This is a genomic window from Ruegeria sp. O4 (genome assembly GCF_056535125.1).
Map to the genome: position 1 here is coordinate 622,957 of NZ_JBQERO010000001.1, position 56,616 is coordinate 679,572.

Below are 56,616 nucleotides of genomic sequence, written 5' to 3' on the forward strand. Positions count from 1 at the left end.
GTTGCGCCCAACGGCCTCGCGGAAATCATCACACAAGGCCCGCACCTGATCGGCGCTTTCAATATTGCGGGAGAACAGGATAAACCCAAACGGGTTCATCTGGCGAAACAGGTCTCTTTCCTCCTGCGTCAGGCGCAGTCCTTCAGCATCTGTGATCGCTGCTCCGAACTTCACCTCACGGCCACCGGGATACAATCAGCGCCTTGCGCGACCAGAGCAGCGCAGAACTGGCGCGAGTCGCTCAGGTCTTCGAACCCCAGAACACGAAGGCGGTAGAAGGTCCGTCCACCGCTTGAAGTTTTCTGGATAACCCGCTGTTTTCCCGACAAATAATCACCGAATTGACCATTCAAACGGTCCCACTCGGCCTGTGCCACTTGCGTGCTGTCATAAGCTCCAAGCTGCGCCAGCCGGGTTCCCTTGGCCAGTGTATCCGGATCAACATCCACCCCGACCGCGGCTTTCACCGCTGCATTGATGGCGTCTTCGGAAGTCTCACTGGGCGCGACCTGACTGCGGGTGGACCGTGCCGGACGCGTCACAGGGCGCAATGATCGGCGCACGCCCGGCAACTCGGCGAAGCTCGGGTCCGGCAAGGCCGCAGCAAAATCTGCCGGGTCAATGGCGGGTTCTTCATCAGGGGTGGTCAGCGATGCCAGTTGCACACCATCTTCGAACTCTTGCTGCGTTTCTGCCGCCGCACCCGCCAATTCCGCAACCAGCGCATCTACTGCGTTCTGGCGCAAGCGCGCGGCCTCCTGCGTGGTGATCGGTTCTTCGACCACATGCAGCGCAGGGGTCGGCTTCAGTTCTCCGGCGGGCAGATCTTCGTCCGTCAAGGACACCGGGCGCGGCGCAAGGATCAACCGGTCGGCCGGCGCCGCAGCACTGCCTTCGGCGGCGACGGCATTCACGGCAAAGCCCTGATGATCGGCCGGAGTTCCACCCGGATTTTCCGGCTGTACACGCATCGGCCCTTCGGCGGCACGAACAACCGGCACGCCGCTGACATCGCGCATGATCAGTTGATAGCCCCAGACCCCGACACCGGCGACCAGCGCCAAGGATGCAACAGCCCCCAGAAAATTGACCGCCCTGCCCAGACCAAACGAGCCACGCGGCGCGTCATCTTCCTGCATGTCTTCGGGAAAATCATACACATCATCAGAATGCGCTTGATTCGGGTAATGAATCTGCCCGGGGCGTTGATGCCCCGAGTAATCGTAACTCGCCATGTCCGCCTCACTGCCCGTTTCGCGCCTGAAAATAAGGCCCGCGGGTCATTTCTTGCCTACCTCGTACCGGCGGTTCGGGCGATATTCGTTACCGCATCTCCTGCGCCGGAGTAACGCCAAGAATACCCAAGCCCGCTGAAATCACAACAGAAACGGCCCGGGCCAAAGCGATTTTTGACTGGCTTGTGGCAACATCGCCATCCTGGATGAAACGCAGTTGCGTCTCGTCATTGCCCTTGTTCCACAACGCGTGAAAGTCGCCTGCGAGTTCATAGAGATAAAAGGCGACCCTGTGCGGTTCATTGGTTCGGGCCGCAATCTCGACCAGCCGTGGCCATTCTGCCAGCTTCTTCGCAACAACCAGTTCCGAGGCATGATCGTTCTTGCTCAGGTCAGCGCCCTCAAGGGTCGCATCATCAGCCGCAATCCCAGCCTCGGCCGCACGACGCAGCACGCTCATGACACGGGCATGTGCATACTGAACGTAGAACACGGGGTTCTCGCGGCTTTGTTCCAGCACCTTGTCAAAATCGAAATCCAACGGCGCATCGTTCTTGCGAGTCAGCATAACAAACCGCGTCACGTCCGGGCCCACCTGATCGACCACATCGCGCAGAGTGACAAAGTTCCCTGCCCGCTTGGACATCTTGAACGGCTCACCATTCTTCCACAGCTTCACCAGCTGTGTCAGCTTGATATCAAGCGGCACCTTACCGTCGGACAGTGCCGAAACAGCCGCCTTCATCCGTTTGACATAGCCGCCATGGTCGGCGCCAAACACGTCGATCAGTGCGTCAAAACCACGGGTCACCTTGTCATAGTGATAAGCAATATCCGGGGCAAAATAAGTCCAGCTACCATCCGATTTCTTGACAGGGCGGTCGACGTCGTCGCCATGTTCGGTCGATTTGAACAGCGTCTGTTCGCGTGGCTCCCAATCCTCGGGCTTTTTGCCTTTCGGCGGCTCGAGCACGCCTTCGTAAATCAGGCCCTTGTCAGTCAGCGATTGCAATGCGGCCTCAATCCGACCAGTGCCATAGAGAGATTTTTCCGAGAAGAACACATCCATCTCGACGCCCAGCGCTTTCAGGTCAGCGCGGATCAGATCCATCATCGCGTCAGTCGAGAACTCACGCACCTCTTCCAGCCAGTCACTTTCCGGCTTGTCGATCAGGCTGTCGCCGTATTTCTCTTTCAACGCCTCACCGATCGGGATCAGGTAGTCGCCAGGATAAAGACCTTCGGCAATCTCGGGGCTCAGACCATTGGCCTCGCGATAGCGTTCGTAAGCCGAGCGCGCCAGCACATCCACCTGCGCACCGCCGTCGTTGATGTAATACTCACGGGTCACGTCATGGCCGGAATAGGCCAACAGGCTTGCCAGAGCATCCCCGAAAACCGCGCCCCGTGTATGACCCACGTGCAGCGGACCGGTTGGGTTGGCCGAAACATATTCAACGTTGACCTTTTGCCCATGGCCCATAGTCGAGCGGCCATAATCGGTGCCCTTCTCCAGCACGGCCGCCAGCACGCCTTGCCAGACCGACGGTGCCAGCCGCAAATTGAGAAAGCCCGGACCCGCCACATCGGCGCTGGTGATCCGATCATCCGCCACCAGCTTCCCTGCCAATGCCTCGGCAATGTCACGCGGTTTCATCCTGGCCGGTTTTGCCAGCACCATCGCCGCGTTGGTCGCCATGTCGCCATGCGCCGCATCACGCGGCGGTTCGACCGCCACGTTGTCAAAATTCAGCCCCTCGGGCAACGCGCCTTCGGACTGCATCTGTGCCAGCGCGTCCAGTACAAGGCCGCGGATCTCGGAAAACAGGTTCATTTCGGATGTCCTTTTGCTTGCCCGGCGGTTTACCACGCATCACGGCAAGGTCAATGGACGCCTATTGTTTGGACATGGTTTGCGCCCAATGTCTGCCAATGGCGCCCAGATATCCTCTGTCTGAAATTTCAAATACCCTGCGCGCTGTCCGTCGTACGGCTTCTGATCATCGCTTCCCGCCCGCGCAAGGTACTAATCAACCCGCAATAAAGGTCGCAAACATGGACCATTACCCGTGTCATTGCGGCCCAGTCAGCCCGTCAGCCGCGCGTGATCCTGCAAAGCGAAACGGTCGGTCATTCCTGCAATATAGTCCGATACGATCCGGGCCAGAGCAGTCTCGTCCGCCGCAGCTTCAATATCCTCGTGCCAGCGTGCGGGCATCTGTTTCGGATCGTTCAGGTAGATCGGGAACAGGTCTTCGACAACCGTTGCAACCTCGGCCCGCACCTTCATGACGCTGGGCGCGCGATACATCCGGGTGAACAGGAACGCCCTGATTTGTTTCAGATCCGCCCAAGTCCCGACCGAGAATTGGATGACAGGATGCCCAAGATGGCGAATCTCTTCGACCGACTGCGCGCCCGAGGCCGCGATCAAGTCGCGCGACGTTGTGATGACGTCCGCCACCATGACCCCAAAAACCCTCCGCAGTGCTTCATGACGCCGCCGATACGGATCAAGACCGGGGTATTTCGCATCCACATCTGCGTAACACGCCCCCACGATCGGAAGGTGGCGCAGATCATCATCTTCAAACAACCCCGCACGCAACCCATCCAGAAGGTCGTGATTGTTGTAAGCAATGTCATCAGACAAGGCCGCCACCTGCGCCTCGGCACTTGCATGGGTATGAAGTTCAAGGTCAAAGCCCTGGTTGCATTCAGCCAGGGCCCAGGGCAGATCGCCAACAACCGGACCGTTATGCTTGGCGATACCCTCCAGACATTCCCAAGTCAGGTTGCATCCGTCAAACCCGGCATAATGCCGCTCCAGCTTGGTTACGATCCGAATGGCCTGCGCGTTGTGATCAAACCCCCCGTAAGGTGCCATCAGCGCGTGGAGGGCGTCCTCACCCGTATGACCAAAGGGCGTATGACCCAGGTCGTGCGCCAGCGCTACAGCTTCGGTGAGTTCAGCATTCAGGCCCAACGCCCCTGAAATTGTTCGCGCGACCTGAGCAACTTCGATGGAATGGGTCAGCCGTGTTCGATAACTGTCACCTTCATGCTCGACAAAGACTTGCGTCTTGTGCTTGAGCCGCCGAAACGCACTGGCGTGAATGATCCGGTCGCGATCACGCTGAAAGCTTGACCGGAAGCTGCTCTCTTCCTCTGGCACCAGCCGCCCCCTTGCGCGGTCTGGGTCCGAAGCAAAACCCGCTCTGTCCAAAGGCCTTGTCCTTGTCGCCTGTCTTTTGGTTTCATATATTGTAGGACGCTTGGGAAATAAACCTTTGGAGACCGGCATGAATCTGCCCCCATCAGTCACCGAACGCGCCTTTGACCGCCTTGCCGAAATCGGTGCCGCGGAACAGGGGCAAGCCCTGCGTGTCGCAGTGGAGGGCGGTGGATGTTCCGGTTTTCAATATGAAATTGCTCTGGATACGCCAAACTCCGACGACCTCATTCTTGAAGGCAAAGGGCAGAAAGTCATCGTCGACCCGATCTCTCTGCCCTTTCTTGAAAACGCGGTGATAGATTTCACTCAGGAGCTTATTGGTGCGCGGTTTGTGATCGACAACCCCAACGCCACCTCTTCCTGTGGCTGCGGCACGTCGTTTTCGATGTAACCGGTGGGGGCTTTGCCCCCACACCCCCAGGATATTTTCAGCCAGATGAAGCAGGGATCCGCTCTCTGACCAAAACGACCAGAGAGCTTCACCTGGCGCGGTCATCGGCGTCCCCGCCTGTACCGCCCCTTCAAGTATCGAAAAATGGTTAAGGATCCGTTTCTTCATCTGGCTAAAAATATCCCGGAGCGCGAGGCAGAGCCTCGCTAATCCGATCTCCGACTTGCCGCTGGGCCCGTTCTGAGCGATAGGTTGCCACAAGGTTTCGGAGGATCGCGCATGAAAATCGCCACGTACAACATCAATGGCATCAAGGCGCGAACCGAGGCGCTGCCCCGCTGGCTGGACGATGCCCAACCCGACGTTGTTCTTCTTCAGGAAATCAAATCCGTCGACGAAAACTTCCCCCGCGAGATGTTTGAAGATCGCGGGTACAACGTGGAAACACACGGTCAAAAAAGCTTCAATGGTGTTGCGATCCTGTCGAGGCTTCCGCTGGAGGATGTATCACGCGGCCTTCCCGGTGATGACAATGATGAACAGGCGCGGTGGATCGAGGCGACCGTCGTGGGCAAAAAGGCCTTGCGCCTCTGTGGGCTGTATCTGCCCAACGGGAATCCGGCACCCGGACCGAAATACGATTACAAGCTGGCCTGGATGGAACGGCTTTATGAACGCGCAAAGGGTTTGATGGAATCAGAAGAGCTGGCGCTAATGGCGGGCGATTATAACATCATCCCACAGGCCGAGGATGCCAAACGCCCCGATGCCTGGCGGGAAGACGCGTTGTTCCGCCCGGAAAGCCGGGCCGCCTTTCGAAAAATCCTGAACCTTGGCTTTACCGAGGCCTTCCGCGCGACAACGCAGGGTCCCGACCACTATTCCTTCTGGGATTATCAGGCTGGCGCGTGGAACCGGAATGACGGAATTCGGATTGATCATTTCCTGTTGACGCCACAAGCGGCCGACCTCATGCAGGATTGCCAGATTGATGCGGCTGTTCGGGGGCACGAAAAGCCATCCGATCACGTTCCCGTCTGGATTGACCTGGATCTTTGAGGCCCTAGGCAACCGTGACGTCGTGACTGTAGATCCATTCATAGCGTTGGGACAACCGGGCACCAACGACTCTCAGCACACATTGCGCAGCCAATCGGGCTGGGCCGCGCAGATGAAAGTTCCGCGCATTTGATCCGGCCGCCGCGACAACGCGCTGCGCCCTTGGTTTGCGGGTCGTTTCATAGGTTGCCAACGCGCTGGTGATACCCGATCGTTCGTCAAACGCGCGCGTCAGCACCCAGGCGTCCTCGAGCGCCAGACATGCACCCTGTGCCATAAATGGCAATGTTGGATGGGCCGCGTCCCCTAGCAGAACCAACCGACCATTCTGCCAGTTTTGGGCGACAGGCCGAAGAAACAATGCCCACAGATGCACATCCGTGACTTTCGACAGAATGTCGCGTGCGGGGCCACCGAAATCGGCAAATCGCTTACGCAACTCGTTAGGATCGCCCGTCTGACGCCATCCTTCTTCCCGCCAGTCCGAACGCTCCTCGACCGCGACAATGTTCATCAGACTTTCGTCACGCAACGGATAGGTTACCACATGCCGCCCAGGCCCCATGGTCAGGGACGCCGAAACCGGGTCGCGACCGGGCTGCCAGGGGATGGTGGCGCGCCACGCTACCTGATGCGTGAACTCCGGCGCCTCTGCCCCGTTCAGAGCCGGGCGGAGCACGCTGCGGCCGCCATCGGCCGCAATGGCGCATTCAGCGCGAATTCGCTCGCCTGACGCCAAGACCACCTCTGCCTCGTTGGGATGCTTTTGCACATGCAAAACTCTGGCGCCCAACCGGATATCCACGCCTGCCGCACAAGCCGCGTCATGAAGAAGGTTCAGAAGGTCGGCACGGTGATAGTAATAGGTCGGACCAACTGAGGGGCCCGGCAGTTGACTGACCACGCGCCCTTTTCGGTAATCGCGCAAGACCGTTCCATGGGACTTCTGCCCGACGGAAAGACCCGTGACACCAAGGGCATGAAGAACGCGCATCCCGTTCTCACTGATCTGCAAACCAGCACCGACTTCGGTCAGGGCCGGGGCTTGCTCCAGAAGCGTGACATGCGCCCCACGGTGTTGCAGCGCCAGTGCCGAGGCCAGCCCGCCGATTCCGCCGCCGATTACACAGAATTTCAATCCGTCTATCTTCATGACACCCGCATAACGCAAAAACGCCGGAGCCACAGGCCCCGGCGCTTGGATTTCTTACACATACCCGGCGATTAATCGTCGCGGTGGACCTTCTCGCGACGCTCGTGGCGCTCTTGCGCTTCAAGTGTCATGGTTGCAATCGGTCGCGCGTCCAAACGCTTCAGCGAGATCGGATCGCCCGTCATTTCGCAATACCCGTATTCGCCATCATCGATCCGGCGCAGGGCCGAGTCGATCTTTGCGACCAGCTTTCTCTGACGATCACGGGTCCGAAGTTCCAGCGCACGGTCTGTTTCTTCGCTGGCGCGGTCCGCGACGTCCGGAATGTTGCGGGTGTTGTCTTGCAGCCCTTCGATGGTGTCGCGGCTACCAGCCAGTAACTCTGTCTTCCAATCCAGCAGCTTGCGGCGAAAATACTCAAGCTGACGATCATTCATGAAAGGCTCATCTTCGGCCGGACGGTAATCTTCCGGCAGAAAAACTTCCTGCTTCATATTTGCTCCCTCGGTTTGGCCAGTGACGTCGTTCGCGGCTGTTTCAGCTGACATTTGGCTCTCCCTTCTGCGCAGCGTTTAGCCGACGGGCGGTGGAATGTCACTACACAAACGTTGCACGACAGTGCACCCCCGCGGATTTGTCTAACTATGAGACAAACATCAACAAAACCTTGTATTTCTATGAAATTTGACAGGCTTTTTTGGGGCGACAGGCACAACGTCTGCGAATGGTCTTTACCGGAATCAAGCAAAAGGGCTTGGAGTTGCAGCACAATTCCCGCCGGGCAACGCAGGGACGCGGGTTGTAAAAAACCTTGCCGCTCTGTAACCCGGAAACCACAACCTGCCCGTCCAACACAATATACGCACGAGAGGCCCATGACCGCACGTTTCCAAGGTACAGCCGAATATGTCGCCACCGACGATCTGACCATTGCCGTGAACGCCGCTGTCACGCTGGAACGCCCCCTTCTGGTGAAGGGCGAGCCCGGTACTGGCAAGACCGAGTTGGCCAGGCAGGTGGCCGGTGCGCTGGGGCTGAGAATGATCGAGTGGAATGTGAAATCCACCACCCGCGCGCAGCAGGGTCTTTATGAGTATGATGCCGTCAGCCGCCTGCGTGACAGCCAATTGGGCGAAAAGCGTGTCCATGATGTGTCGAACTATATCCGCAAGGGCAAGTTGTGGCAGGCCTTCGACGCCAACGAAAAGGTTGTTCTGCTGATCGACGAAATCGACAAAGCGGATATCGAGTTCCCCAATGACCTGTTGCAGGAACTCGATAAGATGGAGTTCCACGTCTATGAAACGGGAGAGACGGTCCGGGCCAAGCACCGCCCTATCGTCATCATAACTTCGAACAACGAAAAAGAGCTGCCCGACGCCTTCCTGCGCCGCTGTTTTTTCCACTATATCCGCTTTCCGGACGAGGCGACGATGCGCCGGATCGTAGATGTGCACCACCCCGGCATCAAGGACGCACTTCTGACCGCCGCGCTGACACAATTCTATGAAATCCGCGAGACGCAAGGGCTCAAGAAAAAGCCCTCGACCTCGGAGGTGCTGGACTGGCTGAAGCTGTTGCTGGCCGAAGACCTGACGGCCGAAGACCTCAAGCGTGACGGGGCCAGCGCGCTGCCGAAGCTGCATGGCGCTTTGCTGAAAAATGAACAGGACGTGCATCTGTTCGAACGTCTTGCTTTCATGGCACGTGGCAAACGCTAGCCTGCGTGTGAACAATCTGTGATCACGGCTTGCCATTGGGTATCTCGGGTGTCAGCATCGAGATACCTGACGCAACCGCGTTTCGAAGCAGCAATATTGGGGTCATTACTTGGCGAACGCTCTGACAATCCGGACCCTGCGGGCCGAGGACAAAGATCAGTGGGCCGAAATGTGGCGGGATTATCTGGCGTTTTATGAAACCACCCTGCCTGAAAACGTGTATGAATCGACCTTTTCCAGATTGTTGGGCGACGACCCGCAGGATTTTTCCTGTTTCGTTGCGGAACAGGCGGGCGTTTTGGTCGGGCTGACGCATTACCTGTTTCATCGCCACGCCTGGAAAGTGGAAAAGGTCTGTTACCTGCAAGACCTGTTCGCCCGACCTGAAACCCGAGGAACGGGCGTCGGTCGCGCTTTGATTCAGGCGGTTTATGAAGAGGCCGATCGCCAGGGCGCCCCATCCGTTTACTGGCTTACGCAAGAGTTCAACACCACGGCACGCCACCTTTATGATCGCATCGGCACCCTGACACCGTTCATCAAGTACGCCCGCCCATGATGCGTTTGGGCGCCCTTTTTCTGGCGCTGGTTATCGCTGGCTGCACGTCTGTCGAGACAATCGAACTCGGGAACGATGCCCCATATGTCGAAGTGGCGTTGCCGCCGGCCAAGTCTTTTGCGGCACCGCGTCCCTCTCCACCGGCACGGTCCAATACGAACATCGCGTCGGATTTCCTGTCCCTGCATTTCGAACTGGAAAGCGGGGCCGCCCTGCCCGTTTTCACCCGGTTCGAAACGCCGATCACCGTTCGCCTGACCGGATCGCCGACACAAAGTATGCAGCAGGATTTGACCCGCCTGCTGAACCGCCTGAAGCGCGAGGCGGGTATCAACATCCGACAAATCAACGACGGTCAGGCCAATATCACGATCGAAGCGGTCAGCCAGAAGGACATTCTGCAAATTCTGCCAAACGCGGCCTGTTTCGTGGTGCCAAACGCGTCCAGCCTGGCTGAGTATCAGCGCGACCGCCGCAAACCCAAAAGCAGTTGGGTTGAGCTGCGCCAGCGCGAAAGATTGGGGATTTTTATCCCCTACGACGTCAGCCCGCAGGAAATGCGCGATTGTCTGCACGAAGAACTGGCACAGGCCCTCGGTCCTCTGAACGACCTCTATCATCTGCCGGATTCGGTGTTCAACGACGACAATATTCATACGGTCTTGACCGGGTTCGACATGCTGATCCTGCGCGCGGCTTATGCGCCCGAACTGCACACCGGCATGACCCGCGATCAGGTCGCTGCCGTTATCCCCGGAATTCTCAGCCGTCTGAATCCACGCGGCGACCGACTAGCTGCGCAACCCCCCACAAATACCCCACGAGAGTGGATCAACGCGATCCAGAAATCACTGGGACCGGGGCCGGGTTCCCCCCGACAGATGCGCGCCGCGCAAAAGGCAGCCCGCATCGGGCAGCAACAGGGATGGACGGATCACCGCCGCGCCTATCCCCACTACCTGATGGGCCGGATGGAGCAGTTTCGTGATCCGGCAGAAGCCCAGCGGCAGTTCAAGATCGCGCAACAATTTCTTCGCGCGACGCCCGGAACCGAGGTTCATCAGGCTTATGTCTCAACCCAAACCGCAGCCTTTGCGCTTGCGCAGGATCGCGGGCCCGAGGTTCTGCCCGAACTGGATCAGGCCATCGACGTGATGACCCGCGCGGAAAACGCTTCGCTGCTGGCAACGTTGCTGCTGTTGAAATCCGAGGCCTTGAAACAGGCCGGTCAATTGCAGCAGGCACGTGCCGTCAGGCTGGACAGCCTTGGATGGGCGCGATACGGGTTCGGTTCGGATTTGGTGGCTCAATCTCTGGCTCAAAACAGTAGCCGACGCCCCGCTGACAGCACGAAAGACGGATGAAACGCATATGTTGCTAGTACTGGGAATGGCGATACTGGGTGCAATCCTGGGTGCTTTGACCGCAAAAAAACGCAATGGAAACGGCGCCGACATGGCGCAGTATGCCGCCGGATATGGGATCGCTTTTGCGCTTGTGGGTCTGGTGATCTCGCTGGTTCTGCTTCGCATGGTGGCGTGACGCGATGTTCCTGCCCTTTTTCGAAAACCTCCGCAAAGCGGGCATCCCGGTATCGCTCCGGGAGTATCTGACTTTTCTGGAAGGCATGAAAAAGGGTCTTGTCACCTATGATGTCGAAGCGTTCTACTACCTTGCCCGCGTGTCGATGGTGAAAGACGAGCGCAATATCGACAAGTTCGACCGCGCCTTTGCCGCCAGCTTTGAGGGCTTGGGCGAGATCAGTTTCGATCAGGTGTTGGAAGCTGTCGATATCCCAGCCGATTGGCTCGCCAAGATGGCCGAGAAACACCTGTCGGACGAGGAGAAGGCAGAGATCGAAGCGCTCGGCGGTTTCGACAAGCTGATGGAAACGTTGCGCGAGCGCCTCAAGGAACAACAAGGCCGTCATCAGGGCGGCAACAAGTGGATCGGCACCGCAGGAACCTCTCCGTTCGGGGCCTATGGGTACAACCCCGAAGGCGTCCGTATCGGTCAGAAAGAAAGCCGTCACCAGCGTGCGGTCAAGGTCTGGGACAAACGGGAATTCAGGAACCTCGACGATACGGTTGAACTGGGCACCCGCAACATCAAGGTCGCCCTGAAACGCCTGCGCCGCTGGGCGCGGGAGGGAGCAGCTGAAGAGCTGGATCTGGACGGCACCATCCGTGCCACGGCCGAGCATGGCTATCTAGATGTCAAAACCCGGCCCGAGCGCCACAACGCGGTGAAGGTACTGTTGTTTCTGGACGTCGGCGGCTCGATGGACCCTCATATCAAAGTGGTTGAAGAGTTGTTTTCCGCTGCAAGAACCGAGTTCAAGCATCTGGAATATTACTACTTTCACAATTGCCTGTATGAAGGGGTCTGGCGCGACAATCGCCGCCGCTGGAACCAACAGACCCCGACCCACGAAGTGCTGCGCACCTATGGATCCGACTACAAGTGCATCTTTGTCGGCGACGCCTCGATGAGCCCCTATGAAATCGCCTATCCCGGCGGTGCCAATGAACATTGGAACCAGGAAGCCGGGCAAGTCTGGCTGCAACGCGCGCGCGAACAGTGGGCGTCAAACCTGTGGATCAACCCGGTGCCCGAGAAATACTGGGAATATACTCATTCCATCGGCATGATCCGCGACATCTTTGAAGATCGCATGGTGCCCATGACACTGGCTGGTCTGGAAAAGGGAATGCGCGAGCTGACGCGGTGAAACACACCTTCAGGTATTCCTGCTGGTTAATACCTTGACCTCAAGCAGGGTTGAGCTTTCACAGTAACCCGGTTGCCGTTTGAAAACCTGAGGAGCTGACTGTGCATCTGCTGACAATCCTGGATCACCCAAAGCCGAACTCCTTTACGGCCGCCGCTGTCGCGAAACTCTGCGAAGGCGCAAAGGCGGCTGGCCATACCACCGAGGTTGCGGATTTGCATGCAGAAGGGTTCGATCCACGCTGGTCAATGGCGGATATAGAAGGCGAAGCAGGCACGGGCGCACCGCAAGACATACTTGCGGAACAAACACGGATTGCGCGCGCCGATGCAATCTGCCTGGCCTTTCCGTTGTTCTGGTGGGGAATGCCTTCGATGATGAAAGGCTGGGTCGACCGCGTGTGGATGTGGGACTGGGCCTACGATCAGTTGGACGACCCGGAAAAGTCTCTCCAGAGGTCGCGAACAGGATTACTGTTGGTGCCAGCCGGTGCGCGTTCTGACGAAATGGAAGCCAAAGGATACACCGACGCGCTTGAGACACTCTGGACCAAAGGCACGTTCGGGTATTTCGGGTTTTCACCCCGGAAACTCGAGCTGTTGCATGGCGCGACCGGATCAGCCCCGCGGCGACAGGCGCTTTTGGAACGTTGCTATGAAATTGGACGTACGCTTCCGCAACCTGAAAGCGATCCATGAACAAGGTCGCGCTCTGCAGCCTCACTTTGAAATGTGGCTGGATTGTGAGAAGCTTCTATTTTCCATTTGCTCTTGGGGTGTTGAAAACCCATATCTAGCCCATGCTGCGTCTGACCCCTATCCTGCTGGCCATTGCCTATGGAATTGTGATGTACCGGATTTCCGTCTGGCGCACCCATCGGGAACTGGACGCAAAGTCGACCGAACTTGTTGACCCGGCCCTCAAGCGCATGACCGACCGGCTGGCTGCCGCGCTCGAGATCGAGCGGGTTCCGGTTTATATCTATGAGATCGACCCGGTGAACGGGCTGGCCGCACCGGACGGGCGGATATTCATCACGCGGGGATTTTACCGCAAGTTCCGCAACGGCGAGGTTTCGGCTGAGGAAATGGCCAGTGTAATCGCGCATGAGTTGGGCCATGTGGCACTAGGTCACGCGCGGCGGCGGATGATCGATTTTTCAGGGCAGAATGCGATGCGCACGGCGCTGATCATGGTCCTGAACCGGTTCATCCCTTTTGTCGGAGCGATGATTGCCAACGCGTTGACCGCACTGATCGCCTCGCGCCTGTCGCGGGGGGATGAGTATGAAGCGGATGAATATGCGGCCGCCTTGCTGACGAAAGCCGGTATCGGAATAGGCCCGCAGAAATCACTGTTTCACAAGCTGGAAGAGTTGACACAGCAACGCGCCGGGGTGGTCCCGGCATGGCTGATGAGCCATCCCAAGACAGATGAACGTGTTGCGGCGCTGGAAAAGCTTGAACAGCGTTGGGCACAGCGGTGATGCCTGTGCTGCGAGAGGCCAGCCTCTCGCGCTCTCCGGGATATTTTTGGCCAGATGAAGCTGGATCCCGCTCAGGTGGCGAGTGCCTTGCCCAATCGCGGAAGCCGGGCTTTTTTCATGAGCGCGCGAAGGGTCCATTTTTCGGCTGAGAGGCGATTGGCTTCGGCAAGGACCCGAGTGGCAAGTGTGCTCATGCCTTCTGGATTGGATTGCCAGAAGCCGTACAGCAGGCTGTCGGGGTCTTGCCGGTCAAGCCCTTCATCAGTCAGGATATTTCTGGGAAAATCCTTGGCATTAACCGTGACAATCAGATCAGCGGAAGCAGCTATTCCTGTAGCCAGCACGTGGATATCTGCGGCGTCCGGCAGCCACAGGCGGTTTTGAAGACCCTCGTTCGTTGGACGTTCAGCATCCGGCCAGGCCGCTTGCACCAACGCGATCTCGGCGCGCGCCTGCGCCTCACCCGTCGGGCCCAACTTACGGGCGGCGCGGGCCCATTCTTCGAGGATGCGGGCGGACCAGAGCGGGGTGAAATGCCCCAATCGCGCGGCACCCAACAGCATCTCGCGCATGACCGTGGGATAGAGGACGCAAGTGTCGAGAACAGCCTTCATAGGCGATAGAACACCGCTTTGAGGTAGCCGCTTTCCGCCAGTTGCGGCAGTTGCGGGTGATCCGGCCCGGCAAATCCGGTGTGGATCAGTTGCGCCTGTCGGCCCGCCCGGCCGATCCCGCGGGAGGAGGCGTCGCGGAACCGCCCCAGATCGGCGGCATGAGAACACGAACACAGCCCCAGATAGCCGCCGGGTTTGACCAGAGGTGCGGCAAGCCGTGCGATACGCTCATAAGCGCGCAATCCCGCATCCAGCGCTTGTTTTGAGGGGGCAAAGGCAGGTGGATCACAGATGACCACGTCAAACGCCGCACCCTCGTCCCCCAATTGGGTCAACACATCGAACGCGTCGCCCTGTCGGGTCTGGAACCTGTCGGCAAGGCCCGAAGCCGCAGCGCCTTTGGTGGCCAGTTCCAGCGCGGCCGCAGACCCATCGACGGATAAGGCCCGTCCGGCACCTGCGGCCAGCATCGCCAGGCCAAAGCCGCCGACATGGCTGAACACGTCCAGCACCTGCGCTCCGGGATGTACCAGCCGTGCGGCAAAGGCATGGTTGGGGCGTTGATCGTAAAACAGGCCGGTTTTCTGACCTCCGGTCAGGTCGGCCATATACGTGGCACCGTTCATCGGCACATGCAGGGGTGCGACGGGTGCGGTGCCGTGCAAAGTCAGGTTCTCATCGTCCAGCCCTTCCAGCCCGCGCGTACGGCCCGAGGCGTTTTTCAGCACCGTCGTCACGCCTACGACCTTGATCAGCGCGTCGGTGAGCGTATCCAGATGCATCTCGGCCCAGGCCGCGTTGGGCTGAATGACACAGCTATCGCCAAACCTGTCGATGATCACACCGGGAAAGCCATCGGCCTCGGCATGGGCCAGACGGTAGAAAGGCGCATCAAACAAGCGTTCACGCAGTGCAAGGGCGCGGCTAAGGCGGGTTTCGAACCAAGTATTGTCCAATTGTGCGGTGGTATCACGATCCAGCACCCTGCACATGATTTTTGAGTCAGGGTTGACCGCCACCAGCGCAAGCGCCGCGCGGTTGTCATCCTCGAGAATCGCCAGTGCGCCCGCAGGGATCTTGCGCGTGCGGCGGTCTGTGACAATGTCATTTGCATAGACCCAGGGGAAGCCATGGCGCAGCCCGCGCGCGTTGGCTTTGGGTTTCAGGCGGATACGGGGGCGGTCGGCAGTTTGGGTCATGGCGCCCTCTTAGTCGCGAATGTGCCGATGGAAAAGCCCTAGCGGTTCCGAGAGCGCCAGCCGCCACGCCGTTTCGGGGTTTGGGCCGCCTGAAGGCCCTCGGACAGAACCTGAGTCATGGGGTGATCCGGGCTGTGCAGCGCGTATGCCGCATGCAACTCGGTCAGCGCCGTGTTCTGGTCACGCTCTTCGGGCAGGCTGAGCGCCCAGTCCAGAAATATGCTGCGGCATTCCGGCAGGGTGATGCCTTCGATACGATAGGCTTCCTGGATCAGACCTTTGTGGTCATTGGGATCAGTACTGCGTGCCATCTTCGCCCTCTTGGATCACGCCGCCGATCAGGTCGGCCGCGGTTGTGTAACTCTTCTGTAATGCCCGTTGCAGTGCATCGACCTGTTCAAACCCGGTGGCGCGGCACAGGAAATCCACACCTCCTTCACCGATCTGTTCCGCCTCGATGACCTTGCCCGATAGAAGCCGGGCCGCACATTGCACCGACCAGCATAGGCTGTAGCAGTCTTTCAGGGATTGCGCCTGCGCGACATCCAGCAACCCGGCAGCGACGGCACCATCGAGGCCCGAGGACACGTCGCGTGCCGTAGACCCTGCCAGCAAGGCACCGGTTTCGGCCATCAGTTCGATATCCATCAGGCGGCCGGGCCCGTTTTTGGCATCCCAGATCCCGGCGGGTGCCTTGGCTGCGGCCAGACGCGTTCGCATCTCGGCGACTTCGCGCAAAACCTTGTCCCGCTCGCGTGGGCGCGACAGAAACCCGACGCGAAACGCTTCGATATCATTTGCCAAACCGGCATCACCCGCAACGACATGAGCACGGGTCAGGGCCAGATGTTCCCACACCCAGGCCTCATTCTGCTGATAATTGGTAAAGCTGGCCCAACTGGTGGCAACCGGCCCCTGATTGCCGGACGGGCGCAGGCGCATGTCGACCTCATACAGCCGCCCCTGTGACATCGGAGCCGAAAGTGCCGTGATCAGCGCCTGCGTGAACCGCGCATAATAGGTGCGCGTGGCCAAAGGACGCGGACCATCGGACATGTCCTGATCCTGCGGATCATAGATCACAATCATGTCCAGATCGGATTGCGAATTGATCCGTCCTGCGCCCAGCGATCCCATGCCCAACACCGCCGCTCCGCGTCCCGGTGCGGGACCGTGTTTACGGGCGAAATTCTCGGTAACATAGGGCAGGATAGCGGCAATCACCGATTGTGCTAGCTCTGCATATTGCCGGCCTGCCTGTGCCCCGTCGATCAGACCCCGCAAGTGGTGGACGCCGACCCGGAAATGCCATTCCTTACACCAGCGCCGCGCAAAGTCGAGCCGGGTTTCATAGTCAGACTCTTCCGCCAGCGCACGGGCCAGTTCGACCTGCAATTCCTTCTGCCCCGGCCAATCGGCAAAGAAACTGCCGCCGATCACCGCGTCGAAAACCGAGGCATTGCGCGACAGATGCGAGGCCAGAGCGTGAGACGTACCAACGATATCGACCAGTAGGTCGATCAGTTGCGGATTGGCCTCGAACAAGGAAAACAGCTGAACCCCGGCGGGAAGGCCAGACAGAAACCCATCCAGCGCCATCAACGCCTCATCCGGTTTGGCTGTCTTGGCAAGACGCGACAGCAACTCGGGCCGCAACCGTTCGAATATCCGCGACCCGCGCTGGGACCTTAAGGCCGGATATGTCGTCCACCGGGCCAGAACACTCTGGTCAAACTCCACATCCTGCACCGCCACAGGTGCAGGACCGGGCCCGGGCGCAAAAAATCCTTCGGTCAGTTCGTGCACTTCGGTCAGGCGGTTTTTCACGTCCTGTTTCAGTTCATCACTTTCGATCCCCATCAGACAGGCGATACGTTCAATGCCTTCAGGTGATTTCGGCACCTTATGCGTCTGTGCATCATGAACCATCTGAATGCGGTGTTCGACTTCGCGATGCGCCCGGTAATGATCGGTTAGTTTGTCCGCAACATCCTGCGGCACCCAGCCTTTTGACGCCAACGCCGCCAACCCCGGAACCGTTCCACGCACCCGTAAATCCGGATCGCGACCGCCTGCGATCAACTGACGGGTCTGGGTGAAGAACTCGATCTCGCGAATACCGCCCTGCCCCAGCTTCATGTCGTGGCCGGGAATCGACAAGGCCCCGCCCGTACCTTTGTTTTCGCGAATCCGAAGCCGCATATCATGCGCGTCCTGAATGGCGGCAAAATCCAGATGGCGACGCCAGACAAAGGGGCGCAATGTATCCAGAAACCGCTGCCCCGCAGCCAAGTCTCCGGCACAGGGACGGGCCTTGATATACGCCGCGCGCTCCCACGTGCGGCCGAGGCTTTCGTAGTACCGTTCAGCGGCCTCCATCGCCATGCAGACCGGTGTTACGGCAGGATCTGGCCTCAGCCTCAGATCGGTACGGAAAACATAGCCATCGGCAGTCTTGTCGCTGAGCGTCGCGCAGAAGTTCCGCGTTGCCCGCACCATGCCCTGCCGGGCCTCGTAGAAGTCATCGGGGTCAAACCGCGTCTCATCAAACAGCACAATCAAATCGATATCCGAGCTGTAGTTCAGCTCATGCGCGCCCATCTTGCCCATGGCCAGAATGACCATCCCGGCGGCAGTTTCGATATCGTCCTCGGTCATACCCGGCAGTTTGTTGCGCCGGATCAACGTCGCAATCTCGGCCTTGGCCGCAGTATCCGCGGCCAGTGCCCCGAAATCGGTCAGTGCCGCGGTGACTTTTTCAAGCGGCCAGGCACCTGCAATGTCGGCAAGCGCGGTCAACAGCGCCACCCGCCGCTTGGCCTGCCGCAAGCCGGATTTCAGCTGATCCGTCGGCAGCTTACGCGCATCCGCCATGACTTCAGACAGTGCCTGATCCGGGCGCAATAAGGCATCAGGCAGCCATTCCCTTTCACGCTCGATCAAGCCTTTCAGATATGGGCTGGACCCGGCGGTTCCCGCCACCAGCTCTCCCATCTCCTGCGACAGATCAGGTATCAGAGCGCGGGTTTCATCGCCCAGAGACGGATCAAACGCACGCGGAAGGCGGGTAATGGCAAGAGCGTCAGTCATGCGCGCACCCTGCGCATTGCGGCGCGTAATCGTCAATGGGGCATTCTGATCAGGTTACCTGAACCGGCGTATCCTGACTGAAGCTGTTGATCCAAACGTCGTTTCTTCTTTCCCACAAAGATGAAATCAGCATTGCCTCGCGCCGATCTGCGCCCGGGCGCAGGTAGTCGGCACGGTAGGACAACAAGACGATATCCGGGGTCAGAATGCGTAACCGGGCATCACTCAGATCAAACTCGGCCATCGTTGGCGCATCTGCAAATTGCCCGACGTGATCGTCCCGATTGGCAAAACCCGTGGGATAAACGCCCAGAAAATCCGCGCTCAGCAAGGCGCGGTCGGCGCTTGCATCGCCTTCAACCAGCGCCACCCAGACCTGCGTTTCCAGTTCAAGAATGTCCTTTAGTGCAGGGGCAGCTTTGTTGTCCGTCATATCCATACCCAGAACCTGCGAGCCAGATCCTGAAACGTCAACCGGATTGCTTAATGTAAATCTTTTTCACATTACCCCTTGCACCCAACCAAACGATACCCCATCTATGCAATGTGAATAGAGTTTACATCAACCCTGGAGAGCTCAAATGACCGCATTGTCCGACCCCGCCGTCCCCGCGAATCCGGGATGGCTTTATCGAACCGAAGCCTGGCTGGACGACAAAGGCAAAGGGGCCTGGATCGCCGCCATGGTTCTTGGATTTATCTTCTTCTGGCCCGTTGGCCTTGCCCTGCTGGCCTATATGATCTGGAGCAAACGCATGTTCAGCAAATCCTGCAACCGCCGCAAATCCTGGCACAGCCACATGAGTGCAATGAAGCCCTCGGGCAACAGCGCCTTTGACGCCTACAAAGCAGATACACTGGCCCGCCTGGAACGCGAACAACAGGATTTCGAAGCATTTTTGCGCCGCCTGCGTGACGCCAAGGACAAGGCCGAATTCGACCAATTCATGGATGAACGCGCCCGCGAGAACCATGACGAAGAAGGCAAGGGCGAGCCCGCCTGATTGACCTTGCCCTGCCCCGGTGTTTCGGGACAGGGTGCCCCCACCCCAGTTTTTCGGACCTATCGAATGAACCATCTGCCCAACCCGGACACCCAACCCGATTTCTATCGTTCCGTGACAACCAAACGCTTTGTCGCCTGGCTGTTCGATATCGCCTTCATTTCGCTGCTTTGCACGGTGGCAATCCTCTTTACTGCGTTTCTGGGTCTGTTTTTCCTGGCCCTGATCTACGCCGTTGTCAGTTTCGTCTACCGGGTGGTGACCATCGCCAACGGCTCAGCCACGCTGGGTATGCGCTTTATGGGGATCGAGCTGCGTGACGCGTTCGGAGAACGAATGGACCTGGGCAAGGCGCTTGCCCACACTGCCGGCTATTTTGTCAGCATGGCCTTTCCCGTGGTCCAGATCATCTCGGTCATCATGATGATGACCAGCGCCCGTGGCCAGGGTCTGACCGACAGTTTTCTGGGCACCGTGATGATCAACCAACGGGCCTGACGCAAGGTTGCGTGAAACACTTGGCGGTCTCGGGAACGGTTGCTATCATCCCTCCCGAGGTTGGATGGGGATTTCATGCGACATACGCTGCCAATTGCGCCACAATTCTATGTCACGGCACCGCAGCCCTGCCCTTATCTTGGCGGCAGGATGGAACGTAAACTGTTCACCGCCCTGCAAGGCGAAGGGGCTGAACAGCTGAACAACTCCCTGTCTCAACAAGGATTTCGCCGGTCTCAGAATGTACTCTACCGTCCTTCGTGTACGGATTGCGCAGCCTGCCTGTCGGCCCGGATCGATGTTTCAGCCTTCCGGCCGACCAAAAGCCAGAAGCGCGCAGCAAGGCGGAATGGTTACCTGGAACGCCGCGCAACCTCGCCATGGGCCACGGATGAGCAATACGAGCTGTTCCGCCGCTATCTTGATACCCGTCACGCCGATGGCGGCATGGCTGACATGGATGTTTTCGAATTCGCCGCGATGATCGAGGAAACACCGATCCGCAGCCGCGTTGTGGAATATGCCGATCCTGAAACGGGCGAGTTGATCGCCGTCAGCCTGACCGATGTGCTCGATGACGGGCTAAGTATGGTCTATTCTTTCTACGACCCGGAACAGCCGCAAAACTCACTCGGCACCTACATGATCCTCGACCATATCGACATCGCACGTGAGGCGGGCCTGCCCTATATCTATCTGGGGTACTGGGTCCCCGGCAGCCCCAAGATGGGCTACAAAGCCAAGTTTTCAGGGCTCGAGGCCTATATTCAGGGGGGCTGGCAAAAAATCAGCGATCCGGATGCCTATACCGGCACATCGCATCACCCCTTGTCGGCGCCGCCAATCGCCGAACAGGTCGCCAATATCCAGCTCCCTGACCGGCACCCGACCAAAGGCTGACCGCGCGATGAAACAAAGCCTGCATGCCGTCACCCTTGTGGTGCCGGATTACGACGACGCCATCTTGTTTTATACAAAGACGCTCAGCTTCCAACTTATCAAGGACATCGACCTCGGCAATGGCAAGCGCTGGGTTCTGGTCGCGCCTCCCGGTTCAGACAGCGGCTGCCTTCTTCTGGCAAAGGCTGACGGACCTGAACAAACCGCCGCCATAGGCAACCAGACCGGCGGGCGCGTTGGGTTCTTCCTGCAAACCGATGATTTCTATCGCGACCATGCGAACATGCGCGCCAGGGATATCCACTTCGAAGAAGAACCCCGCCAAGAATCCTATGGCGTCGTCGCTGTCTGGCGTGATCCCTTCGGCAATCGCTGGGACCTGATCCAGTTCACCTGATCCGCATCTTCATCTGGCCAAAAATATCCCGGGAATGAATTGGCCGCAGGCCAAGAAGGGGCTGGCCCCTTGCCCGAAATAAACAGAAAAGGGGGCCAATCGGCCCCCTTTGCAATATTCTCTTCCGGATCGGATCAGTTTGGCATCAGGTCCGGAACGATCGTGACAATCGTCGGGAAGAACCACAAGATCGCGATCCCCATCACCTGGATCAGAACAAACGGAACGATCCCGCGATAAATATGACCTGTAGTGACCTCCTTCGGCGCAACCCCCCGAAGGTAGAACAACGCAAACCCGAAAGGTGGCGTCAGGAACGACGTCTGAAGGTTCACCGCCACCATGATCGTGACCCATTTCGGATCGAACGAGCCGCCATAGATCACCGGGCCCACGATGGGGATCACGATGTAGATGATCTCGAGGAAATCCAGCACGAACCCCAGAATGAACAGCACCAGCATCACGATCAGGAAAACCGTGAACTCGTTGTCAAAGCTCTTCAGGAATTGCTGGATATAATGCTCCCCTCCGAATGAAATCACCACGAGGTTCAGCAACTGCGATCCGATCAGGATGGTGAACACCATCGAGGTCACTTTGGCTGTCTCACGCACCACCGGGGTCAAAACACCGCTGGAATAGAGCACCCAGCATCCGTACAGCAGCCCGAACAGGGCGTACAGATAGGCCGCATAAGCAATGATGAAGGCGATCCAGGTTTCCACCGTCACACTGCCTTGATTGATACGCAGGTCAAAGTTGACCCCCATCAGCAGTGCAATGACAACGGCGAAGGTCGACCAGATGACCACTTTGCCCGAACGGCCCTGATCCTGCAGCTTGCGATAGGCCGCCAGCATGATCGCGCCACCCGCGCCCAGCGCAGCCGCTGGTGTCGGATTGGTGACACCTCCCAGGATCGAGCCCAGCACCGCTATGATCAGAACAAGCGGCGGGAAGACCACGCGGATCAGATCGTTTGTGGCACAGCGGGCCGCAGCCTCTTTGCAACCATACATGGCCAGCGCGAACGGCAGGGCGAGCAGCACGAAAGTCACGCCAGAGGATGTGGTCGGCGATATCATCAGGATATCGACCAGTGCCATCAGCAACAGCCCGATCGCGCCAAGGATCAGCGGCTGCGGTGACCGCGACGGTGCGATACCACGGCCGAGAACCAGGGTCAGACCAAGCAGAACAAGGGTAACCGCCACTCCAGTGCCGATCGGCGCCGCGTCGGCAATCCTTTTTTGTTGTTCAGCAGCCAGTTCCTCTTCTGTCAGGCGATGCGCTTCGGTTGTGCCGCCAGCGGCATCAATGGCCTCCTGCTCGGCAACAGCCTGATCCCAGGCAACTTGCCCGTGCAGATCGATCATCGACGCCTTGCACTCTGCCGAAACGTTGGTCCTCAGCGACGCACCCTCGCCGATATCCGAGAAGGCCGAGACCGAGATATTCTGGCTTCCGATCACACCGACATTGCCCAAAAGGACCGCACCGACGATCAGGGCTACAGGCGCACCCAGCAACCATGTCAGGCCTTCTGACCGCGTAATGGGTTCCCCGGAACCACCGGACACAGCCACAGCGGGCGCTTTGTGTGGATTCAGCAATGCATAACCAAAGGCATAGAGCGCATAGAGCAGCGCCAGCATGATCCCTGGCAACAGCGCAGCCTGGAACAATGTCCCGACCGAGACAACCGCAGGCTCACCCAGATAGGTCAGCGCGTCGGTACAACCGGCTTCAACAGCCCGGGTTTCCTGCGCTGTCGAATACAGATCCCCCGCCAATGTGCCCAGCAGGACGATCACGATCGACGGTGGAATGATTTGCCCCAAGGTGCCCGATGCCGCGATCACACCGGTCGCCAGTTCCGGCGAATAGTTGTTGCGCAACATGGTTGGAAGCGCCAGCAGGCCCATCGTCACAACGGTCGCGCCAACGATACCGGTCGAAGCCGCAAGGAACGCCCCCACAACCACGATCGACACGGCCAGACCACCCGGAAGTGGGCCAAAAACACGTGCCATCGTCGTCAGAAGATCGTTGGCAATCTTTGAACGTTCCAGCGTGATGCCCATCAGAACAAACATGAGCACGGCCAGAAGGGTCTCGATGGATTGACCGGCCAGAACCCGCTCGTTCATGCGGTTCACGATGAACGACACGTTGCGGTCCAGCGCGGTTTCCCAGCCCGAGGCAAAAACCGGTTCGGCGAGCCTTGGCAAATCCGGGTATCGGAACACCGATATGGTGTCCGGCTTGATCCCGGAATTCACAAGGTCCCGATAACTTTGCGATCCAACGTCAATCGCCTGGTGGATCAGCAACCCCGCACTGTCCAGCGCGGCGATGATGCCAAAGGATATAATCCCTGCCCCGCCGATGGCAAAAGCCACCGGAAAGCCGGAAAGAATGCCCCCGAAAAGGCAAAAGAATACGATAATAAGGCCTATCTCGACGCCATCAAGTCCGAATAGCATTGTCTTTGTCTCCGCCCTTAATGCGCGCCTTCATAGGCTTCTTCACCCTCACCAAGACTGTCCTTGTCGAGGTATTTTCCAACGCTGTCCGGCCCTTCCACAAATTCCAGATACGACCGGTACAAAAACGCGATGGCGTGCAGGAACACCATGGCCGCAAAGGCCACCAGCAGGATCTTGAACAGGAAGTAGGCATTGAACCCGTTGGGGCTGAACCCGATGGTTTCCACGTTCCAACGCAGGGCGCGGGATTTGGCAACCAGACGGTCCAGCGCGTCACTGGCCGATGGGTTCGGCACGATCAGGTGCCGCCACAGGAAGAACCAGCCGTACATCCAGGTCAGCACCGCCATTGGCATCATGAACAGCAACGCACCGCACATATCGACCACACGCTTGGCGCGGTGGCTGATACCGGCATAGATCAGATCAACGCGCACATGCCCGCCCTGCACAAATGTGTAGGTACAGCACAGGCAGACGACCATGGCGTTATACAGTTTCAGCTCTTCCGCGAACCAGCTGATATCCATCTGGAACGGTATGCCCAGACCGAAGGACATATCAGGACGGGTAAAGACCCGTTGCATGAATACGATGACAATTTGCTGAATCACCATCAGCAGCCCCGCCCAGGCAAAGAACCGCCCGGTGGTGTTTGCAAAACCTTCAAGGCCGCGCACGATGGCCCACATGAAGTTCCGGTAATACAACCCGACGGCTGTCAGAACCAAAAAGAAGGTGAACACCACAAAGAAGAACTCGACCGAACCGCCGTAATACACAAAGCGCATGATCGACGCCTTGTCAGACCAGTCCAGCCAGAGCTGCGGATGCGTGATCGCATATCCGAAATTATAGAAGGCTTCGGCAATGTTCTGAATGAACCAGACCAGTCCATTCCACAGGGCGCCGAAGAACGAGATACCGTTTTCGTCCTGCATGTTGTCCCCAGGTCGTCTCAGTTGCGCGCAGGCCTATTGTGGCTTGCCCAAGTCCTTTCACGCAACGGGAAAGGTTTCCCCGCAAGGTGCGGGGAAACCGTTTTTCCTTTGATCAGGAAGGATTAGCCGCGAACACGGTCACGCTGTGCGGTGTAGACACCCGACGACAGGTTGTTCCATGCCGACGAAGCCGCCATCGACGGCATTGCGCTGTCGTGGATCTTCTTGAACAGCTCATCGCCCATGTTCTCGTCCAGAACTTCCTGGCTGGCCTTGCCGAACGCATCCCAGACACTGTCAGGGAATTCCAGGACCTTGACACCACCGGCCTGCAGGCGCTGCAGCGCTGCACCGTTGTTGGCCAGGAATTGCGCCAGGTTCCACTGGTGTGCTTCTGCGGCAGCGATCTCGATGATCTTCTGCTGGGCCGGGGTCAGTTCATTGAACACGTCGCGGTTGGTTGCCAGCGACAGACCTGCGCCCGGCTCGTGGAAGCCCGCGGTGTAGTAGGTCTTGGTGATTTCCTGGAAGCCCGCTTTTTCGTCGGCCCAGGGTCCGATCCACTCGGTTCCGTCAATCGCGCCGGACGACAGCGCCTGATACACTTCGGAACCGGGGATGTTCTGAACAGACGCGCCCAGTTTGCCCAGTGCTTTGCCGCCCAGACCGGGCATACGGAACTTCAGACCATTGAAGTCTTCGGGGCTGTTGATTTCTTTCGAGAACCAGCCGCCCGCCTGCGCACCGGTGTTACCGGCCAGGAAGGACTTCAGGCCAAAGATTTCGCCCAGCTCATCATGCAGCTCCATACCGCCGTCATGATAGTACCAGTTCACCAGTTCCTGCGCGGTCATGCCGAAAGGCACAGCCGTGAAGAACGCATAGCCCGGGTGCTGACCCACAAAGTAATAGTCAGCGGCGTGATACATGTCGGCCTGACCGGACGACACCGCGTCAAACACCTCGAACGCGCCAACCAGTTCGCCTGCCGCTTTGATCTCGACATTCAGGCTGCCATCCGACATCGCGTTGATGCTGTCGGCACAACGCTGCGCGCTGTCAAACACGCCAGCCAGACCACGACCCCACGAGGTCACCATGGTCAGTGTGCGCTGTCCCTGCGCATAGGCCGGAGCCGCCAGAGCGGTTGCTGCAGCTGCCGAGCCGCCCAGCGCGGATTTTTTCAGAAATGAACGACGATCCATATGAGTGTTCCTCCCCTTCATAGTCACGATCCGGCAGAACCGGACCTGTCGCATTCAGTGCGCGTCAGCCTAATGTGAGCGAAGCGAAAGGGAATACCTACTACTGCGTAGAGAATCGATTTCTTTTGGGGATGCGGTGAAATTTCCGAACGAAAACTCCAACAAAAACGGCCCAAACACCGGAATTTCACAGACCAACGCCAATCTTTTTGCATTTTTGACGCCGCTTGCGTATCGATTCGTCCATGCAAAGACTTCGACATCTGGTCTCGCTGACCTATGCGCAGAAACTGTCGCTGGTGGCCGCAATCCCGCTGGTTGTGGCCGTGGCCGCAATCGCTGTGCTTGTCGCATATGAGGCACGTGCGACCGCCGAGCGCGAGATCGAAGCCCTGGAGCGCAGCCTGATAGAAGCCAAGAAAGAAGAACTGCGCAACTACGTGACGCAGGCGCGCAATGGTTTTGCCTATATCTATGGCCGCGCTGAACCGGATGACGAGGTATCAAAGAACCTTGTCTCGCAGATACTCTCGGCAATGATCTATGGGCAGGACGGGTTCTTTTTTGTTTACGACTATGATGGCAACAATCTGGTCAGCCCCCGTCAGACACAATTTATCAACCGCAACTGGGAAGGTCTGACCGACAGCGATGGCACGCCCATCGTTGACGAGTTCATTCGCCTCGCCCGTCAGGGGGCCGGGTGGCACAGCTTCATGTGGGAAAAACCCTCGACCGGGGATGAGGCGCAGATGATCGCCTATGTCGTCGGGTTGCAGGACTGGCGCTGGGTCGTGGGTACCGGGGTCTTCATTGACGACATTGTCGCCACGGTCGCCAACGCAAGGGCCGAGGTCGAGGCTCGTGTACAGCGCACCTTCATGTATATCGGCGCCATTGTTGTTGCCGCCGTTCTGATTGTCTTTGCCTCGGGCATGTTGCTGAACATTCGCGAGCGGCGGTTGGCGGATGCCAAGCTGAAGGAACTGACGCAACGTGTCTTCGACGCGCAGGAAGAGGAACGCGGCCGGGTTGCCCGCGAACTGCATGATGGTATCAGCCAGATCCTTGTGGGGGTACGCTATGCGCTGGACAATGCGCGCCGCCGTCTGTTGCGCGGCGATGATGCGGGTGCGCGCGATCCGCTGGACAAAGGCATCGACCATCTTCGCACCGCCATCACCGAGGTGCGCCGCATCAGCCGCGACCTGCGCCCCGGCGTGCTGGACGACCTTGGTCTCGGACCTGCGTTGAAGGCTCTGACCGACGATTTTCGCGAACGAACCGGGATCGAGACCGAATTTTCCACCGTCGTTTTCCGAAACCGGCTGGATCAGGACAGCAAGATCGCGCTTTATCGCATCGCACAAGAGGCGCTGACAAATATCGAACGCCACGCGGATGCCTCTTATGTTACAATTGACCTGCGTGGCCACAAGAAAGGCGCAACCATGCGGATCACCGACAATGGCCGTGGGTTGCGCGCAGAATCCGGGACCCCGACCACAGGCATCGGCCTGCGCAACATGCAGGAACGAATTGAACAACTTGACGGATCGCTGCGTATTCTGTCATCACGCGGACCGCGCGGCGGAACGGTGATCGAGGCCAGTCTGCCGCTGAGCCACCTGTTGCCACCGCAGGAAGACGCAACTCCGAACCGAAAGGCCGGTACATGAGCGCCAAAAACATCCGAGTTCTTATTGTCGACGATCATCCCATGGTGGCCGAGGGCATTCAGTCGATCCTTGAAAGCTACGACGATATCGAAGTGGTTGGAACACTCGGCAGCGGTCAGGCCGCGGTGGATCAGGCGGTTGGCCTCGCCCCGGATGTCATCCTGATGGACCTGAACATGCCTGGCCTCGGCGGACTCAGCGCCACGGAAATCATTCTGGAACGACTGCCCGATACGCGTATCCTGATCCTGTCGATGCATGACAGCCCCGAATATATTTCGACCGCGCTCAGCCACGGTGCAAAAGGCTATGTTCTCAAAGATGTCCCAACCGAAGAGATCAAGCAGGCCATCGATGCGGTCATGCGGGGTGAGCAGTATCTGTGCACCGGCGCAAGTGGATCCCTGAAACCCAAAGGCGACAACGCACGCGAAGCGCTGACAGGGCGCGAGCAAACAATTCTGCTGGAACTGGCGCAGGGCAAATCAAACAAAGAGGTTGCGCAAAAGCTGGATATCTCGGTGCGCACGGTTGAAACGCATCGCAAGAACATCAAGCGCAAACTGGGAATTTCCTCGACTGCCGGGCTGACCCGCTACGCGCTGGAACATGGCATGCTGCAAGGCACCGGGGTCGGTTTCTGATCCTTGCGCAACCGCAGCGCGCAGCGCTGCCCGGCCCAACCAGAGAAGACGCGCCACAGGCGCGTTGACGGCGGGCGGGAGCGTTCACCTCCGGTAGTGCCCCTTCAATCCAGCAACTGATCCCTTCGCAAACCCGCGCGCTCATAATGATGCGGCAACACGCGTCCATAAAGCTGCTGCGTCCGTTCGATCCCGCCGCACATGCCTTCGGCCTCGACAAATGAAAAGATACCCACATACCGCCGCCGCGTGCCCTTGACCGGGGCGACCCTGTGCAGGGAATAGCGGCCTTTGAATATCTGCAAATCCCCAGGTCGCAATTCCAGCCGATGAACACGCGCCGTGTTTCCATCCAGAACCGAAGCGACCTGATCGAAATTCTCATCCTCGGCTGAGCGCAGATTGGGCGCGTATTCGAATGCACCGCCCTGCTCGCCATTCTGGATCGCCAGTGTCACGGTGTAGTTGTTGGTGTCGAAATGCCAGGGAAAGCCCTGCCCCTCTTCCACGACATTGATGATCACGTCTGCCAACGGGTCGTCGTAACGAAAGAAGCGGTCCTCAGGCTCATCCAGCGCATCCCGAATGAAGGGAAGAAATCCGCTAAACTCGTAAATCCTGCGCAAAGGACCGGACTGCGCAAAATTGTCGGCAGGAACAAACGCGTTCGAACGGTCATAGAACCGTCTGATCGGATGGGCGGCGTCGAACCGTGGGTCGTCTTTGGTGAAATAGGCATTTGTGCGATTGAAAGACCGGTGTGCATTGGGCGCCACCTCATCTGCCTCCTGCACCAACAACTCGATCCCCTGTGCATGTGCGAAACCCGGTAGAACCGCACACCCGTCCTGTTCCAACTCGCGCCGCAAATCCTCGATCAATCGCCTGTAAGCTGGCGAATCCGGGCGATCGATCGGATATCGTCCCAGATCTACAAGGTCCTGTAACATGCTCCGCCTCCCTCGTTTGCGACCACAAGGTCAGCGTGACCCAGACAAAACACCGGATCATGCCAATTTCAGACATCGGCCTGACGCATTCAGACCTTCATACCTGTCCTGCCCTCAGGAAAACGACTGCCCTTTTCCCGGAAATTCCCGGCATGCGGCAATCTGCGCAACAAAATTTCGCAAAATACCGCCATTGAGATAGAAAATTGGTGGATTTGCCTGTTGACGCTCCTCCCCCCCGACCATAATGTCCCCTCCAAGCAAAAAGGAGCCTCTGGCGATGAGAACGCTAGTCGTAATCGTAGGAACCACGCGCATGGGCCGGTAACGGTAAACCATAATCGAACCCATGCGCCTCCGAAAATTCGGGGGCTTTTTTTTGTCAAACGCAAGACACATGTCGCGAACGGAGCAAAGCAGATGACACGTGAGATGACCGGCGCAAAGATGGTGGTTCAGGCCCTCAAGGATCAGGGCGTGGACACGGTATTCGGATACCCCGGTGGCGCCGTCCTACCGATCTATGACGAGATCTTTCTGCAAAACGACATTCGCCACATTCTGGTGCGACACGAACAGGGTGCAATCCACGCCGCCGAAGGCTTTGCACGGTCGACCGGCAAGCCTGGTGTTGCGCTTGTAACCTCTGGTCCCGGTGCCACAAACGCCGTTACCGGCCTGACCGATGCGTTGCTGGATTCGATCCCGATTGTGGTTCTGACCGGACAGGTCCCGACCTTCATGATCGGATCGGATGCCTTTCAGGAGGCCGACACCGTTGGCATCACCCGCCCCTGCACCAAACATAACTGGCTGGTAAAGGACACGAATTCGCTGGCCGAAACGCTGCACGAGGCTTTCCATGTGGCCAAGTCGGGCCGTCCCGGCCCGGTTCTGATCGACATTCCCAAGGATGTGCAGTTTGCCACGGGTGAATACAACAGTCCGAAACCTTCGACCTCGCATTACCAGCCAGTGCTGAAAGGCGATCTGGAGGAAATCAACGAACTTGTTGCAGCCATTGAAAAAGCCAAGAAACCAGTTTTCTACACGGGTGGTGGTGTCATCAACTCTGGCCCCGCAGCCAGCCAGTTGCTGCGCGAACTGGTGGATTCCACCGGCTTCCCGATCACCTCAACCCTGATGGGTCTGGGTGCCTATCCGGCGTCGGGCGAAAACTGGTTGGGGATGCTGGGGATGCATGGCCTCTACGAGGCGAACCTTGCGATGCATGGCTGTGACCTGATGATCAACATCGGCGCACGGTTCGACGACCGGATCACCGGGCGCATCGACGCGTTCTCTCCAAAGTCGAAGAAAGCCCATATCGATATTGATCCGTCTTCGATCAACAAGGTCATCCGTGTGGACATCCCGATTGTCGGCGACGTGGCGCATGTACTGGAAGACATTCTGAAGGTGTGGAAGTCACGCGGGCGCAAGACCGATGCGGCAGCCGTCAAGAAATGGCAGGCGCAGATCTCTGAATGGCGCAAGATCAACTGTCTGTCCTACACCAACAGCGAAAAGTCGATCAAACCGCAATACGCGCTGCAACGTCTTGAAGAGCTCACGAAAAAGCATGACCGCTATATCACCACCGAGGTCGGCCAGCACCAGATGTGGGCAGCACAGTATCTTGGGTTCGAAGACCCCAACCGCTGGATGACCTCAGGCGGGTTGGGCACTATGGGCTACGGCTTCCCCGCTTCGATCGGTGTGCAGATGGCACATCCGGACGCGCTGGTAATCAACGTCGCCGGTGAAGCCTCTTGGCTGATGAACATGCAGGAAATGGGCACGGCCGTTCAGTACCGCCTGCCGGTCAAGCAGTTCATCCTGAACAACGAACGCCTCGGCATGGTCCGCCAGTGGCAAGAGTTGCTGCATGGCGAGCGGTATTCGCATTCCTGGTCCGAAGCCCTGCCCGATTTCGTCAAACTCGCAGAGGCGTTTGGCGCCAAAGGTATCCTGTGTTCCGACCCCGCCGATCTGGACGATGCGATCATGGAGATGATTAACTACGACGGCCCGGTCATCTTCGACTGTTTGGTCGAGAAGCACGAGAACTGCTTCCCGATGATCCCGTCGGGCAAGGCACATAACGAGATGCTGCTGGGCGAGGCCGAGACGCAGGGCGTGATCGACAGCAAAGGTTCGGTTCTGGTCTGATACCGTCCGAGGATTACCGCCGGGCGACCGTTGCGCCCGGCAAACACAGGATGATGAAAGGGACATAAATGTCTGCCCTACATATCAAAAAAGGCTCCAACCGCCATTCGGCCTATAACCTACGGCCTACTTTTTCGGACGTGCAGGAACGCCACACCATTGCCGTGCTGGTCGAGAACGAACCCGGTGTCCTGGCCCGTGTGATCGGCCTGTTCTCGGGGCGGGGTTACAACATCGAAAGCCTGACCGTGGCCGAGGTGGATCACACAGGACACCTGAGCCGCATCACCATTGTCACCACCGGCACACCGCAGGTGATCGAACAGATCAAGGCGCAGCTGGGGCGGATCGTGACTGTCCATGACGTGCATGACCTGACGGTCGAAGGCCCTTCGGTTGAACGCGAACTGGCCATCATCAAGGTCGTGGGTGAAGGCGACAAACGCGTCGAGGCGCTGCGCCTGGCTGACATCTTCCGTGCCAATGTGGTCGACAGCACCCTGAACTCTTTCATCTTCGAGATCACCGGTGCGCCGGACAAGATCGACGCTTTTGCTGACCTGATGCGCCCGTTGGGCCTGATGGAAATCGCCCGCACCGGCGTGGCGGCCCTGCTGCGCGGCGACTGAACAATATACCCGCCTTGGGGCTTTTCCTGCATCCAAGGCGGGAGCACATCTTTGAGTTGGTGGGCATTTGCAAAATCAACCCACACGTCCTTCTATGCGCTAAATTTGCCATAGGGTAAGCTTTTCCGGGTAAAGATTAGGCATTTTCAGATAAAGCCTATTGCCATTGCGCTTTATGGCATTAGCCTCAACGCGCAACGCGACGTGGGGATACGTTGCTTGGGGTCAATCTGTACGATTTTTCAATGCGCGCCGGGGCTTGGTTCCAGTGCTGCGATGGTTTTTCAGGAAACTTAGCAAGGCGTGGGCATCCATGACCGACGACATTCGCAGCCCGGCTGAACTTCGCGCTATGTTTGGCGCGAATCTGCGGCAACTGGCACGAAGGTATCGGTCGGTCTCGGCACTGTGCCGCAAGCTTGGCGTGAATCGGACGCAGTTCAACAGGTATCTTTCGGGCGAAAGTGTTCCACGGCCGGATGTTTTGGATCGCATCTGCCGGTTTTTCGACGTGGATGCGCGCATCCTCCTGAAGCCCCTGGACGAAATTGAAAAGATCGAGGACCACCCCGCAGCGGCGGCCTTGACTGAGTTTCTGGGATCAGGTGTGGACATGATCGCCAGAACTGCGTTTTCTCCGGGGTTTTATGCCGTGATCGAAAGCGTCTCGGCCTCGCACCGCATGACCTTGCTGCACGCCCGACCACTGGCCCAATGCACATTGATACGCGGATATGTCTCGCGCGCCGCGATGCCCGAAGCAACGCCGCAGGCGCGCGAAATACAAGGGATCGTCGCCTGCACCGGCAGTTCCGTCTATATGCTGACCTCTCAGCGAGCGGGTCAGAACAGCCGCGTTTATATGATTTCACCCGATCCCACGGGAACAGCGGTTCAGTGGCGCGGCACGGTCATAAGCCCGGCCGCCCCTGAGGCACCGGAACCCGTGGTTCTGAAATATCTCGGGCACGATGCAACGGCGATTTTCGCCGCTGCGCGCTTGTCGACCAACAATCCGGCACAGTATCCCTGAGCGGTTTTCTCAGGACGATGTGCCCTCCCCTTCGACTTGGGTGATTTGCCTATACAGGTGCCAACTGGCATGGCCTAACAGTGGCAGAACCACCAAAAGGCCCAGAAACCAGGGCACCATGGCCAGGAACGTCAGAACAGCGATGATTACCCCCCAGGCAAGCATCACCGGAAAATTCCCGGACACATAGGTAAAACTTGCAATCATTGCCGTGACAAAATCCAGTTCGCGATCCAGCAGCAGTGGGATCGACAATACGGTGATCATATAGAGAACGGTTGCGAATACCGCCCCAACCACCGTGCCCACAGCCAGCATTGTCAGGCCATTCGCCGTCAGAAAGACCTCAAGCGAGGATGACACGTTAGTCATCGTGGCCAGCCCAAGGAACAGGGCAAAGATCATGTGCCCCAGGAAAAACCAGAACAGAAACACCACGACGATGATGGCGCAAATCGACGGCAATTGCCGGCGGCTTTGTTGCAGCACGACACCAAAGATTGCACCAAGATCCAGCGGTTCGCCCTGTTCCAGCCGGTGCGACACCTCGTAAAGGCCAACAGCGGCAAACGGGCCGATCAGTGGAAAGCCGATAGCTGCCAGAACCAGCCAGAAGGTTGTACCAGTCTGGATGGTGACCCATGCCATCGCCCATCCCGCAAGCACGTAGAACCCGGCAAAGATCAACCCGAACTGCGGCGCGCGCCGAAAGTCGGCCCAGGCGCGCTTCAACGCTGTGCGCAGCATGGCTGTATCTACCGGACGCATGTCCGGAACGCCAAATGGCTTTTCCATTTAGTCTCCTCCCTGATCGGCGTTATGACATCGCCGGCCTCTTGTTAGGCCAGTCGGTTTCGGTGTGATACGCCGCCCCGACCGACAGTAATTTCTGATCCGATCCTTTTGGTCCAAACAGTTGAAAGCCCATGGGCAGGCCCTGCACACCAAACCCGGCGGGCGCGGCCAGACAAGGCAAGCCAATCAGGCTGACCGGTACCGTGACATGCATCCAGCGATGATATGTATCCATTGCGCGGTCCGCGATCCGGGTGGGGTATGGCGTTTCGATCCCAAACGGCCATACCTGTGCGGATGGCAGGACCAGGGCATCAAACTGCTCGAACAGTTCCGCCGCGCGCCGGAACCATTCTGACCGAATTACGCTGGCGTGATGCACGTCCATGGCACTCATCGTCAGACCCCGGTCCAGCTCCCACTGGGCTGTGTCTTTCAGATGGTCCCGTCGTTCAGCCAAAGGTTCCAGCCCTGCGGCGACAGTCCAGGACCGCAGGGTGATCCAACTGGTCCATAACCGTTCGGCATCGAAAGGCGGGGCGACATGTTCAACACGCGCGCCCCGCGCTTCGAACACCTTCAACGCATCCCGGCACAGCTCAAGGATTCCGGCTTCAACTGGAAAGGCCCCGCCCCAATCGCCCAGCCAGCCAATGCGCAGCCCGTTCAGATCTGCTGCGACCACTGGGGAAACCGGTGTATATTCTCCGACCAATGGCAGGCGCGGATCGGGCCCCGAGATCACGTCGAGCAGGATACCCAAATCTTCGGGACTGCGCGCCATCGGCCCCAGCGTGGACAGTTGATGCAGGAAACTGTCACCCACAGGATCAGACGGCACCCTGCCCCAGCTTGGGCGAAAGCCGTAGACATTGTTCCAGGCTGCCGGGTTGCGCAGGCTGCCCATCATGTCGGACCCGTCGGCCAATGCGACCATACCCGTCGCCAAAGCCACTGCTGCCCCACCGGATGAGCCACCGCAGGTGAAACTGGCATCATACGGGTTGCGCGTCGCACCATAGACCGGGTTGAACGTGTGCGAACCCAGCCCGAACTCCGGCGTATTGGTCTTGCCGATCAGGATGGCGCCCGCGGCCCGCATCCTGGCGGCAATCAGATCATCCCTGTCAGGGACGACATCCCTGAAAACAGGCGATCCATGCGAAGAGACAATACCTGCCACATTGACCAAATCCTTGACGGCAATTGGCAGTCCGTGCAGCGGGCCAGTGACAGGGCCGCTGTCGCGGGTCTGCGCTTCGGCCATCAGCTCGCCCTTGTCCCGCAGCGCCACGATGGCGTTCACGTCACCGTTGACCTTGGCAGTACGATCCAGCGTGGCCTGCATGACTTCCGTGGCCGAAACCTGCCGGGTAGCCAGTTGGTTCAGAAGCTCTGTGGCAGATATCCGGGTCAGGTCCATAACACGCCAGTCTGTTGTTGGTCTTCGACAGCCTAGCGAGCGGTTCACCTCATTTAAACCCACTGTTTAGATGTATCTTTTCTTGTCTTACTAACAACAGCATCACAGTGCTTTGCGGTGCAATGGCAGGTTGCTGTCCCGGCCCAGCCAATACCGTAGGCAAACGGCAATGGCCGCGCTACTCAACACCAGCCAGACCCCACCCCACAGCATCGCGGTGCCGCCGAATTCCTCGGCCAGTAGGAACGCGTCCGAGCGCGCGCCGGACCGTCGGATGGTGTCATCAAAGATATCAAACGGCACGTAGATCATGCTGGTCAGCCCGACAACGCGCAGCACCAGATCACTGACCTCGTGGCTCATGAACCACGCTGTCGCAATCATTGCCGCCCCGACGCCTGCGCAAAACAGCAAGGCGAAAGCATCGCGTATGTACAGCAGTGCGATCAGACACATGATTGCGCCGAAAACAGCCAAAACAGCCCGGTCAGCATTTGTCCTCAAGGCAATGATCAAAAGCGCAATACCAAACACAAGCGAGCCGAGATAGCCGGCGGACAGGCTGAGAAACCTGCTGCCGCCCCGGCCGATCACCATTCCGCCTTGCTGGGGTGAGATCGTGAAACTCTCGACCGAGCCGCCAGTCAATAGGATTGTCACGGCATGAGACAGCTCATGCAGAAAGACAACCAGAATTTTTAGCGGAACAACAAACGGCGTGTTCCAGAGCGCAAAGACCAGACCGGTGATCAGGATTAGCTGCCAGTGCCCTTTCAGCAGGTCCGGAAAGGAACGCTGGCGTGTCACCTTAGCTGTCGCCCTGCGCCTCGGATCGGCTTTTGCCTGCCACGTTCAGGGCCAAGGTTGCCGCCATGAATCCGTCCAGGTCCCCGTCCAGAACCCCTTTGGTATCCGAGGTTTCGTGATTGGTTCGCAGGTCCTTGACCATCTGATAGGGCTGCAAGACGTAAGACCGGATCTGGTTGCCCCAGCCCGCATCGCCCTTAGCCTCGTGCGCCGCGTTGATATCCGCGTTGCGGCGATCCAGTTCCTGCTGGTACAGGCGCGATTTCAGGGCTTTCATGGCAATATCGCGGTTCTGGTGCTGCGACTTTTCCGAACTGGTCACAACAATCCCGGTCGGGATGTGCGTGATCCGAACAGCCGAGTCGGTGGTGTTCACGTGCTGGCCGCCAGCCCCCGAAGAGCGGTAGGTGTCGATGCGGATATCGGCCGGGTTCACCTCAATCTCGATATTGTCGTCGACCACCGGATAGACCCAGACCGAGCTGAAAGACGTGTGGCGTTTTGCTGCCGAGTCATAGGGCGAGATCCGCACCAGCCGGTGTACGCCGCTTTCCGATTTCAGCCAGCCATAGGCGTTGTGACCGGAAATCTTGTAGGCTGCGGATTTGATCCCCGCTTCTTCGCCCGGTGTCTCGGATTGCAGCTCGACAGTGTAACCCTTTTTCTCGGCCCAGCGCACATACATGCGCGCCAGCATCGACGCCCAGTCGCAGCTTTCGGTTCCCCCCGCGCCCGAGTTGATTTCGAGGAACGTATCATTGCTGTCGGCCTCACCGTCCAGCAGCGCCTCAAGCTCTTTTTTGGCGGCTCTGGCTTTCAGCGTCTTGATCGCGGCTTCGGCATCCTGAACGACTTCTTGGTCTTCCTCCATCTCGCCCAACTCGATCAGTTCGATATTGTCGTTGAGGTCGGTCTTGATGGATTCATACGTCTCGATTGCATCGACCAGCAACTGCCGTTCGCGCATCAGTTTCTGCGCATTTTCAGGGTTATCCCAAAGGTTGGGGTCTTCGACGCGCGCGTTGAATTCTTCAAGGCGATGCGGCGCGGTTTCATAGTCCATACGCTGCGCCAGCAGCTCCAGTGACTTTTTGATATCCGCCACGATGTTCTGGGTTTCGGCGCGCATGGTCTTGTCCCAACTTGCTCAATCAGGCCTGCGTGATAGCAAGAGGTGCGAGACACCACAAGACAGGCTGGACCTGAATGCAAAACACAGTCGAAGAGTTTCTGGGCAGATGGGATTTGCACTTTCCTGAACTGGTTGCGGACACCGGCCATGCAAGAGTGTGGAAAGTACAATCCAATTGCGGCCCGGCTGCCTTGAAGCTTTATCGCAGGCAAGATCGCGGGAACGAAAAACCGGGCACAAACTTGTTGGTCGGGTGGCGCGACAGGGGCGCTGTTCGGATTTTGGAAGAGGCACGGAGCGCCGTACTGATGGAGTGGTTGGATGGACCATCTCTGGGAGATATCGCCCGCGCGGGCAGGCCCGAAGACGCCGTCAAGACACTTGCGGAAACAGCAGCGTGTTTGCACGCAGGGGACCCGGTCAGCGCCACTGGAATGAAACCCTTGCAACAGGTGTTCGCCCCCTTGGCTGAATGCGCCTTTGCGGCCGAGTGCCCTGCCCAACTGCGTAACGCGGTGAAGTCAGCGATTGCACTAAGTGAAGACCTGTTAGACAGCCAACCTTCACCCGTACCTCTTCACGGGGATTTTCACCCAGACAATGTCATTATGACACTATCAGGACCCCGGATCATCGATGCAAAAGGTTATCTAGGCGATCCCGCTTTTGAACTGGCCAACGCGTTGCGACACCCTAAGGGAATGCCGGATCTTGTGCGCCAACCCCTGCAAATCGAAACCTGTCTGTCGGAGTATTCCAAAGCAATGAGTGTTCCACGAATACGGCTGGCTCAATGGGCTGCCGCGAAATGCGCATTGTCCATCTACTGGCGATCTGACGGCCCGATCTGCGGTGACGCAGAAGCTGATCTACTAAACCTGTTTCTGAAAGCGGCCGGTCAGTAAAGCCCACCGGTGCTCAGGTCCCCTTGGGAAGCTTTCGGTCCAACGGTCACGGTCTCGCCCGTTGACGTCTGAACCTGAACCCCCGCGCGCTGGACTTCTTCAAACAATGGCAGGTCCGATCCGATGGCAAAACCACCATCATAGACACGGTCGATGAAACCATCGACACCGTCGCGGAAGAATTCGGCCACGACATAGTCACCGGTGGCATCATCGGGCAGACGGGCCCCGCTGAAGCGGTCGATCTTGATGAAATGGCCGCCTTCGGGCACTTCGAACGGACCGCCGCCGTATTTCTCGACCGCTTTTTCCATGAAGCTCTGGAAGACCGGGCCGCACAGCGTGCCACCATAGGCCCCACGTCCCATCGGACGCGGTCGATCATAACCGATGTAGCAACCGGCCACGATATTCGACGTAAAGCCGATGAACCACGCATCCTTCGAGTCGTTGGTGGTTCCGGTTTTGCCCGCTGTTGGCACAGGCAGATTCACAACGCTGGATGCCGTCCCGCGATCGACCACACCTTTCATCATCGATGTCAGCTGGTAGGCGGTGATCGCATCCATGACCTGTGCGCGATCCGTGACAAGCGTCGGCGATTCATCTGGTTCCAGCCAGGTCGAGTTACAGTCCAGACATTGGCGGTCATCGTGGCGATAGATGGTTTTCCCGAACCGGTCCTGAATGCGGTCGACCAGAGTGGGTTCCACACGCTGGCCGCCGTTTGCAAACATCGCATAGGCCGCGACCATCTTGTAAAGCGTGGTTTCCTCGGCCCCCAGCGAGTTGGCCAGAAACGCGCCCATCCGGTCATAGACACCGAACCGTTCCGCATAGCCGGCAACGACGGGCATTGTAACTTCCTGCGCCAGACGGATGGTCATCAGGTTCCGCGACTGTTCGATCCCTGTACGCAAAGGGGTTGGACCGTAGAACTTGTTGGAGGAGTTCTTGGGGCGCCACAGACCCTGCGGCGTGTTCACTTCGATGGGTGCATCGACAACGATGGTAGCGGGGCTGTATCCGCTGTCCAGCGCGGCAGCATAGACAAAGGGCTTGAAGGACGATCCCGGTTGACGCTGTGCCTGTGTGGCCCGGTTGAACACTGTATCCTGATACGAGAACCCGCCCTGCATCGCCAGAACACGACCTGAGTTCACATCCATCGCGACAAAGCCGCCTTGTACCTCGGGCACCTGGCGCGCCGACCATTGCCCATCTTCACCCGCAACGACAAAAATGACGTCACCGCGCTTGAAGTTGGCCGCAAAATCACCCTGCATCCACTTGATGTCCGCGCGCGGGATAATCCCATCGGCAGGACCTTCTTCGACACCAACGGTCAGTTGCTGGTCGGTCACGCCCAGAACCACGGCGGGATACCAACGGGTTGGCAGAATGACGTCGCGCGGAATTTCCATGGCCGCCAGCGCCTCGCGCCATTGCGCCTCATCCGCCAGTTTTTCTTCCGGGATCACGTCACCTGTGCCGCGCCATTTGCCACGGGAGCGGTCGTATTTCTCGAGCGCCTCGCGCAGGGCACGTGCGGCCTCAACCTGCATTTCCTCATCCACCGATGCACGCACGGTGAAGCCGCCGGTAAAGAACTCGCCCTCACCAAAATCTTCGCTCAGCTGGCGACGGATTTCATCGGTGAAATAGTCGCGGGGCGGCAGGGCCGTACGGAAGCTTTCAAAATCTCCGTTCTGGACCGAGCGCAGAGGCAATTCGACCTCGGCCTCATAAGTCGCCTGATCGATGTAACCGTTCTGCTGCATCTCGCGTAACACGTAATTGCGGCGGGCCAGAAGGCGCTCTTTTTGCCAAACGGGGTGGTAATCTGACGGCGCTTTGGGCATGGCAGCCAGCATGGCGGCCTCATGCGGGGCCAGTTCCTGGAGGGTCTTGTTGAAATAGGTCTGTGCGGCGGCAGTCACACCATAAGAGTTCTGGCCCAGAAAGATCTCGTTCATATAAAGTTCGAGTATCTGTTCTTTGTCCAATGTATCCTCAAGCCGGGTCGCAAGAATGATTTCCTTGATCTTGCGCTCAGCCCGGCGGTCACCGGACAGCAGAAAGTTCTTCATGACCTGCTGCGTGATGGTCGACGCACCGCGTACGGTTTCGCCCTTGGTCCGCACCGCCTCGACCCCGGCGGCAATGATGCCGCGCGGGTCATAGCCCTGATGGTTGTAGAAATTCTTGTCTTCCGCCGAAATAAACGCCTGCTTCACCAGATCCGGGATTTCCTCGGACGGGGTGAACAGGCGGCGTTCCTGCGCGAATTCATCAATCAGCTTGCCTTCACCCGAATAGATCCGGCTGATTGTGGGTGGTTTGTACTGTGCCAGCGACTCGTGGCTGGGCAGATCGCGCCCATACATCCAGAACACCGCACCGATCACCAGCGCGGCCATGAAAATACCCAATGTCACGAGGCTGAAAATCGCCCCGAAAATCGAAAGAATGAACCGGATCACGTTACTGCCTTTTTCTCGCGGTGCCGCCTATATAGTGATGCGCCGCCCAAGGGTCAAAACACCGAGCGTATTCTAGCCGTTTTGCGCCGCAAGGTCACTGGCCAATAAGGGATTTGCGGATCACATCCTGCTGGCGCCAATCTTCAAGCCCCCGATGAATTCCCAGCGCCATTCTCGCCCGCCAATCAGGATCATTGAGGTTCTTCAGGTCTCTGGGGCTGGACAGAAACCCAAGCTCGACCAGAACCGACGGGATATCCGCCGCCTTGAGTACTGAAAAAGACGCGGTACGCAGGGGTTTGCCGTTCATCGGCCCCCCTTGTTGTGCCAGACCGTTTGCAATGGCCTTGGCCAGCGCGCTTGTGCGTGGCATCGTTTCCTGACGGGCCATGTCCAGCAGAACATCCGTGATCTGATCATCTGCCCCGTTCAGATCGACACCGGAAATCAAATCCCCGCGGTCGTGCCGTTCCGCCAGCTTCGCACTGGCCACATCCGAGGCATCGTTGGACAGGGTATAAACCACCGCACCATGCGCCCGCCCTTCGGACAGGGAATCAGCGTGCAGCGAAATGAACAGGTCCGCACCGGCCCGGTGCGCCAGCGCAATTCGGCGCTCCAGCGAGACGAACTGATCGTCGACCCGTGTCAGAACCACCTCGTACCCGCCTGATCTTAGAAGGATTTCGCGCAGCTCACGTGCGAAAGTCAGCATCAGGGTTTTTTCATCAATCGCGTCTGTCTCGGCCCCCGGATCAATGCCTCCGTGGCCCGGATCCAGCATGACACGCAAGGGTCGGTCGGCGCTGCGCACCGCGGCTTGCGGCACATCCGCCGGTTCCGGCAAGTCCCAGCCCGGGTTTCGCGGCGCACCTGCCGAGGCGTTGAAGGCATCGAAATCCGTCCCCTTGAGGTCGAGCGACAACAATGCAGCCCCCGAATCCTCTGCCACCGACATTTCTGCTTTCGTCACTGCCATCGGTGCCCCCAGTTCCAGCACCAGACGTGACCAACCCGGAACATATGCGCCGAACTGCACGCCGCTGATGCGATCGGATTGCAGGAAATCTTCGCGGGTCAGCCCGACCCAATCCACTTCGTTGAAGTCCAGAACCATACGGTAGGGATCCTGCAAGGTGAAAATCCTGTAGGGAACGCCCTGACTGAGGGCGATGTCCACCCGAACACCGGTACGCCCGACATCCGTAATACGGCTCTGGTCAGGCTGAACACGCGCCAACGCGCTAAAATCCTGCGCAATGGCACCACCAGCCAACGCCCAGAACAGCGCAATGCTAAAGAAGATCCTGCTCATGGCCTCAAGTTTTCCCGAGATCGTTTGCCGGGCACCCTATACCACAAGGGGCGGCTTGTGAACGGCTCAGGCCGGTTCCCTGACAGCGCCGCGCCGCGTCATAAAAAGGCGCAAACGCTCAAGCCCTTCCTGAATATCAGAGGTCGCGCGCGCATAGGAAAATCGCAATGTGGTATGGCCGCGCTGTGGGTCAAAATCCAGCCCAGGTGTCACGGCCACACCGGCCTGTTCCAGAATCTCGGCCGCAAATGCGCGACTGTCATCGGTCAAATCAGACACATCGGCATAGACATAAAACGCCCCATCGGGCGGCGCGATGTTCGAAAACCCGGCTTTGGGCAGCCCGTCCAGCATCAGCGCGCGATTGCGGCGGTACACGTCCAGATTGGCTTGCAATTCGTCGTCGCAATCCATGGCAGCCAGCGCTGCGACCTGACTGGCATGGGGGGCGCAGATGAACATGTTCTGAGCGATCCGTTCGACCACGCGCACCTGATCCTCGGGCACCACCATCCAGCCTACGCGCCATCCGGTCATCGAAAAGTATTTCGAGAATGAGTTGATCACATAGCATTTATCTGTCAGTTCCAGCGCCGTCACGGCCTTGGCTTCGTATTCCAGCCCGTGGTAAATCTCATCACTGATGAACGACGCGCCCTGCCCGTGCGCCGCCTCGATCAGGGCGCCCATGGCGGCCCGGTCCAACATCGTACCGGTCGGATTTGCGGGTGAGGCCACCATCAGCCCTTTCAGGTCCATCCCCTGAATATCCGCTGCGACAGGCTGCAACCTGTTTTCCGGCGCGGTCGGCAGGTCGACCGGAACCAGACCCAGTGCCTTCAGGATCTGGCGATAGGACGGATAGCCGGGCGCGCCGATACCGACACGGTCGCCACTGTCGAACAATGCGGTAAAGGTCAGCAGGAATCCGCCGGACGAGCCAGGTGTGATCACCACCCGCTCGGGGTTCAGATCGACATTGTACCAATCGCCATAAAGCCGGGCGATCCGCTGCCTCAGGGCGGGCAGACCCAGAGCAACCGTATAGCCCAGCGGGCCTTGCTCCATCGCCGTGGCCAAAGCTTCGGTTGCACCCTTGGGCGCGCCGGTTCCGGGCTGGCCGACTTCCATGTGGATCACGTGGCGACCCGCTTCTTCGGCCTTGCGTGCCGCCTCCATCACATCCATCACGATGAAGGGATCGACCCCGGACCGGGTTGAGTTTCTCATGCCCATCTCCCATGTTGCAGTCATGGCTTTTGAGCGCGTATCCCGGTTGGCGTCAATCCCGGCCCTGATGGTTGCCGTTGTCGTTTGGCTGGCGGCAGCGATGCAATCGCACGCGCAAAGCCTGATCCGCGACCCTGATATCGAACATGGCCTGCGTGAACTGGCCTTTCCGGTGTTGCGGGCTGCGGGGCTGAACACGAACCGGGTTCAGATTCTGGTCGTCAACGACAACACGTTCAACGCATTCGTCATCGACTACAACGCGATTTATGTGAACTACGGGCTGATTCTGACCGTCGAAAGCCCCGAGATGTTGCAGGCTGTCATCGCGCACGAGGCCGCCCATATCTCGAATGGTCATCTGGCGCGGCGGGCTGAGAACCTGAAAGCCGCGCAGCGCAACGCCAGTCTCGGCACGGCATTGGCCCTGCTGGCAGCTGCGGCGGGTGGGGGCGAGGCCGCCATCGGAATTGCCGCTGGCACCCAAGGCGCGGCAATTCGCGGTTTTCTGGGTCACACCCGCGCAGAAGAGGCATCCGCCGACCGCAGTGCGGCAAGTTACCTGCGATGGGCCGAAATCTCGCCCAGCGGGATGGTGGAACTGCACCGGAAGTTCGCCGGTCAGGAACTGCTGAGTGTCGCCAATCAGGACCCCTATATGCGATCACACCCGACAAGCCGTGACCGCCTGCGTGCCGCCGAGGCGTTCCTGGATGAGTTTGGCGACCGAGCCGTTCCAAACCCCAATGCGGACTACTGGTTTGCGCGGGTCAAAGGCAAGCTCTCGGCCTTTCTTCGGTCGCCCAGTTGGACCTTGCGGCGCGCTGGCGAAGAATCCTACCGAGACATCCGCCTGATGCGAGAGGCTTCGGCCTATCATCAGAACCGCGATCTGTCCCGCGCCCGTGCCGCAATTGACGCAGCGCTCGCCGAGCGTCCTGATGACCCGTTCTATTACGATCTGAAGGGGCAAATACTGTTGGAAAACAGACGTGTAAGCGAGGCTGTTAAAGCTTATGCTAGCGCTGTTGAAATGGCCCCGAACAATGCGTTGATCCTTGCGAGCTACGGGCGTGCCCTGCTGGCGCAGGGGGAAACGAAACAGGCATTGAACGCACTGGAACAGGCGCGCGCGCGCGATTTTCGTAACGCGCGCCTGATGCAGGATCTGGGTGTGGCTTATGCGCAGGTCGGAAATAACGGCATGGCTTCGACCGTGACGGCAGAACGCTATGCGCTGCAAGGTCGGATGGAGGATGCCGGAATTCACGCGAAACGGGCTGTAGGACAGTTGCCCGAAGGCTCTCCGGGTTGGCAAAGGGCACAAGACGTGCTGATTGCCTCAGAACGACTCAAGAAAGATAAAAGGAAACGGAAATGATCCTCAGACATGCTGCACCTGCCCTTCTGGGGCTTTCCATGGCGGCGACCTCGGCACAGGCGCTGGACCTGAACGCGATGAATGATGCCGAAAAGGCAGAGTTTGGTGCTCAGGTACGCGAATACCTGCTGGAGAACCCCGAAGTCATTATCGAGGCAATCAATATACTCGAACAGCGAAACGCAGTGGCCGAAGCGGCCGCCGACAAAGAACTGGTCGCCGCCAATGCGGCCGAACTGTTCGACGATGGCTATAGCTGGGTCGGCGGCAACCCGGATGGCGATATCACGCTGGTCGAATTCATGGACTACCGCTGCGGCTATTGCCGCCGTGCGGTGCCCGAAGTGGCAAACCTGCTGGCCAGCGACGGCAATATCCGGTTTGTGATCAAAGAGCTGCCAATTCTGGGCGACGCATCTGTTTTGTCCTCGCGCTTTGCCGTGGCCACCAAACACGTCGCTGGTGGTGACGCCTATAAACAGGTTCACGATGCCCTGATGGCCTTCAACGGCGAACCGTCCGAAGTTACCCTGCGCCGCATCTCTGACGGGCTGGGCCTGGACAGCGACGCGATCATCGCCGCGATGGACAGCGACAGCGTCACGGATGAGATCAGCCGCACCCGTGCCCTGGCGCAACGGATGCAGATTTCGGGCACGCCCTCATTCGTGCTGGGAACCGAGTTGCTGCGCGGCTATCTGCCCGCCGATCAGATGCAGCAAATTGCAGATGGCGTTCGCGCGGAACAGGGTTGATTGGTATTGGGGGCGGCACAGCTGCCCCCAGACAAAAAAGACGAACTGATCGCTGACCTCAGTCGTCTGCCGGTTCCACGGCCCGTTGATAGAGATGCCACGTTGTATGGCCAAGGATCGGCAAGGTGAAGATCAAGCCCATAAACGCCGGAACCATCGACAATAACATTGTGACCGAGATGATCGCTGCCCAGCCGAGCATGACCACAGGGCTTTCCGAGACGACGCGTAAGGACGTCAACATGGCTGAAACGAAATTGGTTTCCCGGTCCAGAAGCATGGGCATGGCGACGACAGTTACCGAAAACAGGACAGCCGACAGAAACGCTCCGACACAGGTACCGATTGCAAGGAATGTCCACCCCTGCGGAGTGAACAAGATGATGTTCAAGAATCCATCAAAATCCGAAAAGGATGAGTTCTGCAGGATGATCGCAAGCCAAAGCCGGACCTGGTAAACCCAAACCCAGAAAATGAACAGTGTGACAAAGGCCATCCAGCCCATTTCGCGCTTGCGTTGATCGGCCATGACAGTGAGGATTTCATACCAGCCAAATTCCTCTCCCTTCTGTAACCGCCGGGACATCTCATATAGTCCTGCAGCGGCGAAAGGCGCGACCAGAGGAAATCCAACAATCGCTGGAATGATCATCCAGATCTTGCCAAGCCAGACCAAGCTCCAGACCATCAGGATTCCAAAAGCCGCATAGAAAAGCCCGAAGAAACCGCTCATGAAGGGGCGCGCCAGAAAGTCGGAAAACCCAGCTTTCAGCGACGCCTTTATATCATCCGAAGTAACCCGAATGACATTTGGCATGGCCTGTTGGTCTGGCGTCAGGTTCTCAGGTGGCGTAGGGCCTGCGGTCTTGGATGTCATGACACACTCCTCCCAAAGCATGGGTCCGCGCGGGTCTGTTTACCAACAGAACCAGCGGCGAAACAGGCATCGTTCAGTCACGAAACAAGTTTGCAACAGCTCAGGCATCAGGGCAAGGGATGAGTAAGGTCGCTATGCCTGCCTTACCGACACAGCCAACCCCACACTACTCTGCGGCTTCCGCAGCCGCATCCAGTTCCGCGGCTTTCTTTTCGACCTGTTCCACGATGTGGTCGATCATCTGATCGTTGGACATCTTGTGGCTGGCCTTGCCTGCCAGATAGACCATCCCGGACCCGGCCCCGCCACCGGTAAACCCGACATCGGTCATCAACGCCTCGCCCGGCCCGTTGACCACGCAGCCGATGATCGACAGGCTCATCGGTGTCTTGATGTGTTCCAGACGGCGTTCCAGCGCCTCGACGGTCTTGATGACGTCAAACCCCTGCCGTGCGCAGGACGGGCATGAGATGATGTTGACGCCCCGGTGGCGCAGACCAAGGGACTTGAGGATTTCAAAGCCGACCTTCACCTCTTCCACCGGATCGGCAGACAGGCTGACGCGGATCGTGTCGCCGATCCCCATCCACAGCAGGTTGCCCAACCCGATGGCAGATTTGATGGTGCCGGACACCAGTCCGCCCGCCTCGGTGATACCCAGATGGATGGGCGCATCAGTGGCTTCGGCTATGCCCTGATATGCGGCGGCGGACAGGAAAACGTCGCTGGCCTTCACACTGATTTTGAACTCATGAAAATCATTGTCCTGAAGGATGCGGATATGTTCCAACCCGCTTTCGACCATCGCTTCGGGGCACGGTTCGCCATATTTCTCAAGCAGGTGCTTTTCCAGACTGCCCGCATTCACGCCAATGCGGATCGAGCAATTGTGGTCGCGCGCGGCCTGAATGACTTCTTTCACCCGGCGTTCATCGCCGATGTTGCCGGGATTGATGCGCAGACAGGCAGCGCCTGCTTCGGCCGCCTCGATACCACGGCGATAGTGAAAATGGATGTCCGCAACGATGGGCACCGGGCTTTCGCGCACGATCTCTTTCAATGCCTTAGCCGACGCCTCATCGGGGACTGAAACGCGCACGATATCCGCGCCAGCCTCGGCTGCGGCCTGAACCTGCGCCACTGTTGCCGCCACATCGGTGGTCAGGGTGTTGGTCATGGTCTGAACAGCGATCGGGGCATCGCCCCCGACAGGGACGTTGCCGACCATGATTTGACGGGATTTACGACGATAAATGTCGCGCCAGGGGCGCACGTGATTAAGGGACATAAGGACGGATCCGCGTCTGCCTGAGTTGCGACAGTAGATAGTCCGGCAAAGGGGTTACCGCAATGGCAAGATCACTCGGCGGGCGCTTCTGTCGCCGCGGTTTGCAGTTCAGCCACCAGCTGCTTGAGCGCGCTGTTCTGATCCGCTTCAAGATCAGCAACGGCATAAACTTCCGAAACTGCGTCTTTCGAAAGGATCACCCCTTTGGCAACCGTGCCGGGTGCCCCTGCCGGGCCATAGTGCTCGCCGTTCATCGAGAAATAAACCGATCCCGACGCCCCTGCCCGCAACAGCGGCGGTTCTTCTGTCAGCGGAACCTCAAAGACACTGCCTTGCTCGACCGTTCCAAGCGTCCCTTCGAAAATGACACTGCCATCTGCCGCCGTTACCCGCATCCAAGAAGGATCGACAGCAACGATTTTCAGCGTGGTATCAACCTGTTCCACGACCTGAGGCAAAGCTGGTCGTTCAACCGTGTGCACTTCGGCAACTTCGAACTGCGGCAGGCTTGGCGGGCGGAAGGTTCCGACATCACGCGGATCAAGGGTCGAAATCGGCGCATCGCGGGCAACCAGAACCGGAACATCCAACGCCTGCGGACGATAGAGACGGTCCAGTGCCTCGGTATTCGCCGCAGCAACCACATCATCGACAACGCCGCCGCGCACGGCATCCAGCGGATCAAGGTCGGACAGCACCACAGGCGCTTGTTCAACCGGGCTGACCTGCACCTGCTGGATCTTGTTCAGAACGGCCCACCCGCCATAGCCGATGCCGCCAATTACCGCCAACAGCACCAGCGACGAGCCGATGGCGCGCGGTTCAATCTGACTGACCAGAGATTCCTTGCCCGGAATGTACGGCGTATTGGGCGAGATGAAGGGATCGCGCCCCATTGGCCCACGCGCCGGAAGCGCACCGGTCGGCTTTCGCACCACCGAAGCCTCGGCCGACATGCCATGCGCGACCGAAAAACCGCTTTCCGCGCAGAAAGTCGAGAATGTTTCATCCGGGTTCATACCCAGATAACGCGCATAAGAACGCACATACCCGGCAATAAAGCCGGGCGTGTCAAAGGCATCAGGATCTGCGTTTTCGATGGCAGCAATGTAGTTGGCTTTGATCCTCAACTCGCGCTGAACATCCAACAGGGATTTGCCCATGGTTGCGCGTTCGCCGCGCATCTTGTCACCAAGGCGTACTTCGTAGTCGTCAAACCCTTTTGGTCTGACATCTACGTCCTCATCAGATTCGCGCTGTGATCTGCGCCCAATCATTCCTGCTGCCCCATTCTGCCTGTCGCGTGTTTCGCGTTAGCGGCGAATCATCCCCAAAACGATTCGTCTGCCAATTTTGTTAGCGTAAGCTTAACACGCGGCAAATACGTTGCACACTTTGGCGTGAGGTTAACCGGCAAGTTCGGCGCGATTTAGCGCACAATGTGACCAAAGTTCGTCCATCGCCTGCACCAGACGGTTCATTTCGTCAGGCCCATGCACCGGTGAAGGGGTAAAGCGCAGACGCTCGGTTCCGCGCGGAACGGTCGGGAAATTGATCGGTTGCACATAAATGCCGTAATCATCCAACAGCATATCGCTGAGCTTCTTGGTATGGACCGGGTTTCCAACGATCACGGGCACGATATGGCTTCCGTAGTCGATCAGCGGTAACCCCATCCCCTTCAACCGCAGCTTGAGGATTTTGGCCTGCGTCTGATGCTGCTCACGCAGTTCAGGTGCAGTTTTCAGGTAGGCAACCGATGCAGCAGCCCCGGCCGCAACCGCAGGTGGCAGGGACGTGGTAAAGATAAAGCCCGGCGCATATGACCGCACGGCGTCGCACATCTTGGCGCTGGCCGCGATATAGCCGCCCATCACGCCATAGGCTTTTGCCAGCGTGCCATTGATGATGTCGATCCGGTGGGCAAGGTTATCGCGCTCGGTCACACCGCCGCCGCGCGAGCCATACATGCCTACCGCGTGCACTTCGTCGATATAAGTCAGTGCGCCGAACTCATCTGCCAGATCGCAGATCTCTTCGATCGGACCAAAATCGCCGTCCATAGAATAAACCGACTCGAATACGATCAACTTGGGTGCGGCCGGATCGTCCGCTTCAAGCAGCTCGCGCAGATGCGCCACATCGTTGTGCCGGAAGATGCGCTTGGCCCCGCCATTCCGGCGCACGCCTTCGATCATCGAGGCATGGTTCAGCGCGTCAGAGTAGATGATCAGGCCCGGGAACAGTTTGGGCAGCGTGCTGAGCGTTGCGTCATTGGCGATATAGGCGCTGGTAAAAAGCAGCGCGGCTTCCTTGCCGTGAAGATCGGCCAGTTCAGCCTCAAGCCTTTTATGATAAACCGTGGTGCCCGAGATATTGCGCGTACCGCCTGAACCTGCACCGGCTGCATCAACAGCTTCGTGCATTGCATTCAGAACGACCGGGTTTTGCCCCATGCCCAGATAATCGTTGCCGCACCATACGGTGATGTTCTGCTGTGACCCGTCCGGACGTGTGCGCACCGCATGGGGAAAATACCCATTGCGACGTTCGATATCGATGAAGGTCCGGTAACGACCTTCATCATGCAGCCTGGCAATCGCTGAATCGAGCTGAGCAGTATAGTCCAAAGGACCCTCCTTGAACGCCCGTATCCGGTTTCCCATTGGGCGATATTTTCGCCACCTCCCACAGCTTACCCTGTTTCGGTGGCTTTGTGTTCCCTTATTCAGCTGGTTACAGCCGAAAAGGTGAACCCAACTTTGATTTGCATCAAATATAAGTTTGCACCCCATCCGACAAGTAAAGTTACGGCCATCGAACGCGTGGAAACGACGCAGGTCCCGCCTCCCTACCCAAAGCTTACACCGCCGGGCCGCAATTCGTGTCAACAACTCTGGACGGCGCCGACAACGCTGCTAGGGTTCGCGGGAACAAAAAACAGGCAGGAGCCCCCCATGTCGCTAGACGCCGTGTTGAACCGGATTGACGAAGATCTGCAAACCTCGATCGACCGCCTGATGGAACTGCTGCGCATCCCGTCGATCTCGACTGACCCCGCATACAAGGCCGAGGTTAGCCGCGCCGCGGACTGGCTGGTCGCCGATCTGAACAGCATCGGGATTGCGGCAGAGAAACGGGAAACACCGGGCCACCCGATGGTTGTTGGCCACGTGGGTGAGGACGCGACTGCGCCGCATTTCCTGTTTTATGGCCACTACGATGTGCAGCCGGTCGATCCGTTGAACCTGTGGAACCGGGATCCATTCGATCCCGCCATTGAGGACACCGAAACCGGACCGGTCATCCGCGGACGCGGAGCGTCAGACGACAAAGGCCAGCTGATGACTTTTGTCGAAGCCTGCCGCGCCTGGAAGGCCGTACACGGATCCTTGCCCTGCCGCATCACTTTCTTTTTCGAGGGCGAAGAAGAATCAGGCTCGCCCTCACTGGTTCCTTTCCTCAAGGAAAATGCCGCCGAACTCAAAGCGGATCTGGCGCTGGTCTGCGATACATCCATGGTGTCACGCGGCGTTCCGTCGATTGCGGCGCAGTTGAGGGGCATGCTGAAGGACGAATTTACCATCGTGGGACCGCGCATCGACCTGCATTCCGGCCACTATGGCGGCCCGGGCCTGAACCCGCTGCGCGAACTGTCGAAAATCGTGACCTCTTTTTATGACGACGAAACCGGGCGGGTCGCGGTCGACGGGTTCTACGAAGGTGTGCATGAAGTACCCGAAGACCAGTTGCGCCAATGGCAGAATTGCGGCTTCGACGAAGCGGATTATCTGAATTCGGTCGGCTACACCCAACCGCATGGCGAAAAGGGGTACTCCACCTTGGAGCAACAATGGGCACGACCAACGCTCGAAGTAAACGGTCTGTGGGGCGGTTATAACGGTGCGGGCTCCAAAACCGTTATTCCGTCCAAGGCCCATTGCAAAATTACCTGCCGCCTTGTTGGTGACATGGACCCGGACGCGCTGCGCGCCAAAATCCGCAAACATGTCGAGGATCGGCTCTCCCCTGACGCCAAAGTGGTCTGGGACAACGACATGGAAGGCTCTCCCGCTTCGGTCATGAATATCACCCGCTCCGAATTCGAAGCCGCGCGCGGCGCGCTGTCGGATGAATGGGACCGCGAGGCAGTGTTCACCGGCATGGGGGGATCAATCCCTGTTGTCGGCTATTTCAACACCGTTCTGGGGCTCGACTCGATGCTGGTTGGATATGCAAACGAAGATGATGCCATCCATTCGCCGAACGAGAAATATGACGTGAAAAGCTTCCACAAGGGCATCCGGTCATGGGCGCGCATTCTGGATGCTTTGAACACATAGGTTTTTTGCGAGGCTCTGCCTCGCGCTCCGGGATATTTGCAGCCAGATGAATAAAGGATCCCTGCTTCATCTGGCCCAAAATATCCCGGGGGAGGCGCGCGGCACGCGCGGCGGGGGCAGAGCCCCCACCCGGTCGGGGCAAATACGCCGATCTTACATATGGATCACGCGGCCATAGGCATCCAGCACGCTTTCGTGCATCATCTCTGACAGTGTCGGGTGCGGGAAGACGGTGTTCATCAGGTCTTCTTCCGTTGTCTCCAACTGGCGACCAACCACGTATCCCTGAATCAGTTCGGTGACTTCGGCACCGATCATGTGGGCGCCCAGCAACTCGCCTGTTTTTGCATCGAATACGGTTTTGATCAGCCCGTCCGGTTCACCCAAAGCGATGGCCTTGCCATTGCCGATAAAGGGGAAGCGGCCGACTTTGATGTCGTAACCCAGTTCTTTAGCTTTTGCTTCGGTATATCCAACCGAGGCAACCTGAGGCTGGCAATAGGTGCACCCTGCGATGCTTTCGGGTTTGACCGGATGCGCATGTTGACCAGCGATGAGGTCCGCAACCATAACACCCTCGTGGCTTGCTTTGTGCGCAAGCCAGGGCGCGCCCGCGATGTCACCGATCGCATAAAGGCCCTCAACCCCGGTGCGGCAATACGCGTCCGTGACCACATGTGTCCGGTCGATCTTGACGCCCAGAGCTTCCAGACCGAGGTTTTCGACATTGCCAACGATCCCGACGGCCGAGATCACTGTGTCGAACTCGTGTTTTTCAACCTTGCCTTTAACCTCGATATGCGCGGTCACTTTCCCCTTGCCACGATCCAACTGCTTGACCATGGCCTTTTCCATGATGGTCATGCCCTGTTTGGTGAACGCCTTCTTGGCCAATGCGCTGATCTCGGCATCTTCTACCGGCAACACCCGGTCCATCACCTCGACAACCGTGGTGTCTGCGCCCAGCGTATTGTAGAAACTGGCGAATTCGATGCCGATCGCACCAGACCCGATGACGAGCAGTTTTTTCGGCATCCGCGGCGGTTGCAGCGCGTGCTTGTAGGTCCAGACCAGATCGCCATCAGCTTCAAGGCCCGGCAGTTCCCGCGCCCGTGCCCCGGTTGCGAGAATGATGTTCTTGGCGGTCAGTTCCTCGGTGCCTTTGTCGGTCTTGACGCTGACCCTGCCCTTTGCGGGGATCGTGGCCTGACCCATCACAACGGCAACCTTGTTCTTCTTCAGCAGATGGCCGATGCCACCTGACAGCTGCGCAGCTACGCCACGGGATCGTTTGACCACCGCGTCCAGGTCATATCCGATCTTTTCGGCTTTCAGACCGAAATCCTTGGCGCGCTCCATCAGATGGAACACTTCGGACGACCGCAACAGCGCCTTGGTGGGAATACAACCCCAGTTCAGGCAGATCCCCCCCAAATGCTCGCGCTCGACAACCGCGGTTTTCAAACCCAGCTGGGCTGCGCGGATTGCAGCGACATAGCCGCCGGGGCCAGCCCCGATTACGATCAGATCATAGGATTGTGCAGCCATGTGTTCCTCTCGGCGCAGGAGTTGAAAATTTAGTTTACCATTAAACTATTATTCGGAACGCATCAATATACCCATCCCGCGACAAATAGGACGCAGGGTAAGCGATGCCTGAACTTGCGGATTTCAGCCTATACCCCGGGCCATGTAATGGCTAGAAAAGAAACGCCGGCACCGGTCGGACCTATTCTTTTCTCAACCCATTCAAGGGGCTGACCATGGCCAAAACTCTGAAAGATCTGCTGCTTGCCCTGCTCAATGCCACATTGATACTTGTTGCGCTGTGCCTGTTTCTGGGCTGGAAACTGGCGTCCAAAGCCGAAAACATCACTGCTGAAGTCTCGCAAACGGTTCAGGCCTTGGCCCCCATCCGGGATGAGGCGAAGGGCATTCGGGACGAGCTTGCGGCGTTGCGGACTGATTTGGCGGCGCTTTCACAGCAAGACACGTTTGCAGACAGCCAAGCCGCGCAAAACCTCCGGGCAACGCTGGGGCGCCTGAATGCAGCGGAACAGAAGCTGCAAACGGTTCAGGAGCGGATTTCGGAACTGGCTGACACGCCAGAAATGCTGATTGCGCAGGCGATCCAAACCGGCGCCGATATCGCAGCGGAACGCGTTTTGGCATTGCGGGGATGCACACCTGAGTCATAAAGCGCAGCCGTGACCAAAGAGCGGTTGCGGCTTCGCGTTCAGCCCGTTGCCTGTAGTTCGCGCACGGTCGTGCCGTACCCGCCCATATCGACATAGGCAGTTTCATGCGGGGTCGAGCTGCGGGACAGCGCCGCGTTCCGATACGGGAAACGACCGAACTTGCGGATCACCTCGCGATGCGCTCTGGCGTGCAGCAGGTTGCTTGCGTCGCTGCTCATGTTTTGGCAGATCAGACGCACGCAGCGTTCCTGATCACACAGGTTTTCCGAGTGCATCATGGGCAGATAAAAGAACTGTCTGGCCGGTTCGTCGATCTTTTTGTCCCAGCCTTTGTCGACTGCGCATTTTGCTGCCGCCAACGCCGCACGATCGGTCGAGAAGGCACGCGCCTCCCCCCGGAACATGTTACGTGGGAACTGATCTGTCAGGATGATATAAGCAAGCGCCCCGCTGGGATAAGTCAGCCAGAGCGAAAACCGGCCTGCTGCCGCTGCTTCCCAAGTTGGCTGAAACCGCGCCCGAATGTCTGCGTCCAGCGCCTCATTTTCAATATACCAGCCCTTAGGGCCAACTTCATCTAACCAAAAACTCAATACTTTTTCAGGCGTTACCATTGCCTTAAACTCCGTCAATTGCCCGCGCCCCAGACGTAACGTCATTTAAGTCCCTTTTACAGAACTGTTACAGTAACATATTGCAACACAAACGACATAATTCCGTGTCTCAAGCGGTTTCGCGCGAACCCTCTTCGAACTCGGCTTCTGCCGCCTCTATCGCAACTTCCTGTGCAACCTCGAATGCAACGGGCGATGCGGTTGGATAAAGCGTCGACATGGTGCTGGTTTCATCAACAGGAATGGCTGCACGCTGGGTCATCCGGTAGACCGAATAGGCGGCCAACGCGACAAGCAACACGGCGATGATCAGGAAAAAGCCCGGAGGGCCAAACACTGCATCCCCCATCAGCCAACCTGTGATAACAGGTCCGGTAATTGCACCAAGGCCGTTGATAAAGATCAGGCCGCCGGATGCTGCGGCCATATCTTCGTATTCCAGAAAATCGTTGGTGTGCGCAATCAGCAATGAATACAAAGGGTTGGTCATTCCGCCGATCACAAAAGCAGACGCCAGAAGGATTTCGAAGGAAAAGCCATAAAGCATACCACTGACGGCGCCAACAGCCCCGGTTGCCGCAACCAACAGGATCAGAAAACGCCTGTCCATCCTGTCGGAAAACCAGCCCAGCGGGTATTGCAGGACAATTGCCCCAACATAGAACGCCGCCACAAATGCCGAGATTTCAACCAAGGACAATCCGGCCTGAGCCCCATAAACCGCCGACATCCCGAACTGCGCCGAAAACACGCCCCCCAGCAGGAACATGCCGACACACCCCAGCGGAGAGCTTTTCATCAACTCCCGCAGCGTCATCGGCTTGGTGGTATCGAACGCCGGAGTTGGTGAGATCGACAGCAAAATCGGTGCGAAAGAAACCGAAACAAGGATCGAGGCGATCACGAATGTTTCGTACCCGGCCGGGTCGCCCAACAGGAAAAGGCCCTGCGCGCCGATGATACCCAACATCTGAACGATCATGTAAAGCGACAGGGCCTGCCCGCGATTTTCGTTATTTGCTGCGTTGTTGAGCCAGCTTTCCGCAGTGACGTAAACACCCGAGAAACAGAACCCGATCACCACGCGCCCCAGAACCCAGGCAATCGGGTCTGCCAGCATCGGATACATGATCATCACGGCCGAAATGAAAGACGCCAGTGCCGCAAAGACCCGCACATGGCCAACACGCCGGATCATCTCGGGCGCAAGCCGTGAACCGCCCAGAAAACCAACGAAATAAGCTGACATTACAAAAGACATCTCAAGGGTCGAAAATCCCTCAAGCTGTCCACGAACACCCAGGATCGTGCCCTGAAGGCCGTTTCCGACCATCAGCAACCCCATGCCGAGCAACAATGCCCATGCGCTGGACAGAACCTGAATCATTTGGGCCTCCGATAGGTGCCAACCTTGTTTGAGTTTTGTTCTGCGATCAAAGACCGCTTCCATCGCGCTTGTCTACGACATTCCCTGTCGGTGATGCCGTATGCGCGCCTGTCCGGGGATCAAAAGCGACGCATCGCCATAAGAAAAGAACCGGTATTTCTGTGCGATGGCATGGGTGTAAACCTCGCGCATCCGGTCCTGACCCATTAACGCTGAAACCAGCATCAGCAGCGTGGATTTTGGCAGATGAAAGTTTGTCATCAGCGCATCGGTCACATGAAACCGGAAACCGGGATAGATGAAGATATCGGTGTCACCTTCCCACGGTTCGATCGCGCCCGAACGCGCAGCACTTTCGATCAGGCGCAGGGCAGTGGTGCCCACCGGGATGACACGCCCGCCCGCAGCTTTTGTGGCCTGTATCTCGGCAACAGCCTCGGCGCTGACCTGCCCCCATTCGGCATGCATCTTGTGGGTTGTCACATCCTCGACCTTGACCGGCAGGAAGGTTCCGGCGCCAACATGCAGGGTCACATGTGTGACGGCGACACCCCGTTCCGACAAAGCCTGCATCAGGGCATCGTCAAAATGCAACGAGGCGGTCGGCGCTGCCACCGCACCGGACCTGCGGGCCCAGATGGTCTGATAATCCATCTTGTCCTGCTC

At 58.3% G+C, this 56,616-nt stretch carries 54 protein-coding genes (2 of these 54 cut by a window edge); 23 read left to right on the forward strand and 31 right to left on the reverse strand.

Annotated features, from left to right (window positions below; translation table 11 throughout):
- From nagZ to ACR0J7_RS03115, 4 genes are all read right to left on the reverse strand, one after another.
- A protein-coding gene (gene nagZ / locus ACR0J7_RS03100; protein ID WP_480830647.1) for a beta-N-acetylhexosaminidase crosses the window boundary here: on the reverse strand, nucleotides 1-174 show its 5' end (the start). It extends 834 nt beyond the left edge of the window; the window shows 174 of its 1,008 coding nt (coding positions 1-174); its start codon is at nucleotides 172-174; its stop codon lies beyond the left edge, outside the window.
- A complete protein-coding gene (locus ACR0J7_RS03105; RefSeq protein WP_480772821.1) occupies nucleotides 171-1,235 on the reverse strand; it encodes an SPOR domain-containing protein in 1,065 nt (354 codons plus the stop codon). The genes nagZ and ACR0J7_RS03105 overlap by 4 nt, the downstream gene beginning before the upstream one ends.
- Nucleotides 1,236-1,323: 88 nt before the next feature.
- On the reverse strand, nucleotides 1,324-3,069 hold the full coding sequence (gene argS, locus ACR0J7_RS03110) for an arginine--tRNA ligase (protein WP_480772822.1): 1,746 nt from the start codon (nucleotides 3,067-3,069) through the stop codon (nucleotides 1,324-1,326).
- A 252-nt stretch (nucleotides 3,070-3,321) separates the two neighbouring features.
- Complete coding sequence (locus tag ACR0J7_RS03115) at nucleotides 3,322-4,461, reverse strand: deoxyguanosinetriphosphate triphosphohydrolase (RefSeq protein ID WP_480480518.1); 1,140 nt, start codon at nucleotides 4,459-4,461, stop codon at nucleotides 3,322-3,324.
- A 76-nt stretch (nucleotides 4,462-4,537) separates the two neighbouring features.
- Between ACR0J7_RS03115 and ACR0J7_RS03120 the strand changes: the two genes are divergently transcribed.
- Together ACR0J7_RS03120 and xth are read left to right on the forward strand one after the other, a co-directional pair.
- A complete protein-coding gene (locus tag ACR0J7_RS03120) occupies nucleotides 4,538-4,861 on the forward strand; it encodes a HesB/IscA family protein (protein ID WP_480772824.1) in 324 nt (107 codons plus the stop codon).
- A 279-nt stretch (nucleotides 4,862-5,140) separates the two neighbouring features.
- Nucleotides 5,141-5,920: an exodeoxyribonuclease III gene (xth, locus tag ACR0J7_RS03125; RefSeq protein ID WP_480538056.1), complete on the forward strand. Its 780-nt coding sequence runs from the start codon at nucleotides 5,141-5,143 to the stop codon at nucleotides 5,918-5,920.
- A gap of 4 nt (nucleotides 5,921-5,924) precedes the next feature.
- Here xth and ACR0J7_RS03130 read toward each other — a convergent pair whose 3' ends face one another.
- Together ACR0J7_RS03130 and dksA are read right to left on the reverse strand one after the other, a co-directional pair.
- Nucleotides 5,925-7,073 (reverse strand): FAD-dependent monooxygenase, encoded by a 1,149-nt coding sequence (locus ACR0J7_RS03130; protein ID WP_480913263.1) that lies wholly within the window; start codon nucleotides 7,071-7,073, stop codon nucleotides 5,925-5,927.
- 71 nt (nucleotides 7,074-7,144) lie between these two features.
- Nucleotides 7,145-7,567 (reverse strand): RNA polymerase-binding protein DksA, encoded by a 423-nt coding sequence (gene dksA / locus ACR0J7_RS03135; protein ID WP_209504868.1) that lies wholly within the window; start codon nucleotides 7,565-7,567, stop codon nucleotides 7,145-7,147.
- Between the two features lie 381 nt (nucleotides 7,568-7,948).
- Here dksA and ACR0J7_RS03140 point away from each other — a divergent pair, with 381 nt between their 5' ends.
- From ACR0J7_RS03140 to ACR0J7_RS03170, 7 genes are all read left to right on the forward strand, one after another.
- Entirely contained in the window at nucleotides 7,949-8,794 is an 846-nt protein-coding gene (locus tag ACR0J7_RS03140) for an AAA family ATPase (protein WP_480913265.1), read from the forward strand.
- Between the two features lie 109 nt (nucleotides 8,795-8,903).
- Nucleotides 8,904-9,353 carry an N-acetyltransferase family protein gene (locus tag ACR0J7_RS03145; RefSeq protein ID WP_480485364.1) on the forward strand — a complete coding sequence of 150 codons (450 nt, stop codon included), beginning with the start codon at nucleotides 8,904-8,906 and terminating at the stop codon, nucleotides 9,351-9,353.
- Complete coding sequence (locus ACR0J7_RS03150; protein WP_480913267.1) at nucleotides 9,350-10,717, forward strand: DUF2927 domain-containing protein; 1,368 nt, start codon at nucleotides 9,350-9,352, stop codon at nucleotides 10,715-10,717. Before ACR0J7_RS03145 ends, ACR0J7_RS03150 begins: the two co-directional genes overlap by 4 nt.
- A 7-nt stretch (nucleotides 10,718-10,724) precedes the next feature.
- Nucleotides 10,725-10,895 (forward strand): hypothetical protein, encoded by a 171-nt coding sequence (locus ACR0J7_RS03155; RefSeq protein ID WP_209503658.1) that lies wholly within the window; start codon nucleotides 10,725-10,727, stop codon nucleotides 10,893-10,895.
- A gap of 4 nt (nucleotides 10,896-10,899) precedes the next feature.
- Nucleotides 10,900-12,084, forward strand: a complete 1,185-nt coding sequence (locus tag ACR0J7_RS03160; protein ID WP_209596664.1) for a vWA domain-containing protein — start codon at nucleotides 10,900-10,902, stop codon at nucleotides 12,082-12,084.
- Nucleotides 12,085-12,185: 101 nt separating this feature from the next.
- Nucleotides 12,186-12,782, forward strand: coding sequence for an NAD(P)H-dependent oxidoreductase (locus ACR0J7_RS03165; RefSeq protein ID WP_480480502.1), 597 nt, complete (start codon nucleotides 12,186-12,188; stop codon nucleotides 12,780-12,782).
- Nucleotides 12,783-12,883: 101 nt separating this feature from the next.
- Entirely contained in the window at nucleotides 12,884-13,570 is a 687-nt protein-coding gene (locus tag ACR0J7_RS03170) for a M48 family metallopeptidase (protein WP_209503655.1), read from the forward strand.
- Between the two features lie 71 nt (nucleotides 13,571-13,641).
- On the opposite strand, the gene ACR0J7_RS03175 is transcribed toward ACR0J7_RS03170, so the two are convergent.
- The 5 genes from ACR0J7_RS03175 to ACR0J7_RS03195 are packed head-to-tail and all read right to left on the reverse strand — an operon-like array spanning nucleotide 13,642 to nucleotide 18,912.
- Nucleotides 13,642-14,184, reverse strand: a complete 543-nt coding sequence (locus ACR0J7_RS03175) for an RSP_2648 family PIN domain-containing protein (protein WP_480830631.1) — start codon at nucleotides 14,182-14,184, stop codon at nucleotides 13,642-13,644.
- Nucleotides 14,181-15,383: an RSP_2647 family RNA methyltransferase gene (locus ACR0J7_RS03180; protein ID WP_480913269.1), complete on the reverse strand. Its 1,203-nt coding sequence runs from the start codon at nucleotides 15,381-15,383 to the stop codon at nucleotides 14,181-14,183. Before ACR0J7_RS03180 ends, ACR0J7_RS03175 begins: the two co-directional genes overlap by 4 nt.
- Nucleotides 15,384-15,421: 38 nt before the next feature.
- Nucleotides 15,422-15,694, reverse strand: coding sequence for a hypothetical protein (locus tag ACR0J7_RS03185; protein ID WP_480504821.1), 273 nt, complete (start codon nucleotides 15,692-15,694; stop codon nucleotides 15,422-15,424).
- Complete coding sequence (locus ACR0J7_RS03190; protein ID WP_480913271.1) at nucleotides 15,678-18,473, reverse strand: [protein-PII] uridylyltransferase family protein; 2,796 nt, start codon at nucleotides 18,471-18,473, stop codon at nucleotides 15,678-15,680. The genes ACR0J7_RS03185 and ACR0J7_RS03190 overlap by 17 nt, the downstream gene beginning before the upstream one ends.
- A gap of 49 nt (nucleotides 18,474-18,522) precedes the next feature.
- A complete protein-coding gene (locus ACR0J7_RS03195; protein WP_480898173.1) occupies nucleotides 18,523-18,912 on the reverse strand; it encodes a DUF4440 domain-containing protein in 390 nt (129 codons plus the stop codon).
- 142 nt (nucleotides 18,913-19,054) lie between these two features.
- Between ACR0J7_RS03195 and ACR0J7_RS03200 the strand changes: the two genes are divergently transcribed.
- From ACR0J7_RS03200 to ACR0J7_RS03215, 4 genes are all read left to right on the forward strand, one after another.
- The gene (locus ACR0J7_RS03200; RefSeq protein WP_480558102.1) at nucleotides 19,055-19,477 is read left to right on the forward strand and encodes a DUF2852 domain-containing protein; all 423 of its coding nucleotides are present in this window, start codon (nucleotides 19,055-19,057) and stop codon (nucleotides 19,475-19,477) included.
- Nucleotides 19,478-19,543: 66 nt separating this feature from the next.
- On the forward strand, nucleotides 19,544-19,975 hold the full coding sequence (locus ACR0J7_RS03205) for an RDD family protein (protein WP_209596678.1): 432 nt from the start codon (nucleotides 19,544-19,546) through the stop codon (nucleotides 19,973-19,975).
- A gap of 75 nt (nucleotides 19,976-20,050) precedes the next feature.
- Nucleotides 20,051-20,875, forward strand: a complete 825-nt coding sequence (locus ACR0J7_RS03210) for an arginyltransferase (protein ID WP_480480490.1) — start codon at nucleotides 20,051-20,053, stop codon at nucleotides 20,873-20,875.
- A gap of 7 nt (nucleotides 20,876-20,882) precedes the next feature.
- Complete coding sequence (locus tag ACR0J7_RS03215) at nucleotides 20,883-21,272, forward strand: VOC family protein (RefSeq protein WP_480558104.1); 390 nt, start codon at nucleotides 20,883-20,885, stop codon at nucleotides 21,270-21,272.
- Nucleotides 21,273-21,406: 134 nt separating this feature from the next.
- On the opposite strand, the gene ACR0J7_RS03220 is transcribed toward ACR0J7_RS03215, so the two are convergent.
- The 3 genes from ACR0J7_RS03220 to ACR0J7_RS03230 form a co-directional block, all read right to left on the reverse strand.
- Nucleotides 21,407-23,761 (reverse strand): TRAP transporter large permease, encoded by a 2,355-nt coding sequence (locus tag ACR0J7_RS03220; RefSeq protein WP_480480486.1) that lies wholly within the window; start codon nucleotides 23,759-23,761, stop codon nucleotides 21,407-21,409.
- Nucleotides 23,762-23,778: 17 nt separating this feature from the next.
- On the reverse strand, nucleotides 23,779-24,705 hold the full coding sequence (locus tag ACR0J7_RS03225; protein ID WP_480913273.1) for a TRAP transporter small permease subunit: 927 nt from the start codon (nucleotides 24,703-24,705) through the stop codon (nucleotides 23,779-23,781).
- 122 nt (nucleotides 24,706-24,827) lie between these two features.
- A complete protein-coding gene (locus tag ACR0J7_RS03230; protein WP_267363846.1) occupies nucleotides 24,828-25,910 on the reverse strand; it encodes a TRAP transporter substrate-binding protein in 1,083 nt (360 codons plus the stop codon).
- A 245-nt stretch (nucleotides 25,911-26,155) separates the two neighbouring features.
- On the opposite strand from ACR0J7_RS03230, the gene ACR0J7_RS03235 reads away from it, so the two are divergent.
- Both ACR0J7_RS03235 and ACR0J7_RS03240 read left to right on the forward strand, forming a co-directional pair.
- Nucleotides 26,156-27,589 carry a cache domain-containing protein gene (locus ACR0J7_RS03235; RefSeq protein WP_209503642.1) on the forward strand — a complete coding sequence of 478 codons (1,434 nt, stop codon included), beginning with the start codon at nucleotides 26,156-26,158 and terminating at the stop codon, nucleotides 27,587-27,589.
- Nucleotides 27,586-28,233 (forward strand): response regulator transcription factor, encoded by a 648-nt coding sequence (locus ACR0J7_RS03240; RefSeq protein ID WP_267363844.1) that lies wholly within the window; start codon nucleotides 27,586-27,588, stop codon nucleotides 28,231-28,233. The genes ACR0J7_RS03235 and ACR0J7_RS03240 overlap by 4 nt, the downstream gene beginning before the upstream one ends.
- A 104-nt stretch (nucleotides 28,234-28,337) precedes the next feature.
- On the opposite strand, the gene ACR0J7_RS03245 is transcribed toward ACR0J7_RS03240, so the two are convergent.
- Both ACR0J7_RS03245 and ACR0J7_RS03250 read right to left on the reverse strand, forming a co-directional pair.
- A complete protein-coding gene (locus ACR0J7_RS03245) occupies nucleotides 28,338-29,183 on the reverse strand; it encodes a HalD/BesD family halogenase (RefSeq protein ID WP_480898169.1) in 846 nt (281 codons plus the stop codon).
- 114 nt (nucleotides 29,184-29,297) lie between these two features.
- On the reverse strand, nucleotides 29,298-29,534 hold the full coding sequence (locus ACR0J7_RS03250) for a hypothetical protein (RefSeq protein WP_480528328.1): 237 nt from the start codon (nucleotides 29,532-29,534) through the stop codon (nucleotides 29,298-29,300).
- Between the two features lie 69 nt (nucleotides 29,535-29,603).
- On the opposite strand from ACR0J7_RS03250, the gene ACR0J7_RS03255 reads away from it, so the two are divergent.
- The 3 genes from ACR0J7_RS03255 (at nucleotide 29,604) to ACR0J7_RS03265 (ending at nucleotide 33,017) form a co-directional block, all read left to right on the forward strand.
- Nucleotides 29,604-31,355: an acetolactate synthase 3 large subunit gene (locus ACR0J7_RS03255; protein WP_480913275.1), complete on the forward strand. Its 1,752-nt coding sequence runs from the start codon at nucleotides 29,604-29,606 to the stop codon at nucleotides 31,353-31,355.
- Nucleotides 31,356-31,423: 68 nt separating this feature from the next.
- A complete protein-coding gene (ilvN, locus tag ACR0J7_RS03260) occupies nucleotides 31,424-31,984 on the forward strand; it encodes an acetolactate synthase small subunit (protein ID WP_209503637.1) in 561 nt (186 codons plus the stop codon).
- Between the two features lie 313 nt (nucleotides 31,985-32,297).
- Complete coding sequence (locus ACR0J7_RS03265; protein ID WP_480480478.1) at nucleotides 32,298-33,017, forward strand: helix-turn-helix domain-containing protein; 720 nt, start codon at nucleotides 32,298-32,300, stop codon at nucleotides 33,015-33,017.
- A gap of 9 nt (nucleotides 33,018-33,026) precedes the next feature.
- Here the strand turns inward: ACR0J7_RS03265 and ACR0J7_RS03270 are convergent, their stop codons facing one another.
- The 4 genes from ACR0J7_RS03270 to prfB all read right to left on the reverse strand — a co-directional run bounded on the left by ACR0J7_RS03270 (nucleotide 33,027) and on the right by prfB (nucleotide 37,171).
- On the reverse strand, nucleotides 33,027-33,812 hold the full coding sequence (locus ACR0J7_RS03270; RefSeq protein WP_480485340.1) for a DUF2189 domain-containing protein: 786 nt from the start codon (nucleotides 33,810-33,812) through the stop codon (nucleotides 33,027-33,029).
- 22 nt (nucleotides 33,813-33,834) lie between these two features.
- A complete protein-coding gene (locus ACR0J7_RS03275) occupies nucleotides 33,835-35,235 on the reverse strand; it encodes an amidase (RefSeq protein ID WP_480913277.1) in 1,401 nt (466 codons plus the stop codon).
- Between the two features lie 102 nt (nucleotides 35,236-35,337).
- The gene (locus ACR0J7_RS03280) at nucleotides 35,338-36,042 is read right to left on the reverse strand and encodes a M50 family metallopeptidase (RefSeq protein ID WP_480913279.1); all 705 of its coding nucleotides are present in this window, start codon (nucleotides 36,040-36,042) and stop codon (nucleotides 35,338-35,340) included.
- 1 nt (nucleotide 36,043) lies between these two features.
- Nucleotides 36,044-37,171, reverse strand: a complete 1,128-nt coding sequence (prfB, locus tag ACR0J7_RS03285; protein ID WP_480558120.1) for a peptide chain release factor 2 — start codon at nucleotides 37,169-37,171, stop codon at nucleotides 36,044-36,046.
- Between the two features lie 77 nt (nucleotides 37,172-37,248).
- Here prfB and ACR0J7_RS03290 point away from each other — a divergent pair, with 77 nt between their 5' ends.
- Nucleotides 37,249-38,079: an aminoglycoside phosphotransferase family protein gene (locus tag ACR0J7_RS03290; RefSeq protein WP_480913281.1), complete on the forward strand. Its 831-nt coding sequence runs from the start codon at nucleotides 37,249-37,251 to the stop codon at nucleotides 38,077-38,079.
- Here ACR0J7_RS03290 and ACR0J7_RS03295 read toward each other — a convergent pair.
- The 3 genes from ACR0J7_RS03295 to ACR0J7_RS03305 all read right to left on the reverse strand — a co-directional run bounded on the left by ACR0J7_RS03295 (nucleotide 38,073) and on the right by ACR0J7_RS03305 (nucleotide 43,107).
- Entirely contained in the window at nucleotides 38,073-40,562 is a 2,490-nt protein-coding gene (locus tag ACR0J7_RS03295) for a penicillin-binding protein 1A (RefSeq protein WP_480830610.1), read from the reverse strand. The two genes, ACR0J7_RS03290 and ACR0J7_RS03295, sit on opposite strands and share 7 nt — an antisense overlap.
- A 94-nt stretch (nucleotides 40,563-40,656) precedes the next feature.
- Complete coding sequence (locus ACR0J7_RS03300; RefSeq protein ID WP_480913283.1) at nucleotides 40,657-41,877, reverse strand: N-acetylmuramoyl-L-alanine amidase; 1,221 nt, start codon at nucleotides 41,875-41,877, stop codon at nucleotides 40,657-40,659.
- 66 nt (nucleotides 41,878-41,943) lie between these two features.
- Nucleotides 41,944-43,107: a pyridoxal phosphate-dependent aminotransferase gene (locus tag ACR0J7_RS03305; RefSeq protein WP_480913285.1), complete on the reverse strand. Its 1,164-nt coding sequence runs from the start codon at nucleotides 43,105-43,107 to the stop codon at nucleotides 41,944-41,946.
- Between ACR0J7_RS03305 and ACR0J7_RS03310 the strand changes: the two genes are divergently transcribed.
- Entirely contained in the window at nucleotides 43,106-44,488 is a 1,383-nt protein-coding gene (locus tag ACR0J7_RS03310; protein ID WP_480913287.1) for a M48 family metalloprotease, read from the forward strand. The genes ACR0J7_RS03305 and ACR0J7_RS03310 overlap by 2 nt on opposite strands.
- Nucleotides 44,485-45,243: a DsbA family protein gene (locus ACR0J7_RS03315; protein WP_480558133.1), complete on the forward strand. Its 759-nt coding sequence runs from the start codon at nucleotides 44,485-44,487 to the stop codon at nucleotides 45,241-45,243. Before ACR0J7_RS03310 ends, ACR0J7_RS03315 begins: the two co-directional genes overlap by 4 nt.
- A gap of 58 nt (nucleotides 45,244-45,301) precedes the next feature.
- On the opposite strand, the gene ACR0J7_RS03320 is transcribed toward ACR0J7_RS03315, so the two are convergent.
- The 4 genes from ACR0J7_RS03320 to hemA all read right to left on the reverse strand — a co-directional run bounded on the left by ACR0J7_RS03320 (nucleotide 45,302) and on the right by hemA (nucleotide 50,038).
- Nucleotides 45,302-46,120 carry a DUF2189 domain-containing protein gene (locus ACR0J7_RS03320; protein WP_480564306.1) on the reverse strand — a complete coding sequence of 273 codons (819 nt, stop codon included), beginning with the start codon at nucleotides 46,118-46,120 and terminating at the stop codon, nucleotides 45,302-45,304.
- Between the two features lie 166 nt (nucleotides 46,121-46,286).
- Nucleotides 46,287-47,408, reverse strand: coding sequence for a flavodoxin-dependent (E)-4-hydroxy-3-methylbut-2-enyl-diphosphate synthase (gene ispG / locus ACR0J7_RS03325; RefSeq protein WP_209503626.1), 1,122 nt, complete (start codon nucleotides 47,406-47,408; stop codon nucleotides 46,287-46,289).
- Nucleotides 47,409-47,479: 71 nt separating this feature from the next.
- Nucleotides 47,480-48,685: a helix-turn-helix domain-containing protein gene (locus ACR0J7_RS03330; protein ID WP_267364006.1), complete on the reverse strand. Its 1,206-nt coding sequence runs from the start codon at nucleotides 48,683-48,685 to the stop codon at nucleotides 47,480-47,482.
- Nucleotides 48,686-48,814: 129 nt separating this feature from the next.
- Nucleotides 48,815-50,038 (reverse strand): 5-aminolevulinate synthase, encoded by a 1,224-nt coding sequence (gene hemA / locus ACR0J7_RS03335; protein WP_480913290.1) that lies wholly within the window; start codon nucleotides 50,036-50,038, stop codon nucleotides 48,815-48,817.
- 327 nt (nucleotides 50,039-50,365) lie between these two features.
- On the opposite strand from hemA, the gene ACR0J7_RS03340 reads away from it, so the two are divergent.
- Nucleotides 50,366-51,751, forward strand: coding sequence for a M20/M25/M40 family metallo-hydrolase (locus tag ACR0J7_RS03340; protein WP_267364004.1), 1,386 nt, complete (start codon nucleotides 50,366-50,368; stop codon nucleotides 51,749-51,751).
- 153 nt (nucleotides 51,752-51,904) lie between these two features.
- On the opposite strand, the gene lpdA is transcribed toward ACR0J7_RS03340, so the two are convergent.
- Nucleotides 51,905-53,299, reverse strand: coding sequence for a dihydrolipoyl dehydrogenase (lpdA, locus tag ACR0J7_RS03345; protein ID WP_267364003.1), 1,395 nt, complete (start codon nucleotides 53,297-53,299; stop codon nucleotides 51,905-51,907).
- Between the two features lie 215 nt (nucleotides 53,300-53,514).
- Here lpdA and ACR0J7_RS03350 point away from each other — a divergent pair, with 215 nt between their 5' ends.
- Entirely contained in the window at nucleotides 53,515-53,949 is a 435-nt protein-coding gene (locus ACR0J7_RS03350; protein ID WP_480517426.1) for a hypothetical protein, read from the forward strand.
- A gap of 38 nt (nucleotides 53,950-53,987) precedes the next feature.
- Here ACR0J7_RS03350 and ACR0J7_RS03355 read toward each other — a convergent pair whose 3' ends face one another.
- The 3 genes from ACR0J7_RS03355 to queA form a co-directional block, all read right to left on the reverse strand.
- Nucleotides 53,988-54,563 carry a DUF924 family protein gene (locus tag ACR0J7_RS03355; protein WP_480913387.1) on the reverse strand — a complete coding sequence of 192 codons (576 nt, stop codon included), beginning with the start codon at nucleotides 54,561-54,563 and terminating at the stop codon, nucleotides 53,988-53,990.
- Nucleotides 54,564-54,672: 109 nt separating this feature from the next.
- Nucleotides 54,673-55,950, reverse strand: coding sequence for an MFS transporter (locus ACR0J7_RS03360; RefSeq protein WP_480504774.1), 1,278 nt, complete (start codon nucleotides 55,948-55,950; stop codon nucleotides 54,673-54,675).
- A 72-nt stretch (nucleotides 55,951-56,022) separates the two neighbouring features.
- A protein-coding gene (gene queA, locus ACR0J7_RS03365) for a tRNA preQ1(34) S-adenosylmethionine ribosyltransferase-isomerase QueA (protein WP_480913292.1) crosses the window boundary here: on the reverse strand, nucleotides 56,023-56,616 show its 3' portion. Its footprint extends 492 nt past the window's final position; 594 of the gene's 1,086 nt are visible here — the last part of the coding sequence; the start codon falls outside the window, past its right edge — the gene reads right to left on this strand; its stop codon occupies nucleotides 56,023-56,025.

Excerpts from the sequence above, each read along its gene's own strand:
- prfB (WP_480558120.1), bottom strand. The coding sequence starts at position 37,171 with ATGCGCGCCGAAACCCAGAACATCGTGGCGGATATCAAAAAGTCACTG.
- ACR0J7_RS03215 (WP_480558104.1), top strand. The coding sequence starts at position 20,883 with ATGAAACAAAGCCTGCATGCCGTCACCCTTGTGGTGCCGGATTACGAC.
- ACR0J7_RS03155 (WP_209503658.1), top strand. The coding sequence starts at position 10,725 with ATGTTGCTAGTACTGGGAATGGCGATACTGGGTGCAATCCTGGGTGCT.
- ACR0J7_RS03310 (WP_480913287.1), top strand. The coding sequence starts at position 43,106 with ATGCCCATCTCCCATGTTGCAGTCATGGCTTTTGAGCGCGTATCCCGG.
- ACR0J7_RS03225 (WP_480913273.1), bottom strand. The coding sequence starts at position 24,705 with ATGCAGGACGAAAACGGTATCTCGTTCTTCGGCGCCCTGTGGAATGGA.
- ACR0J7_RS03175 (WP_480830631.1), bottom strand. The coding sequence starts at position 14,184 with ATGAAGGCTGTTCTCGACACTTGCGTCCTCTATCCCACGGTCATGCGC.
- ACR0J7_RS03350 (WP_480517426.1), top strand. The coding sequence starts at position 53,515 with ATGGCCAAAACTCTGAAAGATCTGCTGCTTGCCCTGCTCAATGCCACA.
- ilvN (WP_209503637.1), top strand. The coding sequence starts at position 31,424 with ATGTCTGCCCTACATATCAAAAAAGGCTCCAACCGCCATTCGGCCTAT.
- ACR0J7_RS03330 (WP_267364006.1), bottom strand. The coding sequence starts at position 48,685 with ATGATTGGGCGCAGATCACAGCGCGAATCTGATGAGGACGTAGATGTC.
- ACR0J7_RS03190 (WP_480913271.1), bottom strand. The coding sequence starts at position 18,473 with ATGACTGACGCTCTTGCCATTACCCGCCTTCCGCGTGCGTTTGATCCG.
- ACR0J7_RS03130 (WP_480913263.1), bottom strand. The coding sequence starts at position 7,073 with ATGAAGATAGACGGATTGAAATTCTGTGTAATCGGCGGCGGAATCGGC.
- ACR0J7_RS03270 (WP_480485340.1), bottom strand. The coding sequence starts at position 33,812 with ATGGAAAAGCCATTTGGCGTTCCGGACATGCGTCCGGTAGATACAGCC.
- ACR0J7_RS03265 (WP_480480478.1), top strand. The coding sequence starts at position 32,298 with ATGACCGACGACATTCGCAGCCCGGCTGAACTTCGCGCTATGTTTGGC.
- ACR0J7_RS03140 (WP_480913265.1), top strand. The coding sequence starts at position 7,949 with ATGACCGCACGTTTCCAAGGTACAGCCGAATATGTCGCCACCGACGAT.
- ACR0J7_RS03220 (WP_480480486.1), bottom strand. The coding sequence starts at position 23,761 with ATGCTATTCGGACTTGATGGCGTCGAGATAGGCCTTATTATCGTATTC.
- ispG (WP_209503626.1), bottom strand. The coding sequence starts at position 47,408 with ATGTCCCTTAATCACGTGCGCCCCTGGCGCGACATTTATCGTCGTAAA.
- ACR0J7_RS03180 (WP_480913269.1), bottom strand. The coding sequence starts at position 15,383 with ATGACCCAAACTGCCGACCGCCCCCGTATCCGCCTGAAACCCAAAGCC.
- ACR0J7_RS03120 (WP_480772824.1), top strand. The coding sequence starts at position 4,538 with ATGAATCTGCCCCCATCAGTCACCGAACGCGCCTTTGACCGCCTTGCC.
- ACR0J7_RS03105 (WP_480772821.1), bottom strand. The coding sequence starts at position 1,235 with ATGGCGAGTTACGATTACTCGGGGCATCAACGCCCCGGGCAGATTCAT.
- ACR0J7_RS03290 (WP_480913281.1), top strand. The coding sequence starts at position 37,249 with ATGCAAAACACAGTCGAAGAGTTTCTGGGCAGATGGGATTTGCACTTT.
- lpdA (WP_267364003.1), bottom strand. The coding sequence starts at position 53,299 with ATGGCTGCACAATCCTATGATCTGATCGTAATCGGGGCTGGCCCCGGC.
- ACR0J7_RS03210 (WP_480480490.1), top strand. The coding sequence starts at position 20,051 with ATGCGACATACGCTGCCAATTGCGCCACAATTCTATGTCACGGCACCG.
- ACR0J7_RS03150 (WP_480913267.1), top strand. The coding sequence starts at position 9,350 with ATGATGCGTTTGGGCGCCCTTTTTCTGGCGCTGGTTATCGCTGGCTGC.
- xth (WP_480538056.1), top strand. The coding sequence starts at position 5,141 with ATGAAAATCGCCACGTACAACATCAATGGCATCAAGGCGCGAACCGAG.
- ACR0J7_RS03230 (WP_267363846.1), bottom strand. The coding sequence starts at position 25,910 with ATGGATCGTCGTTCATTTCTGAAAAAATCCGCGCTGGGCGGCTCGGCA.
- ACR0J7_RS03305 (WP_480913285.1), bottom strand. The coding sequence starts at position 43,107 with ATGAGAAACTCAACCCGGTCCGGGGTCGATCCCTTCATCGTGATGGAT.
- ACR0J7_RS03250 (WP_480528328.1), bottom strand. The coding sequence starts at position 29,534 with ATGGGTTCGATTATGGTTTACCGTTACCGGCCCATGCGCGTGGTTCCT.
- ACR0J7_RS03245 (WP_480898169.1), bottom strand. The coding sequence starts at position 29,183 with ATGTTACAGGACCTTGTAGATCTGGGACGATATCCGATCGATCGCCCG.
- ACR0J7_RS03205 (WP_209596678.1), top strand. The coding sequence starts at position 19,544 with ATGAACCATCTGCCCAACCCGGACACCCAACCCGATTTCTATCGTTCC.
- ACR0J7_RS03200 (WP_480558102.1), top strand. The coding sequence starts at position 19,055 with ATGACCGCATTGTCCGACCCCGCCGTCCCCGCGAATCCGGGATGGCTT.
- ACR0J7_RS03240 (WP_267363844.1), top strand. The coding sequence starts at position 27,586 with ATGAGCGCCAAAAACATCCGAGTTCTTATTGTCGACGATCATCCCATG.
- ACR0J7_RS03185 (WP_480504821.1), bottom strand. The coding sequence starts at position 15,694 with ATGGCACGCAGTACTGATCCCAATGACCACAAAGGTCTGATCCAGGAA.
- ACR0J7_RS03255 (WP_480913275.1), top strand. The coding sequence starts at position 29,604 with ATGACACGTGAGATGACCGGCGCAAAGATGGTGGTTCAGGCCCTCAAG.
- ACR0J7_RS03160 (WP_209596664.1), top strand. The coding sequence starts at position 10,900 with ATGTTCCTGCCCTTTTTCGAAAACCTCCGCAAAGCGGGCATCCCGGTA.
- ACR0J7_RS03235 (WP_209503642.1), top strand. The coding sequence starts at position 26,156 with ATGCAAAGACTTCGACATCTGGTCTCGCTGACCTATGCGCAGAAACTG.
- ACR0J7_RS03275 (WP_480913277.1), bottom strand. The coding sequence starts at position 35,235 with ATGGACCTGACCCGGATATCTGCCACAGAGCTTCTGAACCAACTGGCT.
- ACR0J7_RS03195 (WP_480898173.1), bottom strand. The coding sequence starts at position 18,912 with ATGGATATGACGGACAACAAAGCTGCCCCTGCACTAAAGGACATTCTT.
- ACR0J7_RS03300 (WP_480913283.1), bottom strand. The coding sequence starts at position 41,877 with ATGAGCAGGATCTTCTTTAGCATTGCGCTGTTCTGGGCGTTGGCTGGT.
- ACR0J7_RS03340 (WP_267364004.1), top strand. The coding sequence starts at position 50,366 with ATGTCGCTAGACGCCGTGTTGAACCGGATTGACGAAGATCTGCAAACC.
- ACR0J7_RS03170 (WP_209503655.1), top strand. The coding sequence starts at position 12,884 with ATGCTGCGTCTGACCCCTATCCTGCTGGCCATTGCCTATGGAATTGTG.
- ACR0J7_RS03355 (WP_480913387.1), bottom strand. The coding sequence starts at position 54,563 with ATGGTAACGCCTGAAAAAGTATTGAGTTTTTGGTTAGATGAAGTTGGC.
- ACR0J7_RS03320 (WP_480564306.1), bottom strand. The coding sequence starts at position 46,120 with ATGACATCCAAGACCGCAGGCCCTACGCCACCTGAGAACCTGACGCCA.
- dksA (WP_209504868.1), bottom strand. The coding sequence starts at position 7,567 with ATGAAGCAGGAAGTTTTTCTGCCGGAAGATTACCGTCCGGCCGAAGAT.
- ACR0J7_RS03360 (WP_480504774.1), bottom strand. The coding sequence starts at position 55,950 with ATGATTCAGGTTCTGTCCAGCGCATGGGCATTGTTGCTCGGCATGGGG.
- argS (WP_480772822.1), bottom strand. The coding sequence starts at position 3,069 with ATGAACCTGTTTTCCGAGATCCGCGGCCTTGTACTGGACGCGCTGGCA.
- ACR0J7_RS03315 (WP_480558133.1), top strand. The coding sequence starts at position 44,485 with ATGATCCTCAGACATGCTGCACCTGCCCTTCTGGGGCTTTCCATGGCG.